The 44,506-nt window shown below is 36.7% G+C and carries 40 protein-coding genes and 1 pseudogene (1 of these 41 only partly in view); 30 read left to right on the plus strand and 11 right to left on the minus strand.

What is annotated here, in order from left to right:
* From DIS06_RS11055 to DIS06_RS11085, 7 genes are all read left to right on the plus strand, one after another.
* Positions 1–528 carry the final stretch of a carbon starvation CstA family protein gene (locus tag DIS06_RS11055; RefSeq protein WP_110113330.1) on the plus strand. Its footprint begins 1,218 nt before the window's first position, so the window shows 528 of its 1,746 coding nt (coding positions 1,219–1,746); its start codon lies beyond the left edge, outside the window; it ends in the stop codon at positions 526–528.
* A 79-nt stretch (positions 529–607) separates the two neighbouring features.
* The gene (locus DIS06_RS11060) at positions 608–871 is read left to right on the plus strand and encodes a cory-CC-star protein (RefSeq protein ID WP_110113331.1); all 264 of its coding nucleotides are present in this window, start codon (positions 608–610) and stop codon (positions 869–871) included.
* 14 nt (positions 872–885) lie between these two features.
* Positions 886–1,836, plus strand: a complete 951-nt coding sequence (locus tag DIS06_RS11065) for an ArsA family ATPase (RefSeq protein ID WP_110113332.1) — start codon at positions 886–888, stop codon at positions 1,834–1,836.
* 189 nt (positions 1,837–2,025) lie between these two features.
* A complete protein-coding gene (locus DIS06_RS11070; RefSeq protein ID WP_110113333.1) occupies positions 2,026–3,099 on the plus strand; it encodes a branched-chain amino acid aminotransferase in 1,074 nt (357 codons plus the stop codon).
* Between the two features lie 84 nt (positions 3,100–3,183).
* Complete coding sequence (locus DIS06_RS11075) at positions 3,184–6,387, plus strand: DEAD/DEAH box helicase (protein ID WP_110113334.1); 3,204 nt, start codon at positions 3,184–3,186, stop codon at positions 6,385–6,387.
* Positions 6,388–6,531: 144 nt separating this feature from the next.
* Positions 6,532–7,497 carry an MBL fold metallo-hydrolase gene (locus DIS06_RS11080; RefSeq protein ID WP_110113335.1) on the plus strand — a complete coding sequence of 322 codons (966 nt, stop codon included), beginning with the start codon at positions 6,532–6,534 and terminating at the stop codon, positions 7,495–7,497.
* Positions 7,498–7,629: 132 nt separating this feature from the next.
* Complete coding sequence (locus DIS06_RS11085; protein WP_110113336.1) at positions 7,630–7,896, plus strand: DUF1292 domain-containing protein; 267 nt, start codon at positions 7,630–7,632, stop codon at positions 7,894–7,896.
* A 46-nt stretch (positions 7,897–7,942) separates the two neighbouring features.
* On the opposite strand, the gene DIS06_RS11090 is transcribed toward DIS06_RS11085, so the two are convergent.
* Positions 7,943–8,278 carry a hypothetical protein gene (locus tag DIS06_RS11090; RefSeq protein WP_204166787.1) on the minus strand — a complete coding sequence of 112 codons (336 nt, stop codon included), beginning with the start codon at positions 8,276–8,278 and terminating at the stop codon, positions 7,943–7,945.
* Positions 8,279–8,563: 285 nt separating this feature from the next.
* Here DIS06_RS11090 and DIS06_RS11095 point away from each other — a divergent pair, with 285 nt between their 5' ends.
* The 17 genes and pseudogenes from DIS06_RS11095 (at position 8,564) to DIS06_RS11170 (ending at position 30,068) form a co-directional block, all read left to right on the plus strand.
* Entirely contained in the window at positions 8,564–9,799 is a 1,236-nt protein-coding gene (locus DIS06_RS11095) for a C40 family peptidase (RefSeq protein WP_110113337.1), read from the plus strand.
* 174 nt (positions 9,800–9,973) lie between these two features.
* Complete coding sequence (locus tag DIS06_RS11100; protein ID WP_110113338.1) at positions 9,974–11,095, plus strand: NAD(P)/FAD-dependent oxidoreductase; 1,122 nt, start codon at positions 9,974–9,976, stop codon at positions 11,093–11,095.
* A 326-nt stretch (positions 11,096–11,421) separates the two neighbouring features.
* Complete coding sequence (locus tag DIS06_RS11105) at positions 11,422–12,651, plus strand: acyl-CoA dehydrogenase (protein WP_110113339.1); 1,230 nt, start codon at positions 11,422–11,424, stop codon at positions 12,649–12,651.
* Between the two features lie 18 nt (positions 12,652–12,669).
* A complete protein-coding gene (locus tag DIS06_RS11110) occupies positions 12,670–13,443 on the plus strand; it encodes an SDR family oxidoreductase (RefSeq protein WP_110113340.1) in 774 nt (257 codons plus the stop codon).
* A 274-nt stretch (positions 13,444–13,717) separates the two neighbouring features.
* Complete coding sequence (locus DIS06_RS11115) at positions 13,718–14,284, plus strand: TetR/AcrR family transcriptional regulator (protein WP_110113341.1); 567 nt, start codon at positions 13,718–13,720, stop codon at positions 14,282–14,284.
* Between the two features lie 84 nt (positions 14,285–14,368).
* Positions 14,369–15,245, plus strand: a pseudogene (locus tag DIS06_RS11120) (3-hydroxyacyl-CoA dehydrogenase family protein).
* 344 nt (positions 15,246–15,589) lie between these two features.
* On the plus strand, positions 15,590–16,654 hold the full coding sequence (locus tag DIS06_RS11125; RefSeq protein ID WP_110113342.1) for a phosphotransferase family protein: 1,065 nt from the start codon (positions 15,590–15,592) through the stop codon (positions 16,652–16,654).
* 24 nt (positions 16,655–16,678) lie between these two features.
* The gene (locus tag DIS06_RS11130; protein ID WP_110113343.1) at positions 16,679–17,422 is read left to right on the plus strand and encodes a 2-phosphosulfolactate phosphatase; all 744 of its coding nucleotides are present in this window, start codon (positions 16,679–16,681) and stop codon (positions 17,420–17,422) included.
* Between the two features lie 26 nt (positions 17,423–17,448).
* Entirely contained in the window at positions 17,449–19,227 is a 1,779-nt protein-coding gene (locus DIS06_RS11135) for an acyl-CoA dehydrogenase family protein (RefSeq protein WP_110113344.1), read from the plus strand.
* A gap of 79 nt (positions 19,228–19,306) precedes the next feature.
* The gene (locus DIS06_RS20155; RefSeq protein WP_162595958.1) at positions 19,307–19,462 is read left to right on the plus strand and encodes an enoyl-CoA hydratase-related protein; all 156 of its coding nucleotides are present in this window, start codon (positions 19,307–19,309) and stop codon (positions 19,460–19,462) included.
* A gap of 13 nt (positions 19,463–19,475) precedes the next feature.
* Complete coding sequence (locus DIS06_RS11140; protein WP_110113345.1) at positions 19,476–20,453, plus strand: quinone oxidoreductase family protein; 978 nt, start codon at positions 19,476–19,478, stop codon at positions 20,451–20,453.
* Positions 20,454–20,617: 164 nt separating this feature from the next.
* Positions 20,618–22,492: a molecular chaperone HtpG gene (gene htpG, locus DIS06_RS11145; RefSeq protein WP_110113346.1), complete on the plus strand. Its 1,875-nt coding sequence runs from the start codon at positions 20,618–20,620 to the stop codon at positions 22,490–22,492.
* Positions 22,493–22,656: 164 nt separating this feature from the next.
* Positions 22,657–24,066, plus strand: a complete 1,410-nt coding sequence (locus tag DIS06_RS11150; protein WP_110113347.1) for a cobyrinic acid a,c-diamide synthase CobB — start codon at positions 22,657–22,659, stop codon at positions 24,064–24,066.
* 262 nt (positions 24,067–24,328) lie between these two features.
* Positions 24,329–26,671: an RNA polymerase recycling motor HelD gene (gene helD / locus DIS06_RS11155; RefSeq protein ID WP_110113348.1), complete on the plus strand. Its 2,343-nt coding sequence runs from the start codon at positions 24,329–24,331 to the stop codon at positions 26,669–26,671.
* Between the two features lie 159 nt (positions 26,672–26,830).
* Positions 26,831–27,361, plus strand: coding sequence for a sigma-70 family RNA polymerase sigma factor (locus DIS06_RS11160; RefSeq protein WP_110113349.1), 531 nt, complete (start codon positions 26,831–26,833; stop codon positions 27,359–27,361).
* Entirely contained in the window at positions 27,345–28,148 is an 804-nt protein-coding gene (locus tag DIS06_RS11165) for a hypothetical protein (RefSeq protein ID WP_110113350.1), read from the plus strand. Before DIS06_RS11160 ends, DIS06_RS11165 begins: the two co-directional genes overlap by 17 nt.
* Positions 28,149–29,363: 1,215 nt before the next feature.
* Positions 29,364–30,068, plus strand: coding sequence for a hypothetical protein (locus tag DIS06_RS11170; protein ID WP_110113351.1), 705 nt, complete (start codon positions 29,364–29,366; stop codon positions 30,066–30,068).
* A gap of 434 nt (positions 30,069–30,502) precedes the next feature.
* On the opposite strand, the gene mug is transcribed toward DIS06_RS11170, so the two are convergent.
* Entirely contained in the window at positions 30,503–31,024 is a 522-nt protein-coding gene (gene mug, locus DIS06_RS11175; RefSeq protein WP_110113352.1) for a G/U mismatch-specific DNA glycosylase, read from the minus strand.
* A 101-nt stretch (positions 31,025–31,125) separates the two neighbouring features.
* Between mug and DIS06_RS11180 the strand changes: the two genes are divergently transcribed.
* Together DIS06_RS11180 and DIS06_RS11185 are read left to right on the plus strand one after the other, a co-directional pair.
* The gene (locus DIS06_RS11180) at positions 31,126–31,425 is read left to right on the plus strand and encodes a hypothetical protein (protein ID WP_110113353.1); all 300 of its coding nucleotides are present in this window, start codon (positions 31,126–31,128) and stop codon (positions 31,423–31,425) included.
* A gap of 142 nt (positions 31,426–31,567) precedes the next feature.
* Positions 31,568–32,548, plus strand: coding sequence for a DUF4003 family protein (locus DIS06_RS11185; RefSeq protein WP_110113354.1), 981 nt, complete (start codon positions 31,568–31,570; stop codon positions 32,546–32,548).
* A 54-nt stretch (positions 32,549–32,602) separates the two neighbouring features.
* Here the strand turns inward: DIS06_RS11185 and DIS06_RS11190 are convergent, their stop codons facing one another.
* Complete coding sequence (locus DIS06_RS11190; protein WP_110113355.1) at positions 32,603–33,388, minus strand: HAD family hydrolase; 786 nt, start codon at positions 33,386–33,388, stop codon at positions 32,603–32,605.
* Between the two features lie 120 nt (positions 33,389–33,508).
* On the opposite strand from DIS06_RS11190, the gene DIS06_RS11195 reads away from it, so the two are divergent.
* Complete coding sequence (locus DIS06_RS11195) at positions 33,509–34,495, plus strand: DMT family transporter (protein WP_110113356.1); 987 nt, start codon at positions 33,509–33,511, stop codon at positions 34,493–34,495.
* Positions 34,496–34,612: 117 nt separating this feature from the next.
* Here the strand turns inward: DIS06_RS11195 and DIS06_RS11200 are convergent, their stop codons facing one another.
* The 3 genes from DIS06_RS11200 to DIS06_RS11210 all read right to left on the minus strand — a co-directional run bounded on the left by DIS06_RS11200 (position 34,613) and on the right by DIS06_RS11210 (position 37,132).
* Positions 34,613–35,194 (minus strand): VanZ family protein, encoded by a 582-nt coding sequence (locus DIS06_RS11200; protein ID WP_110113357.1) that lies wholly within the window; start codon positions 35,192–35,194, stop codon positions 34,613–34,615.
* Positions 35,195–35,244: 50 nt separating this feature from the next.
* Positions 35,245–36,345, minus strand: a complete 1,101-nt coding sequence (locus DIS06_RS11205; RefSeq protein WP_110113358.1) for a tyrosine-type recombinase/integrase — start codon at positions 36,343–36,345, stop codon at positions 35,245–35,247.
* Positions 36,346–36,682: 337 nt separating this feature from the next.
* Positions 36,683–37,132, minus strand: a complete 450-nt coding sequence (locus DIS06_RS11210; protein WP_162595959.1) for a GNAT family N-acetyltransferase — start codon at positions 37,130–37,132, stop codon at positions 36,683–36,685.
* 277 nt (positions 37,133–37,409) lie between these two features.
* Here DIS06_RS11210 and DIS06_RS11215 point away from each other — a divergent pair, with 277 nt between their 5' ends.
* Positions 37,410–38,345, plus strand: a complete 936-nt coding sequence (locus DIS06_RS11215) for a PD-(D/E)XK nuclease family protein (protein ID WP_162595960.1) — start codon at positions 37,410–37,412, stop codon at positions 38,343–38,345.
* Positions 38,346–38,367: 22 nt separating this feature from the next.
* Here the strand turns inward: DIS06_RS11215 and DIS06_RS11220 are convergent, their stop codons facing one another.
* Entirely contained in the window at positions 38,368–39,333 is a 966-nt protein-coding gene (locus DIS06_RS11220; RefSeq protein ID WP_110113361.1) for a VanW family protein, read from the minus strand.
* Between the two features lie 265 nt (positions 39,334–39,598).
* Complete coding sequence (locus tag DIS06_RS11225; RefSeq protein WP_110113362.1) at positions 39,599–40,216, minus strand: NUDIX hydrolase; 618 nt, start codon at positions 40,214–40,216, stop codon at positions 39,599–39,601.
* Positions 40,217–40,405: 189 nt separating this feature from the next.
* Here DIS06_RS11225 and DIS06_RS11235 point away from each other — a divergent pair, with 189 nt between their 5' ends.
* On the plus strand, positions 40,406–41,383 hold the full coding sequence (locus tag DIS06_RS11235) for a ring-cleaving dioxygenase (protein WP_110113364.1): 978 nt from the start codon (positions 40,406–40,408) through the stop codon (positions 41,381–41,383).
* A gap of 76 nt (positions 41,384–41,459) precedes the next feature.
* Here DIS06_RS11235 and DIS06_RS11240 read toward each other — a convergent pair whose 3' ends face one another.
* The 3 genes from DIS06_RS11240 to DIS06_RS11250 form a co-directional block, all read right to left on the minus strand.
* Positions 41,460–42,086, minus strand: a complete 627-nt coding sequence (locus DIS06_RS11240) for a CBS domain-containing protein (protein ID WP_110113365.1) — start codon at positions 42,084–42,086, stop codon at positions 41,460–41,462.
* Positions 42,087–42,202: 116 nt separating this feature from the next.
* Positions 42,203–42,664, minus strand: a complete 462-nt coding sequence (locus tag DIS06_RS11245) for a DinB family protein (RefSeq protein ID WP_110113366.1) — start codon at positions 42,662–42,664, stop codon at positions 42,203–42,205.
* Positions 42,665–43,016: 352 nt separating this feature from the next.
* Entirely contained in the window at positions 43,017–43,862 is an 846-nt protein-coding gene (locus DIS06_RS11250) for a cobalamin-binding protein (protein WP_110113367.1), read from the minus strand.
* 168 nt (positions 43,863–44,030) lie between these two features.
* On the opposite strand from DIS06_RS11250, the gene DIS06_RS11255 reads away from it, so the two are divergent.
* Positions 44,031–44,345, plus strand: a complete 315-nt coding sequence (locus tag DIS06_RS11255; protein WP_110113368.1) for a DUF5634 family protein — start codon at positions 44,031–44,033, stop codon at positions 44,343–44,345.
* Positions 44,346–44,506 lie beyond the last annotated feature (161 nt).

Consider the following 44,506-nt stretch of genomic DNA (forward strand, 5'->3'; position numbering starts at 1 on the left):
ACAATTGTTACTGTTATTGTAGTCAGCTTTGCAGCGACAAGCTTGGATACATCTGTTCGTCTTATGCGTTACATCATCTCTGAAATTGGTAGCGAGTACAACTTCAAGCCATTAACTAAAACACATGTGGCGACATCAGTTGCCGTCTTTACGAGTGCAGCACTTGTTCTTATCCCTAAAGGTCCAAATGGATTTGGTTCAGGTGGATACTTACTATGGCCACTTTTCGGTACGAGTAATCAGCTTCTTGCTGGCATTAGTTTACTACTTATTTCTATTTGGCTGAAACGTCAAGGCCGAAACTTCCTTGTCACATTCATTCCAATGGTCTTTGTACTGACCATGACTGTTTGGGCAATGGTTCAACAAGTTGTCTTTCAATGGTCAGGTATCGGTGACACAGATGCGAACATGCTTTTATTCATACTTGGAGGGATGATCTTAGCCTTCGTCTTTTGGATTTTACTTGAAGCATTTGCTGTATTCTCAAAAAAAGAACCGACACCACCAGTTGATTCGAACATGTAGCCTCACATAACCTAACGATCCTTTGGCTACTTAATAGTCAAGGGATCTTGTTTCACCAACTTGAAAAGGAGCATTACAAATGGACTTGTTACAGAAAATGAAACAAATGATTCATATTTATGATGAAATTTTAAAACAACCACACCGAACAGAAATAGCAAGAGAGTTAAGAGATGAAGAAGATTTATTTATTTTACTTTGCTTTTCAGAAATGCTTGGACTCCCCAATCCTGCCTTTTATTACACACTTGAATTATATCCGCTCATTATTGAACGTTTTCACGAATGGCATGTACGTATGGGAATCGAAAAGTCACCGCTTGATGGAATTCGCTGTTGCTAAAAGGAGGGAATAACATGGAGATATTACATAAGAAAATTATTTTTGTTGGTGGAAAAGGTGGCGTAGGAAAGTCAACGACAGCCTCCTCAATTGCTTATCTTTTATCAACAAAAGGAAAACGCGTATTATTAGTGTCTACAGATCCTGCTCATAACATTGGAGATGTTTTTCATGTACAGCCAAAAGAAGATATTGTCTCCATTCAGCCTAATCTAGATTTACTTGAAATTGATTCAACAAAAGAATCAAAACGCTACATTTCTACTGTAAAAGATAATCTAAGAGGATTGGTAAAAGCAACAATGATCGATGAAGTGAACCGACAAATTGACCTTGCAAGTGCTTCTCCTGGAGCGGATGAGGCCGCGTTATTTGATCGCATTACATCGCTTATCCTATCAGAGCGTCATCATTACGACACCATTGTATTTGATACAGCACCAACCGGACACACCATTCGTCTTTTGACCCTTCCGGAGCTTATGAATGTTTGGATTAATGGCTTGCTAGATCGGCGCAAAAAGGTACAAGATCATTACAGCCAACTTTTAAATGACGGTGAACCAATTGAAGATCCAATCTATGAGAAATTACAAGAGCGCAAAAAGAAATTTACAGCAGTAAGAGACGTGTTGCTTGATTTATCACTAACAGGATACACCTTTGTATTAAATGCTGAGAGATTACCGATCTTAGAAACAAAAAAAGCAGTTCAGACATTAGCTCATCACCATATTCATGTTTCTACCATTATTGTCAACAAAGTGATTCCTTCTCATGCAGACGGTTCATTCATGCATAAAAGGCGTGAGTGTGAGCAGCCATATCTAGATGAAATTCAAGCGACATTTACAGCACAACAAGTGATTTCATTGCCGCTATTTGAGCACGACATCTCAACGTTTAATCACTTACAAACATTTTCTTCAATCGTAGATAATCAGTTTTCTGTCTATTCGAATTAACAGACAATGATTGACTTTTTGTTTCTAGTTTCGTAGTATGTAAGGAATATTTATTATTATTTTAATTGAGATATAGTTTGAAATTGTTTAAATGTTTTTAAAAATAATCCTATACATCTTGTAACATTATTCCATCTAGTTATACAATAGAGATAAATATTTATAAGCTAACAGCAAGGAGATATAGCCATGAAAGATTACACAATCGATATTACACTAAGCGAAACACGAAAAGAGAAACCAGTAGCTGAACAACTTCAGTTCGGAAAAACATTTACAGATCATATGTTCATTATGGACTATACAGCAGGAAAAGGGTGGCATGATGCGCGTATTGTTCCGTATCAACCGTTGATTTTAGATCCTGCTGCGATGGTTTTTCACTACGGACAATCTGTATTTGAAGGATTAAAAGCATATGTAACAAAAGACGAAGAAGTTCTTTTATTTAGACCTGACAAAAACATGGAGCGTTTAAATCGTTCAAACGATCGTTTATGTATTCCTAGAATTGATGAAGAGTTTGCAATTGAGGCGTTAAAACAGTTGATTTCTGTTGATCGTGATTGGATTCCGACTGCAGAAGGCACTTCTCTTTACATTCGTCCATTCGTTATCTCAACAGAACCATTTTTAGGAGTTGCACCATCTAGTCGTTATCAATTTATTATCATTTTATCACCTGTAGGATCTTACTATAAAGAAGGCATTTCCCCAGTTAAAATTGCGGTAGAAAGTGAATTTGTTCGAGCAGTATTAGGTGGAACAGGTACAGCTAAAACAGGTGGAAACTATGCAGCTAGCTTAAAGGCACAACAGGTTTCAAGTGAAAAAGGTTACTCACAAGTTTTGTGGTTAGACGGCGTAGAGCGCAAATACATTGAAGAAGTAGGAAGCATGAATATCTTCTTTAAAATCAATGGAGAAGTGGTAACACCTGCGTTAAATGGAAGTATTTTAGAAGGCGTTACGCGAAACTCTATTTTAAACTTACTGAAGCACTGGGACGTTCCTGTCGTAGAACGCCGCATTTCGATTGATGAAGTGTATGAAGCAGCTAAAAAAGGTCAATTAGAAGAAGCATTCGGAACGGGAACAGCAGCCGTTATTTCACCAATTGGGGAACTATTTATGAAAGAAGAGGAATTAATCATTAATAATGGTCAAACGGGTGAATTATCGAAAAAGTTGTATGACACACTAACAGGCATTCAAACAGGAAAAGCAATTGATCCGTTTGGTTGGGTCATAAAAGTAAATTAAACTTGATGTGACATAAGGGAAAGAGGTAGTATGTAAAAAACAGTACTACCTCTTTTTAATTTCAAATAGAAAGATTGTGAAACAATGCGTCATTTGTTCAAAACGAAAGATGAAATCAAAAACTACTTTTCACCCATTGCTTATGAGCGAGGGTTTGTTTATTATCGGCGAGGACGAGTGAGAGATATTGAATATGATTTTAAGCATCATACGTGGTTTGCTACCGTTTTAGGTAGTGAACCATATGAAGTATCGATTGAATTAGAAGGTGATTCATTTGTGTCAGAGTGCACGTGTCTTGCATTTGAGCAGTTTCGAGAATGCAAACACGAAGTAGCAGCTTTGTTAGAAATTTACGACCGTGAAACAATGAATCATTCAACCTCTACATATAAGAATGAAAGTAAAACACAAGCCGTTACTCATTTTATAAACTTGTTTACAGGCTATCAACAAAACATAATCGAAGCTCGACATACTCACGATAAAACACCCTTAAAGGTAGAATTCATTTGCAAGTCGTATTCATCTTCATTCATGCGTTCACATGGGAATTTTCTTGTGATGGAAATCAAAGTTGGCGCAGAGCGTACGTATGTTGTAAAAAATATGAAAGAATTTTTACGCAAAGTACGAGACAAACACCCGCATGAATTTACGAAGAAATTCACATATGATCCTGCGGAGCATTATTTTGTTAAGGAAGATCAAGAAGTCATTGATATGCTACAAGAATTAGTGAAAACAGAGAGCTTTTACCGAACTAGTTCATTAAATAGTTGGAATGATGTCAAAGTAAATGAACGAGAGTTGATGATTCCATCGGTGATCACAAAAACATTGCTCCTTAAAGCAAACGAGCGACTATTTACGTTTAGCGATGAAGGGGAAGAATACGAACGTATCCATTTTTCGCAAGGTGAGTTACCTTTTTCGTTTCGATTTGATAAAAGCGCTGGAAGCGAATTTGAACTAAATCTCAGCGAGTTACATGATGTTTCATTCTTTGATCGCTACGGGTTACTTTTTTACAAAGGAGTCTTTTATGAGTTATCAAACGAACAAAAGCTACTGTTAGAAGGATTACGTAAAAGTGCACCGATTGCTCATGTTCTTCCTATTTCAGAAGAACAGATGAGTGGGTTTTTATCGCATGTGTTACCTGGATTAAAAAAAGTTGGAAAAGTAACCCTTTCAGAAGAGGTTTCTAACCAAATGATGCAACCTCCACTTAAGGTGAAGTTATTTGTAGATGACGAATATGGACAATTATTGGCGAGATTAGAATATCACTATGATGATATTATCATCCATCCATTTGGAACGACAAACGATGAAAAGTATGAAAAGATTCTTATTCGTGATACTGAGAAAGAACAAGAAGTCATGTCACTGATTGAAAGTGCTCCTATTAAAATTCGGCAAAATCAACTGTACGTTGAAGAAAATGAAGAGTCGATTTATGAGTTTCTTTTTCATATTGTGCCGAAGTTGCAACAACTTGCAGACGTGTACATCACTGATTCTGTGCAAATGTATGATTTAGATCAACAATCGACTCCTATTACATCAATTGATGTTCAATCAAACGGTCGATTGTTAGACATTAGTTTTGATTTACATGATATTGATCAAGAAAACATTCACAATATTCTACAGTCTGTTGTGGAAAAGAAACACTATCATCGCTTATCGAATGGTGCATTCGTTTCGCTTGAAGGGGAAGAGTTTCGAAATATTCAAAAGCTTCTATCAGAATTACATGTAAGTCCAGCTGATTTGATGAATAATTCAATGCAAGTACCGCTTTATCGAGGCGCACAAATTGAAGAAATCATGGGGCGCAAAACAAAAGTGAGTAAGGCGTTTAAGCAACTTCTTCAACATTTAAAACATCCTGAGGAACTGGATTTTGATTTACCAAGTACGTTACAAGCTTCCTTACGTGATTATCAACAAACAGGTTTTCAATGGTTTAAAGGACTGTCTCATTACTCGTTAGGTGGTATATTAGCAGATGATATGGGGCTTGGAAAAACGCTTCAAAGCATTGCCTATATTTTATCAGAGAAAAAGGAACATGCCCCTAATCAGCCTTTTCTAGTCGTGTCACCTGCATCACTTTTGTATAATTGGAAAAGCGAATTAGAGCGATTTGCACCAGAGCTGCGTGTTCAACTTGTCGTCGGGACTCCGAAAGAGCGAGAAGAACTGCTAACAAGCCAACCTCTACCTGATGTGCTCATTACCTCTTATCCAACGTTAAGACAAGATATTGATCTGTACCAATCTTTAACGTTTCACAGTATGATTTTAGATGAAGCGCAAATGATTAAAAATCATGCGACAAAAACATCAGAAGCCGTTCGTCTTATTCAGTCTGAAAAAACATTTGCGTTAAGTGGTACACCGATTGAAAACTCTCTTGATGAACTATGGGCCATTTTTCAAACGGTTCTACCTGGATTGCTTCCTCATCAAAAAGCATTTAAAGGCTATTCGAATGAACAGATAAGCCGTATGGTGAAGCCATTTATTTTACGTCGCGTCAAAAAAGAAGTATTAAAAGAATTACCTGATAAAATTGAAACAAATCATTTATCGGAGTTAACGAAAACGCAAAAAGAGCTTTATGTCGCCTATTTAGAAAAAGTAAAAACTTCTCTCGTTTCAGGAGACTTTAATCGAAATCGGATGAAGATTTTAGCGGGACTTACAAGACTTCGCCAAATTTGTTGTCATCCATCGCTTTTTGTTGAAGGATATGAAGGTGAATCCAGTAAGTTAGAGCAACTAATGGATATTACAGAAAATGCGGTTGCGAATGGAAAACGTCTATTAATTTTTTCCCAATTTACAAGTATGCTTCATATTATACGTAATCACCTTACTCAAAAAGGATTATCGTTCTTTTATTTAGATGGGCAAACACCTTCTCAACAACGTGTCGAAATGGCTAATCGTTTTAACGAAGGCGAACACGATATTTTCCTGATTTCTTTAAAAGCAGGTGGAACGGGATTAAACTTAACGGGTGCTGATACTGTAATCTTGTATGATTTATGGTGGAATCCAGCCATAGAAGAGCAAGCCGCTGGCAGAGCTCATCGAATGGGACAAAAAAATGTCGTTCAAGTTATTAAATTAATTGCTCAAGGAACGATTGAAGAACGTATTTATGAGCTTCAGCAAAAGAAAAAAGAATTGATTGAACAAGTCATCCAACCAGGCGAAACTATGCTAACAAGTCTTTCTGAACAAGACATTAAATATTTATTAAACGTGTAATATCAACGCTCCTTGCCCCCAAACTAGGTAAGGGGCGTTTTGGTTATAAACGGTTTAGTTAGTAGCCCTCCATAAAAAAGGATAGATTTGTAAAAATGAAAGCGTTACAATATAATCAGTAAGCCAATTGAAAAGGGGGATTATATGACAAACCTACAGGATTTAGGTTACGGCATTTCACTAATTGATATATTGGATTTGAGTAAGGAGCAACGAACAGGTGCCTATATTATTCACGAAGATGATCTAACTATCGTAGAAACGAGCGCAAGTCCGTCTATTCCTTACTTACTAAAAGGATTAGAAGCGTTAAACATTCATCCATCCGAAGTGAAAAACATCATTGTGACTCATATTCATTTAGACCATGCGGGTGGCGCGGGACTTCTCTTAAAACATTGTCCAAATGCTAATGTTATCGTTCATCCTAAAGGAAAGCGGCATTTATCGGATCCTTCACGTCTTATTCAAGGTGCTCGAGCAGTATATGGAGCGCAATTTGATGAGCTATTTGATCCAATTGTACCGATTCCTGAAGATCGGTTAATCGCGGTAGAAAATGAGCAAACAATTCAAATCGGGGAAAATCGAGCGTTACAATTCCTTCATACACCAGGGCATGCTAATCACCATTTGTCCATTTATGATTCAACAAGTAGTGGAATCTTTACAGGTGATACAATCGGTGTCTATTATCCACAACTACGTTCTCAAGGACTAGAATTTTACTTACCATCTACGTCACCTAATCAATTTAACCCTAAAGCCATGCTAACGTCAGCCGCTCTTATGGAGCAACTAAAGATTGAACGTATTTATTTTGGTCATTACGGCAAATCTGAAAATCCTCATCTTGTTTTTAAACAGCTTAGAAACTGGCTTCCAATCTTTATTCAAACGGCAGAGCAAGTTGTTTATTCAAATAGCGACCTGTCATTTGAACAGCAAGCAGCCATGCTTTCGACCGAATTATTCAACCAAGTGCATTCATATCTTACAGACAAACACATTGAACTGTCCTCGGATGTACGAGAAATTATCGAGTTAGATCTTTCTGTTTGTGCGATGGGGCTAGTTGATTATTTAGCAAAAAGACAAGTAACTGTATAACCTTTTGCAGCAAATAAACATTCACTTGAGTTAGAATCATTTGCTTTTCGAGTATGATTTTGGTTATAGTAGGGAAGATAACGAGTAGACAAGCTTATGAGGATAACTTGAGCTACGAGAGGAGACTTCCAAATGGAAAAGATTGAAGTAGGCGAAATTTTTACAATTGAAGATGAAAACGAACAAGAGCATGATGTCGAAGTACTTGGTGTATTAACAATCGAAGGTACAGACTATGTAGCGGTGGCTTTCTCTGAAGAATTGTTAATCGAAACAGAAGATGACATTGACATTTTCTTTTTAAAGGTTGATTCAGACGGTGAATTAACTGCTGTTGAAAGCGATGAAGAATTTGAGAAAGTATCTGCTGCTTTTGACCACATTTTAGATGAAGAATAATGGTATGTAGAGGTTAGCCTAGGCTAACCTTTTTTATTTCTTAGTTTTAATAGTAGTAGCCTGGATAGCCATATCCGTATCCATAATAAGGGTAACCATATCCATATCCATAATACGGTGGTCTTAATAATGCTCCTGTTAGTAATCCAACTCCTAATCCGCCAAGAAATGGACCTCCAAAGAATGGACGACCGAATCCATAGCCAAACGGACGACCAAATCCAAATGGTCTGCCAAACCCAAATGGTCGACCAAATCCAAACCCTCCAAATCCGCCAAATGGTCGACCAAATCCAAACCCTCCAAATCCGCCAAATGGTCGACCAAAAATACGCTCATCCTGTTCTACTCCATATTGTTCAAAAAGTACATTCTGATTCATTCCTTGTTCCTCCCTTTAATAGAGTTCTATGAAAGTATATGCGCATTCGTCTAAAACGTCGTGGGCATTTTCCCTGACTTTTATTAAAACATGGCTATTTTCACTTTAACGATTCGAAATAGGACCAATGACATAAAAATGTAATAAAATTCTCGCTATCTTCTAAGAAAGATAATGGTATAATGTTTTATATTGTTATTATTGCATCTATTTTCCTATTATAATCAAGAATTGAATCATTTTTTCTAGATTAAAAGATAGAAATAGTGTTGGAGGATTTCAGAAATGAAAAAGAAAATTATCATAACCACGACTTTTTTATTAGGATTAGGAAGTCTAGTCAGCCATTCTGCTGGATCTGCAGAATCGCTTTCAAATATGAATCGTAAAAAAGAAGAAGTTCAGCAACAACTCACGGAAACCAAAACGAATATTGATCTTGCCGAACAGGAGATTCTGCGCCTTCAACAAGAGCAATCAACGATGATTCAACAAATGAAACGCCTCGAATTAGCGATGGAAGCGAATCAAGCTCAAATACAAGAAACAGAAAAGCACATTCAACAATTATCAACTGAAATTGAATTACTACAACAAGAAATTACAATGTTACAAGGCAAAATCGAGGCACGTCATGAACTTTTAAATGAGCGTGTCAAATCTCTTCATGAAAATGGAGGGAATGTTGCATACATTGATGTATTATTAGGCTCTTCAAGCTTTAGCAATTTTATTGAACGAGCATTTGCAGTGACTGCAATTGCAGACGCAGATAAACAGCTAATTCAACAAACACAAGTCAATCAACAACAGTTACAGAGTAAACAAGTAAAAGTAGAGAAGAAACTCGAAGAAATGCAACATATAAAAATTGAGCTGGATGAAATGATGGCTCAATTAATGGATCAAAAATTACAAAAAGACGAGATGATGTCTCAATTAACAGTCGCAGAAACAGAGAAAGTAAATGTACAACTGACATTAAAAGAAAAAGAAACAGCATTGGCAGAAAGAGCAGCAGCTATTGACGGAGAAATCAAAGAAGAGTTAAAACGAATTGAGAAAGAAAAAGAAATAAAGCATCAAGTGGTAAAGGATGTTCAAGATATTCCTTTGACGTATAACGGCGATGCTAGTGATGTTGTCACAGTTGGAAACAGGTGGATTGGAAACTCCGCATATGTATTCGGTGGAGGGCGTAACTCGTATGACATTGCAAATGGGTTATTTGACTGCTCCGCGTTTGTTCACTGGGCGTATTCACAAGTTGGGATTAAGCTAGGACCACTTTCATCTGTTAGTACGGAAACATTAAAACATGTTGGGACAAGCGTTTCTGTTAGTGACATGAAGCCAGGTGACCTTGTGTTTTTTGACACCTATAAGAAAGACGGGCATGTAGGTATTTACGTAGGAAACGGAAAGTTTATTGGTTCACAAAGTTCAACAGGTGTCGCGATTGCCGATATGACAAAGGGATATTACAAGAAAAAGTTTAATGGTCGTGTTAAGAGAATTTAAGAAATGGACAAGCTAGTCTGATACTTACAAGCTATGTTGAAAGAGAATTGTTTTTCTCCTCTCTTTAACATAGCTTTTTTCATAATTGTCATTGTGTATGTTGAGTGCTATACTGACGTATGCGAAATAAAATGAGGCAATTTGCATGATATTACAAGAAAAAAGGTGTTTAAGATGAAAACGTGTATTGTTATCGGAGGAGGTATTTTAGGTGCATCGACTGCTTATCACCTAGCCAAATCCGGCGTTCAGGTTACAGTAATCGATCGATTTGATAAAGGACAAGCAACTGATGCTGCAGCAGGCATTGTCTGTCCTTGGTTGTCACAACGTCGTAATCAAGCTTGGTATCAGCTTGTAAAAAATGGAGCGCGTTATTACCCTTCATTAATTGAACAACTAGAGGAAGATGGTGAACATGATACAGGCTATAAACGCGTAGGGACTCTTTGTTTACATACGGATATAGAGAAATTAGAAAAGATGGCAGAGCGCGCCCGAAAAAGACGGGAAGATGCTCCAGAGATTGGGGAGATTACTATACTCTCAGCATCAGAAACAAACCAACTCTTTCCTCCGCTTTCTCATGAGTATCGTTCTGTATATGTAAGCGGAGGCGCTCGAGTAAATGGAAGAGCGCTTCGTCAAGCGCTTATAAGTGGAGCTAAAAAGCACGGTGCGAAAATTTTACAAGGAGATGCTAAACTTATCTGTAAAGAAGATGTAGTAATTGGTGTTCGCATGGGGCAACAAGTATTCAATGCTGATTATGTAGTTGTAACAGGAGGTGCTTGGTCAAAACAATTGCTAGAACCACTAGGCATTACTTTCTCTGTGACACCACAAAAAGCACAAATTGTTCATTTAGAATTAGCCGATGAACAGACAGATGACTGGCCAGTAGTGATGCCGCCTAATAATCAATATCTTCTATCATTCGGAGAGGGACGAATTGTAGTAGGAGCGACTCACGAAGATGAAGCTGGATTTGATGAGCGCGTAACAGCAGGAGGCGTAAATGAAATTCTAGGAAAAGCACTTGAGGTTGCACCTGGGTTAACAGAGGCAACCTTAGTGGAGACACGAGTAGGCTTTCGTCCATTTACACCTGGTTTCTTACCAGTTATTGGTCAAGTAGCCACTGTCTCTAACCTCTTTGTCGCCAATGGATTAGGCGCATCAGGTTTAACTAGCGGCCCGTTCTTAGGAGCTGAAATGGCAAGACTTATTCTAAACCAACAAACAGAGCTCGACCTTAGCCCTTACGATGTGAATCAAGCCATTAAACAAAACTAAATCTTTAATGACGCCCAAATCAGCTCTCAGTTTTACTGATTTGGGCGTTGTTTTGTTTAATGAATGCTGTACTGCCGATGACACACCACTTCCGAAACTGGTGGTTATTCCTCGAATAGCTACCTATACTTTTTGAACTTACTGACAAAGGTTCACCTAAGTGATTGATCGTAACTCGAAGATGGCTGTCAATCACTTTCTAAAGTATCATTTATTAAATTTTCAGAATAATAGTTGAATAATTTGGTAGAAGTTGTATACTAATAATTAACCAACATACCAACCGGTCAGTTAGTTTGGTGTAAATGATGAAAGGACTGATACATATGGATTTTTCTTACTCACCGAAAGTAAAAGAACTTCAGCAAAAACTACATCGGTTCATGGAAGAACACATTTATCCAAATGAAAAACGTTACGAACAACAATTGAATGAACAAAAAAGTAGGTGGAGTGACGTTCCTCCTATTATGGAAGAGCTAAAGCAAAAAGCTAAAGCGCAAGGACTATGGAATTTATTCTTACCTGACAGCGAATACGGAGCAGGGCTAACAAACATTGAATATGCACCGCTTTGCGAAATTATGGGACGCTCTCTTATTGCTCCAGAAGTGTTTAACTGCAATGCACCTGATACAGGAAACATGGAAGTGTTAGTGCGTTATGGTACAGAAGAGCAAAAAGAACAATGGCTTTTTCCTTTATTAAATGGAGACATTCGCTCTTGCTTTTCAATGACAGAGCCACATGTTGCTTCAGCAGATGCGACCAATATTGAAACTGATATTCGAAAAGATGGAAACGAATACGTCATTAATGGGCGAAAGTGGTGGTCGTCAGGTGCAGGTGATCCACGATGTAAAATTTCTATTTTAATGGGAAAGACGGATAAACACGCAGATCGTTATGAACAACAATCCATGATTTTAGTTCCTTTTGATACACCAGGGGTGAAAGTAGAACGAATGCTGCCTGTGTTTGGCTACGACCATGCTCCACACGGACATGCAGAAATGACCTTTGAAAACGTTCGTGTTCCTGCTGAAAATATCATATGGGGAGATGGAAAAGGATTTGCCATTGCACAAGGTCGGTTAGGTCCAGGGCGTATCCACCATTGTATGCGATTAATCGGAGCTGCAGAGCGTGCACTTGAAGAATTATGTAAGCGTGTTCAAAATCGTGAAACTTTCGGTAAATCACTCTCTAATCAAGGTGTCATTAAAGAATGGATTGCTGATTCACGTATTGAGATTGAACAAGCGAGACTATTAACGTTAAAAGCGGCTTATATGATGGATACGGTCGGTAACAAACAAGCGAAAGCAGAGATTGCGATGATTAAAGTGGTGGCTCCTTCTATGGCGTTACGCGTACTAGATCGAGCGATTCAAGCATTTGGCGGAGCCGGTGTTTCAGATGATTTTCCACTTGCTGCGCAATGGGCAAATGCACGAACATTACGCATTGCTGATGGACCGGATGAAGTACACCGTGCCCAACTTGCCAAACTAGAACTTCAAAAGCAAAAAGATAGCCTTTACTCATTACATTAAGAAAGTGAGGGATTGTAGATGAATGTATTACAATTGTTTGATTTAACAGGCAAAACCGCCATTGTTACGGGTGGTGGCCGAGGTTTAGGTGCTCAAATTGCGCAAGGATTTGCAGAAGCAGGGGCAAATGTTGTCCTTTGTTCGCGAAAAGTAGAAGCTTGTCAGGAAGTAGCAACCGAACTTGAGAAATTAGGCGTTCAGACGTTAGCGTTAAAATGTGACGTTGCAAATACCGAGGATGTTCGTTACGTAGTAAAAGAAACAAAAAAGACATTTGGAACAATCGATATTTTAGTTAACAATAGTGGCGCAACATGGGGAGCCCCTGTTACAGACATGCCTTTAGAAGCATGGCAAAAAGTAATCGATGTAAATGTAACAGGAACATTTTTAATGAGTCAAGAAGTTGGGAAAGTCATGATTGAACAGCAAGGAGGCAAAATTATTAACATTGCATCTGTCGCTGGATTAGGTGGAACAGATCCAAGATTTATGGATACAATCGGCTACAATACGAGTAAAGGAGCCGTTATTACGTTTACAAAAGATTTAGCTGCTAAATGGGGGCAGTACAACATTAACGTAAACGCCCTTGCACCTGGTTTTTTCCCAACAAAAATGTCAAAAGGAATCATCGAACATGGCAAAGATTCCATCCTACACCGTACACCGCTTCAACGATTTGGAAATGATGATGACTTAAAAGGAGCCGCTCTATTTTTAGCTTCCAATGCATCAAATTATGTAACGGGTGATGTACTAGTTGTAGACGGTGGCGTTCACACAATGTAATACCGAACACTCATCAAGGCATACTCTCATTTAACTGATACACGGAGGGATGAAAATGAGTAAAAAGAAAACATGGTTGGAACATTATCCTCCGATCATCTCAAAGGAAATTAACTTCCGAAAACAAGTGTTGGTAAAATTTCACGAAGAGTATTAAGAGATAAAGAACATCAAGTGTAAAATGTCTAACTTCTATTCACAATTAATAAAAAGAGAAGAAGAGAATATGGTATAATTTTCAACGATATTTTTGACATGATGGTGGGGTATAAACGTGAAAAACAAACTAACAGAGAAAAGCATTGAGTTATTTGAACGAAAAGGGTTTAGTGAGACATCTATTCAAGACATTGTTGATGCGCTTGGCGTAACAAAGGGAACCTTTTATTACTATTTTTCTAGCAAAGAAGAATTGCTGATGAACATTCATCTTCGTTACATTGATGAAATGTTAAAGCAACAAGACGACATCCTATTAAATGAGACAAAAAGCTGTAAAGATAAACTATTTGAAATCGTCTATATGCTTATTCGTCACATTCAAACAGACGGTTCAAGTGCCAAAGTATTTTTTCGAGAGATGAAAAACTTAAGTGAAGAACGACTGAATCAGATTATGGAAAAGCGAGATCTTTTTCGTTTTAACATTGAAGAGATTGTGAAACAAGGAATGGAAAGCGGGGAGTTTCGTTCAGATTTAAATCCGAGTATTGTCACATTTGGCATTTTAGGGATGGCGAATTGGAGTTATCAATGGTTCAATCCAAAAGGAACAATTTCTGATCATGAAGTATCTACAATGTTTCTCGATATCTTATTAAACGGAATCGAACAGCAATAGGAAGAAGGGAGATTGCTACTATAGCACTCCCTTTCTAAAGCATACTAACTGGTTAGTATTAAACATTTAAAGGAGGAAAAAGAAGTGAAGAGTGAAGATATAAAGCAAATAACCGTTATTGGAGCAGGACAAATGGGACATCAAATTGGAATGCTTTGTGCATTAGGAGGATTCGATACAACGATTCAAGACTTAGAGGAAAAAGCTCTTCTCAAAGCTGAACAAAGTTTACAAGCAATTATGGAAAAATGGGTTCAAAAAGGAAAATTATCAGAAGATCAAAAAGAAGCCGCTTTTCAACGATTATCGTTTACGACTAGCCTTGAAAAAGCATCGACAAACGCTGATTTTATTATTGAAGCAGTTGTGGAACGATTAGATGTGAAGCAAGAGGTTTTCAAACAGGTTGATCATTTTGCCCCTTCCCATACTATTTTAGCTACTAATAGTTCAACCATTGTTAATAGTTTAATTGCTGATGTGACAAACCGTGCTGAAAAAGTCGTAAATATGCACTTCTTCTTCCCTCCACTTGTGATGGACTGTGTAGAAGTGGTTATGAGTGAACACACTTCTGAAGAAACCGCTCAAGTCACAATGGACATTTGTAAGCAAATCAATCGCACTGCTGTGTTACTGAAAAAAGAAATCTCTGGTTTTATCGCAAATCGTATATTAGGAGCTTTACAAAAAGAAGCAGTTTCACTTTACGAACAAGGAATCGCTGATTTTAAAGATATCGACATCATTTGCAGAAAAGCACTAAACCATCCAATCGGACCATTTGAATTAATGGATTTGTCTGGTATTGATGTCGGTTATTATGTCATGCAACAACGTTATAACGAAACGGGAGATTCATCAGATAAACCATTTGCGTGCATCGTGGAAAAAGTGGAAGAAGGACATTTAAGGTCAAGGATGGTACAGCTATCAAAAAGAAGGAGTGAAAAGTAAATGAAGCAATTCTTACAAATTGATATCCATGAAAAACTTGCAGTTGTGACAATCAATCATCCTCCATTTAGCTTCAACCGCTTGCGACTTTATGAGTCAAGGTTACTTTAATTAACTATTAACGATTACAACTTCTGTATCTAAAATCGGAAACAAAAGCTTTCAACTAACACACGGATATATCCTGTTCGCAAACAAAGCAAGTCATTGCCAAAGGAAAAGTTGTGATTGTCTATTTTGATTTCAACAAACAAGAAAGCCTATCTTACTAAATGATCTTCGTCAACACCTACATGAACATCTTATATGCACGTGAAAATTACTTTTTAAAAAAGGAGGAGAACCAACGTGAAGGCAAACGATACAATCTCCGTACGACAAGGTGAAGAGCTTGATACACAAAAGCTTCAAACGTTTTTAAATGAACACCTTGATATTCCATCTGCACCACTTGAAGTATCGCAATTTTCAGCAGGGCACTCTAATTTAACTTATCAATTGAAAGCAGGGGAATGGGAAGCAGTGTTACGCCGTCCTCCCCTCGGTCCGCTTGCTCCAAAGGCTCATGATATGGAGCGAGAATACGAAATTATTTCAGCAATTCATCCTCTTTTTTCACCAGCACCAAAACCGATTTTGTTTTCAAAAGATGAATCAGTTGTTAGGAGTCCATTTTTTCTAATGGAAAGAAAGCACGGCGTCGTTCTAGATACTTCATTCCCACCCAATACAATCATCACAAACGAGCTTTGTCAGCAACTTTCAGAAACAATGGTTGAGCAACTCGTAAAGCTACACAACATTAATTATCATGATACAAAACTAAAGGATATCAGCAAGCCACAAGGATTTTTGGAGCGTCAAGTACATGGCTGGATTTCAAGATACGAACGTGCTAAAACGGATGATATAAAAGAAGCGGATCGTGTGATGAAGTGGTTAACAGAAAACATACCAGTGACTCAAGAACCGACCATCATTCATTATGATTATAAATTAAACAATGCGATGTTTAGCCCAGACTTACAATCAATGGTTGGTTTGTTTGATTGGGAAATGACGACAGTTGGTGATCCCCTAGCAGATCTAGGTGTTGCGATGAGCTACTGGACGCAAGCTGATGATCCAGATTTACTAAAATCGGGGCTTGGTAAACCACCTGTTACGGTGACAGAAGGATTTTTCACAAGAAGTCAATTCATTGAAATGTACAGTAAAAAGAGTGGCAGAGACGTTACCAACATGGACTTTTATTTAACCTTTGCCTATTTTAAATTAGCTGTTATTTGTCAGCAAATTTATTACCGTTACCAAAAAGGGCAAACGAACGACAAGCGCTTCTCTAGATTTAATCATTTTGTGAACACATTAATTGTTCATGGTACACAGATCATGTCAAAGGAAGTCTTATAATTAACGAGATGACAAGGTGACGAAATGACCAAAATACATGTACTACTAAGAAAAGAAGATATATCTTCTGACAAACTAGCGCAAGGCTACAAAATCGCAGTCGTACTTGATGTATTACTTGCTACAACAACCATTGCGTCTGCTCTTCATGACGGAGCCACGGAAGTGGTTCCTGTCATGGATTGTTTAGAAGCAGAGCGAAAATGTCAAGAATACGAGGGTGGACGCTACGTTCTTGCAGGAGAAGAGCATGCAAAGCCTATTGAAGGATTTGTCTATCCTAGTCCTTTAATCATTCGTTCATTCATAAAAGATAAAGCACTTATTTTATCGACAACCAACGGAACAGTTGCATTGAAAAGAGCATCTCAAGCGAAAAAAGTATACGCCTCATCTCTTTTAAACAATCCTTATGTGGCTACTGCCGTGAAACAAAATGAAGATGCTGATACAATTGTAATCATTTGTGCTGGTAACTCAGGAGAAATAAGTTTAGAAGACTTATATGGAGCAGGAGACCTTATTCATTACCTACTAAAAGACAATCCATCCTCCTATGAATTAACTGACGCAGCAACTGCGGCATTGACTTTTTATAAAGGTTGCTCGAAAGCTTATGATGTATTATCCGCTTCACGTGTAGGTCGACTTTTAAAGCGATATGATGCATTAGAAGAATTGGTGTTTGCAGCGAAGAAAGGCACGTTGAATGTTGTTCCTATTCTTCAAGGAGAAAAGGTGATTTTAGATTATTCAATTCAACGTTAATACAAGGCTGAAAGGAGCTAGCTTGAATGAAGCAAACTAACAAACGATACAAAGGAGCACATTTTTTATTCTCAAAAACAGAATTACACGACATTTTTACTCCTGAAGAGTTCACAGATGAACATCGTATGATTGGCGCAACAGCAAAGCAGTTTATTGAAAAAGAAGTTGTTCCTTACAAAGATCAAATTGAGCAACAAGATTTTAAACTCGTCACCTCGTTACTAAAAAAAGCAGGAGATTTAGGGTTACTAGCACACAGTATCCCTGAACAATACGGTGGTCTTGGTTTAGACAAAGTCAGTAAAAGTATCGTGGGTGAAATGGTCGGACCGTCTAGTGGGTATGGTGTGGCACATTCTAATCATACATGTATTGCCACGCTCCCGATTACGTATTTTGGAACACCTGAACAAAAAGCAAAATATTTACCGAAAATGGCCGCTGGCGAGTACATTGGAGCTTATTGTTTAACAGAACCTAACGCTGGATCTGATGCGCTAGCAGCTCAAACAACCGCTCGCTTAAATAAACAAGGAACTCATTATTTATTAAATGGCTCAAAGTTATATATTACGAATGCTGTCTTTTCTCAAACATTCATTGTATATGCAAAAGTAGATGGACAACATTTTACCGCTTTCATTGTGGAAAAAAACTTTAAAGGTCTATTTTTAGGTCCTGAAGAAGACAAAATGGGCATTAAAGGTTCTTCAACTAGAACCGTTATCTTTGAAGATTGCGAAGTGCCTGTTGACAACGTATTAGGAGAAGTAGGAAAAGGGCATATTATCGCTTTAAATGTCTTAAACCTTGGTCGCTTTAACTTAGGATCTGCATGCATGGGGGCATCAAAACACGGATTGAAAAAGACTATGCAATTTGTAGAAGAAAGAAAACAATTCGGTCGCGCAATCGGGCAATTTCCGGCTTCAAAAGAAAAAGTAGCCAAAATGGCCGCTCGCATTTATGCAGCAGAATCTGTCCAATACCGCACCGCTCAACTATTAGAGGAATCAATTGGTGACCTATATGAATCCACAGATTTCAAATTGATCGGTAAGCGAATGAGTGAATATGCAACAGAATGTGCCATCTGTAAGGTGTTCGGCTCAGAAACACTGGATTATGTAGCAGATGAGTCGCTACAACTTCACGGTGGAGCTGGATTTATTAAAGAATACGGCATTGAACAAATGTACCGAGATTCTCGCATTAATCGGATTTTTGAAGGAACGAATGAAATTAATCGCCTTTTGATTCCAACGCACTTATTCCGGAAAGTGGTTAAAGGAGAAATTGAGCTTGAAACAAAAGTACAAGAAGCGCTATTACAACTACAACAGCCTTCTTCCTATCGTGTAGACGAATGGGCAAAAGAATTGGAAAGTGTTGATTTAATCCGTAACGTCTTCCTACTATGTACGGGTATTGCATATGAATCGTTTGGAAGTAATCTCGTTAACGAACAAGAAACATTGATGAAGTTAGCTGATCTTGCAATCGCTTTATTCTCTGTAGAATCTGTCGTGTATCGTACATACAAATCGATTCTACAACATGGAGAAGTAGCTTCTTCTTTAAAAATGGACTTAACACATACGTATGTAGAAGAACAACTATGGGAAGTCGAGCGAATTAGTCGTCAGCTTGTAACAGAATTAACTGAGGGAAAAAAGCAACAGCAAATAGTCGGCCTATTCATTCAATCGTGTAGCCGTTACTCTTCTTTCGGTCACACGATTGAACGAAATCGACGTATCGCTGATTCACAATATCGTGTACAGCAATATTCTTGTAGCTAAGGAGGAAATGACAGGGTCAGATGTTCTAGTCGACGGCGGATGGCTACTAGTATAAACCAATAAAAAGGGAGAGATTGGTATGAGCGAACAACATTTACTTATTGATTATTATCAGTCTGTGATGGTGATTACGTTAAATCGACCAGATAGCCTGAATGCTTTTAGCGCTGAGATGATTTTAGGGCTAACAGACGCATTAAAAGAAAAACGTAAACCAATTTTTCAAGGAAAATAAGGGGGAAATAAAAATGAAAGCAATCCAACTTACACAATACGGTGGTCCAGAAGTATTAAAGGTTGTCGAATTGAACCGACCAACACCAAGTGGCTATGACGTACTCATTGAAGTTCATGCAGTTGGTGTTAACTACGCTGACACTGCGCGCCGTGAAGGGCAGTACGTAGTGAAAACACCACTGCCGTTTATTCCAGGTGCAGAAATCGCAGGAGTTGTCGTGGAAGTAGGAGACAACGTGACGAATCTTCAAGTAGGAGATAGAGTCGTGACGTTAATAGAGTCTGGAGGTTACGCAGAATTTGCGCTTGCTGATGCACGAGGAGTGATTCCGCTTCCAGATGCATTAAGTTACGAGCTTGCAGTTGCGCTCCCACTTCAAGGATTAAGTGCGTATCATGTGTTAAAAACGATGGGACGACTAGAAAAAGGGGAAACCGTTCTTGTACACGCTGCTGCTGGTGGAGTAGGAACCATCGCTGTTCAGCTAGCTAAAATTTTCGGGGCAGGAACAGTCATCGCAACAGCCAGCACAGAAGAAAAGCTAACTCTCGCTCGTGAAATGGGCGCAGACATTGTCGTTAACTATACGAAAGATGGTTGGGAAAACAATGTATTACAAGCAACTGGCGGTAAAGGAGTAGACGTAGCCCTTGAAATGGCGGGAGGAGATGTTTTTTATAAAACATTGAAATGCTTAGCAACATTCGGACGCCTTGTAATCTACGGTGTGGCAAGCGGTGAACAAAGTCGTTTTTACCCTTCTTCATTAATGGCTAGAAATCAGTCGGTGATTGGCTTTTTCCTTCCACAAATCATGAGAAAGCGCGAATTGCTTCAACCTAGTTTGCAAGAGCTATTTACGTATGTATCAGACGGTCGCTTAAAACTAACCATTGGCGAAGTATTTGCGATGGAAGAAGCAGCTCACGTGCACGAACTGATGCAAAGTCGTCAAACGAAAGGAAAACTCGTACTCACTCCTAAATGAAATTGATAATCCATAAAATCCTCTTATTCACTCGTCTTATAAGAGGATTTTTTATGCACTTATTGACAAAAAACAGAGAAATATGATAATTAAATAGATGATTAGCACTCTTCTTTATCAAGTGCTAAATACATACACACAACGAAGTGAAAGGGGAAGTTTTAATGACAAAACAACCATTTAAAGCCGAATCGAAGCGATTACTAGACATGATGATTCATTCTATTTACTCTCAAAAAGAGATTTTTCTCCGAGAGCTCATTTCCAATTCAAGTGACGCGATTGATAAGCTTTACTATAAAGCTTTAACAGATGATTCACTTCAATTCGATCAAAGTCAATACTTTATCAAAATTACAGCAAACAAAGAAACAAGAACATTAGCTATTTTAGATACAGGTATTGGCATGACAAAAGAGGAACTTGAAAACAATCTTGGAACCATTGCAAAAAGCGGATCTCTTGCATTCAAAACAGAAAATGAATTAAAAGATGGACACGATATTATTGGGCAGTTCGGAGTTGGCTTTTACTCTTCTTTTATGGTAGCTGATAAAGTAACGGTTATCACAAAGCCTTTTGGTAGTGACGTGGCATATAAATGGGAGTCAACAGGAGCGGATGGATACACAATTGAAGAAGCAGAGAAAGAAAGTGTTGGAACCGAAGTCCTTTTAACAATTAAAGAGAATACAGAAGAAGAAACCTATGATGAATACCTTGATGAGCACCGCCTTCGTTCTATTGTGAAAAAGTACTCTGACTTTATTCGTTATCCTATTAAGATGGACGTCACAACAAGTCGTCTAAAAGAAGGAAGCGAGTCTGAATTTGAACAAATTCAAGAAGAACAAGTCATCAATAGTATGGTTCCGATTTGGCGCAAAAACAAAAGCGAACTAACTGATGCAGATTATGAAGCATTTTATCACGAAAAACATTACGGATTCGATCAGCCACTTAAACACATTCACATTAGTGTAGATGGTACAATTCGTTATCAATCTATCTTGTTTATTCCAGAAAAAACACCGTTCGATTATTACACAAAGGAATACGAAAAAGGCTTAGAACTTTATTCTAATGGTGTGCTAATTATGAACAAATGCGGTGATTTACTTCCTGATTACTTTGGGTTTGTAAAAGGATTGGTCGATTCAGAGGATTTATCACTAAATATCTCTCGAGAAATTTTACAACAAGACCGTCAGTTAAAATTTATCGCCAAAAACATTAAAAATAAGATTAAAAGTCAATTGAAAACGATGTTAAAAAATGAGCGAGAGAAATATGAAACTTTCTTTGAATCATTTGGTAAACAGCTAAAATACGGTGTGTATAGCGACTTTGGCGCGAATAAAGAAGATTTACAAGACTTACTAATGTTTTATTCATCAAAAGAAAAGAAACTTGTCACACTAGCAGAATATGTGTCAAGAATGCCTGAAGATCAAACTCACATCTATTATGCGTCAGGTGATTCATACGATCGTATCGCAAACATGCCACAAACTGAACTTGTACAAGATAAAGGTTATGAAATCTTATACTTTGTCGACGAAATTGATGAGTTTGCGATTAAAATGTTGATGAACTACGAAGGAAAAGAATTTAAATCTGTTTCAAGCGGTGACTTAAATCTTGATGATTCTACCAAGGATACAGGTGATACAACGACTGAGCATAAAGAACTTTTCGAATATATGCAAGAAAAGTTAGCCGGTAAAGTAAAAAAGGTCAAAGAATCAAAGCGTTTGAAAACACACCCTGTCTGCTTATCAACAGAAGGGGAAGTAACAATTGAAATGGAAAAAATCCTAAGTGCTATGCCAGATAATCAAAACATTAAAGCGGATAAAGTGTTAGAAATCAATCCAAATCATGACATCTTTAAAGCACTTACACACGCATTTGAGAACGACAAGGAAAAGGTTGATCTCTATACAAACCTATTATATAACCAAGCTCTTCTTATTGAAGGACTTCCACTTGAAGATCCAGTCGCATTTACTAATGACATGTGCAAAGTCATGGTTTGATGTAGTCGATAGTAGACAATGATATACCTCTCTTTAAGTAGACAGATTTTAAAATTTGCTACTTAAAGAGAGGTATTTTTTATCTTAGGGCGAACTAACTTTGAGGGAGAGAAAGGAAAAGGCTTTTTGCTTTTTCTCCCTTTTTGGAGAGGAGACTGTATTAGATGACTGATAGAAGACTTGTTATTGGGGGTACTGGAAGTGGTGTTGGCAAAACGACACTAACAATTGGATTAATGTCTGCATTGATGAAAAAAGGCTTAACTGTTCAAGGGTTCAAGTGTGGTCCAGATTATATCGACCCTACATATCATACTGCCGTTACAAAACGTCCTTCTAGGAATTTAGACAGTTGGATGTTATCAGAAGATACTGTTATTGATATTTTAGCACACGGAAGCAAAGGAGCAGACATTTCGATCATTGAAGGGGTAATGGGTTTTTTTGACGGAAAAGACCCAAAAACAAACGAAGGTAGCACAGCCGACATTAGTATCATTACAAAAAGCCCTGTTTTATTAGTCGTCAATTGTGAGAGTGTGGCGAGAAGTGCGGCTGCTATTGTCAAAGGGTTTCAACTATTGGATGAGAAGCCAAATATTGTTGGTGTCATAGCCAATAAAGTAGGAAGCGAGGGACACTTTAATCTTGTCAAAACCGCCATCGAGCAAGAGTGTCACATTCCTGTCATTGGTTATTTGAAGCGAGAGCTTGAGGTTGAAATACCAGAAAGGCACCTTGGGCTTATCCCATCAATTGAACGAGGTGAACTTGATTCATTCTTTGATAAATTGGGAGACCTTGTCCTTGAAACAATTGACATGGATCAATTGCTTGAATTATCAACTTCTCCTTCACTTAATAGAATTGACGCGCTCGCTCTGTTCAACAAAAAAAGGGAACCAACAATTAAACTAGCAGTCGCAAAAGATGCAGCTTTTAACTTTTACTACCCTGAAAATCTTGAAATCTTACAATCTTACGGTGCAGAAATTGTTTATTTTTCACCACTTGCAAATGAACCGTTACCACTCGATGTAGATGGACTCTATCTTGGTGGTGGATTTCCTGAAGAGTTTGCGCATGCGCTATCACAAAACGATGTAGCGAAAACTTCCATTAAACAAGCCATCGAACGAGGAGTCCCTACGCTAGCTGAATGTGGAGGATTTATGTATCTAACTGAGTGGATTCAAACAACAGATAATCAACGTTATTCCATGGTAGGAATTATTTCTGGTCATGTAAGCATGCAACCTAAACTAGCGGCATTAGGTTATCGAGAAATTAGTGGGCGAGAGGAGAACTTCTTGATTGGCAAATATGAACAAGCAAGAGGACATGAGTTTCATTACTCCACTTTTCACTCAGATGGTGATTTTGATTATGCGTATGAGACGAAAGGAATGCGCGGAAAAACGACAGAAGGGTATTTAAAGAAAAACATTGTAGCGGGATATACTCATTTTCATTTCGCTTCGAATCCTCAATTGGTGGAAAATTGGATTACTCATTGTAAGAAAATAAAGGACAACCGAGTGTCTGGCGCAGCAAAAAGAAGTGTGTTGCCCTAAAACATTTTGAGGCATTAGCATTAAATTTCTCCTATTAATTAGAAAATCAAGCAATAAAAAAGAGTATCCTAATGATGAAGGATGCTCTTTTTCACTGAAACCTTTTGGTCAATATATTGAAAAACATGAGTAGGTATGGTAAATTTATATAGATACGCACAATTATATTAAAATTGATTAAATTATCCCTAATATAATTATACAACAATATTCCTGTGCTAGTCAATCTACTTACGAAAAAATTTTTAAAGGAGTGTTTACTATGGATTCAACCTTTAAAGGAGAGCAAGAACGATTACACGAAGTAGTAGAAATCATCACTAACGACATGAAACGATTAGAAAAAGAGACCACTCAACGTCGAAATGAAGTCGTTCAAATTCGCAAGCACTTTTGGGATGAGGTTAAAGTAAACACAGATACGTTTGATGATTATTTAGAGACCATCATCGGCTTACGACAAGAAGCACAGGCTCTTTCAATTAGTCAGAGCACTCACAAACATGCAGCGAAACGATTATCCACATTGCGTCGTATGCAAAACAGCCCTTATTTTGGGCGAATTGACTTTAATGAAGATGGTGAAAGCGCTCAAGAACAGATTTATATTGGTATTTCGTCACTTAGTGATTCAAGTGGAGAAAATTTCTTAGTGTATGATTGGAGAGCACCTATTTCAAGTGTTTACTATGACTATGAACCAGGATCCGCTAAGTATGAAACACCTGGTGGCATCATTACTGGAAAGTTAGAAAAGAAGTGGCAGTATCTGATTCGAAACAGTCGTCTTCAATCGATGTTTGACACAAGTCTTACCATCGGAGATGAAATCCTACAGCAGGTGCTAGGTAAAACAACAGATAAACATATGCACAGTATCGTAGCGACCATTCAACAAGATCAAAATAAAATCATTCGTCACGATCAAGGGAGACTACTCATTGTTCATGGTGCAGCAGGAAGCGGTAAAACCTCAGCTGCTTTACAGCGAATTGCTTATTTGCTTTATAAGTATCGGGATTACTTAGATGCGGATCAAATTATCCTCTTTTCACCGAATACGATGTTTAGTAGCTACGTATCTAACGTGCTTCCTGAGCTTGGTGAAGAGAATATGCAGCAGGTAACCTTTCAAGAATATTTAACGCATCGACTTGGTGACGACTTTCAAGTTGAAAACCCGTATGAGCAGCTAGAATATGTATTAACAGCAGAACACACTCCTTTTTATCAATCGAGACTTGCGAGTATTCAATTTAAGGCTTCAACACGTTTCTTTGATTCTCTCCAATTATACAGACAGTCGTTGGAGCAAACAGGTATGCTTTTCCACGATATTATCTTTAGAGAAAAGACACTTGTGACTGCAGAGCAAATAACCGAACACTTTTATACGCATGATACGACACTTCGTTTTTCTAACAGACTTGAACAAGTACAGCATTGGCTACTCAAAAAAATAAATGAGTTTCAGAAAAGTGAAAAGAGAAAGCTTTGGGTAGAAGAGGAAATCGAACTCCTTAGTAATGAGGCTTATCATAAAGCACATCGCTACCTAGCCAAAAAGAATGGCTTTACAAAAGAGAATATCGCCGATTATGAAATGGAACCTTCAGCTCTTGCTCAATTACTGGTCGGACAAAAATTAAAGCCACTGCGACAACAGGTTAAGTCTTTTCAATTTATTGATATTAAAGGGCTATACCGACAATTCTTTCATGCTTCACACAATGAACACTGGCTAACTGAAAATAAACCCGCTGCTTGGTCTGCTATTTGTGAAGTGACATTAGATATGCTAGAGCGGGATAAACTATTTTACGAAGATGCAACTCCGTTTTTGCTTTTACAGGAATTAATTCACGGTTTTCAGACGAATAGCTCGATTAAGCATATTGTCATTGATGAAGCGCAGGACTATTCTCCATTTCAATTCGAATTTTTAAAACGGTTGTTTCCGGCAGCAAGAATGACTGTGCTAGGGGATTTTAATCAAGCAATATTCGCTCATGCAAGTGAGAAGGTTGATTTTACAACACTTACTAGCCTTTATGGTCAAGATAAAACAGACGTTATTAATATAACGCGCAGTTACCGATCTACAAAGCCTATCATTGAAGTGACACGAAGACTCATTCCGAACGGAGACTCAATCGTTCCATTTGAACGTGAAGGAGAGCAACCTACAATAAAACAAGTAAAAGATCACTCAGAGTTACATCATTGTATTATCTCTAAAATCACTAGCTTACAAGCCCTAGGTTATCAAAGTATCGCGATTATTTGTAAATCTGCTGCGGAAAGCTTACACGCATATGAAGCACTATCTCATATAAAAGAGTTAAAGCTTATAAAAAGGAACTCAACTGAGTATGAGCAAGGCATTGTTGTGATTCCAGCTTATTTATCAAAAGGAATTGAGTTTGATGCTGTTATTATTTATGATGCGTCAACACATACCTATGGAGATAAAAGTTTACGAAGAACCTTTTATACAGCTTGCACGAGAGCGATGCACCACTTGCAACTTTATAGCATAGGAGCGCCAAGTCTGTTTTTAGAAAAAGCATTAAACGAGGGATTTCTGAAAAAAGAGGAAGAATGAACAAATAAAGTAAAAAATATGGTATAGTTGAAACGCTTTACAAGAAAACAACTCGTACCCAAGCTATGAAATCGTCACTGATTTTATAGCTTTTTATTTTGAAAACGAAACCGAATTGTTTGTAGCGTTGTCTAACATGATAGAGAGGGGGATTACTTTTTGAATGTTGAGGAGAAGGAGCGCTACTTAAATGATGCAATGGAGCAACAAGGAGACTATTTAAAGCGCTTAATTTTTACATATGTCAAAGATCTTCAGAAGGCTGAGGATATTGTGCAGGACGTTTTTATTAAATTTTATAAAAATCTTGAACATTTTGAGGAACGTTCTTCCATTAAAACATATTTATATCGAATTGCGATCAATGAATGTCACAATTACATAAGAAGTTGGCATTATCGAAAATTAGATCTGACAGAAAAAATCAAAATGTGGACGTACCGAACTTCAGTAGAAATGGAGTATTTACAAATAGAACAAAATCAAACGATTACAGAATTAGTATGTAACCTACCTGTGAAGTATCGTGAAGTTATCTGGTTATACTACTATGCGGAACTATCGGTCACTGAAATTTCAGGTCTCTTAAATTGCTCAGCAAATACAGTAAAAACACGTTTAGCAAGAGGAAGAAAATTAGTAAAGGCGACAATCGAGGAGAGTGGGGACGAATATGAATTTGAAAGATGAGCTAGAAAAGTCTTCTCTAGAAAAAATCACATTAACAGAAGAAGAAAAGACGCGCATTCGATATCGTGTACGTCATTCTACTACACCTAAACGTTATTTAAAACCGGTACTTATATCTACTTTCTCCGTTATGATAGCGATTGTTTTAACGTTTCCGATTATTCAACCGAACGAACAAGAAGAACAGGCGATGGATCAAATAAGTACAGGTGGCTCAACTCATTCAGCTATTCCCATTACAGAAGCTCAAAAAAAGCAATATTATCAGCAATACCTCAACATAGTTGACAAAGCGATGGAACAAAAAAGCGGCATTTCGATTAGTGTACCACCAATGGAGGAATTTAAGGAATCAGACTGGTTATCACCAGAAGAATATAATGAAATGGTTCAAGATATGGTGAAGAGCCACTTAGCAGCGGAACGTGAAAAGATAGAGGCTGCATCTTCAAACCTTAAACCAGCTACAACAGTAGACGGAGAAACAACGAAATCCACGTATCTCTATTTTCCTGACATGTTAAAAGAGATTGAAGTAACAGCTACATTTGACACAAAATACAGCACGAAACGTGATCGACAAGTCTTTCTAAACGTAGATAACGTTTCTACGCAACTAGCCAGTTCACCTGGAGCATGGGAGCAATCGTCCTATAAGACTTCTTTAAAAGACGATAATCAAACTTACCTTATTCAAATTGAAGGAGTATTTACACTTAACAATCTATCATTTGAAAAGAAGTTTCTTATTGAATTTAAATGCGATAAATTCGGTCATATAAGTTGATGATTACGAACCTTTTAACTCATTCACAATAAAGACTTATATTTAAAACGTAAATATGATCAATTTCGGAAAGAAACATTAGGTACAGAACTTTTGAAAGACAAAATTAAAACACACAAAAATGCTTTAGCTAAACGTAAATTAGATAATTCGAAGTAAAATTAAAAACATAAGAAACAACTGCATCTAGCAATAGGTAGTGAGCAGTTGTTTCTTATGTTAAAAAAAGTATTACAGGATTTGCGAAATTCTAGTAGACATAATGTATCTTCTAGGAACCAATAAATAAAATTAATTTTCTGTCTCAATTCAAAAGTATTCTTTAGATAGTGAGACAGAGAAGAAATAAGATAGCGAATTAAGTTATGTCGTTAGTCTTGGTTATAAATTTTTAACTTGTGACTTTATATATCATTATCACAACAATCTAAAGTAACTGCTGGTGTCTAATGAACCATCACTTTAAAATAGATCCAAAACAACTCAAACGTCTAAGTAGTATTCACTTGATAAACCAACAGTTTGATCTGGTGATGTGTTCAATAACATTCTCTTCTAGTTAACATAATAATACGATAATCATAAAGTCATTCTTTACATTATGATTTAATTGAACAAATTAAAATATAAAATACACAGCGTCTAACCTCTTGTTTTTGGATAATTATTCATAATTAATTGTTATAACCTCGTATTTTTTGTAATAAAAGCCATTATATTGGATAAAAATTCTATTACTTATTTATCTCGTGATTACATCTATCCTTTATATACATACTTTACTATTGTGGTGAATACTGGATTGTTGTATAATAAATACTAATTAAACTACGTACATAATTAGATCCAATGAATCTTATTCATTAAAGGAGCGATAACCATGAATATTACGATTTATTACGGAAATCATGAAGACAAAACGATTCACACGATGGATTGTCATATAGATTTAGAAGAAGAAGAAATGGTAGCTTTAACAGAAGCTCGCTAAGTTTATAGATATTAGTTAAGGTGATAGCAAGTTACATGCTATCACCTTTTTCGTGTGCCCCGCTCCCTCCCTTTGCTCCGCTGAGTACTTTTTCCTTTCATTTCTTTTTGAAAAAATCTTCTTTCCTCTCTTTACATTTCGTCCAAGCTTCTGTATGATAAACATATAATCAGAACATATGTTCGATAAATCTTCATAGAACGAACAGAAAGGAGTACTTTTTAGTGGCTGCAAATCAGAAGAAAAATAAAAAGAAGCTCCCCCCTACTCTTTCAAATACTGGCTTCATCGGTGCAACATTCGCAGATAAGAATGAGATCTTAAAAAATGAATATTACTTTCCTCGTAAAAGTATGAAAATTACCCATCACGTGCTTGATGCGTTATTACAAGGTACGAGTCATGTATTTGCTCAACATGACGTTCCTGCTTTTCTATCATGTGCGTATCTTCCTAAGTATAAAAAATTAGGATTGGTCCTTTCTACAAAGCCATTTAGTAAACGTGAAGGATTAGGATACTTCATTAACTACTTAAAAGAAATTGGGCATATTGATTGGGAAGAAAAAACAAAAGAATATGAAATACATAATACGTCCTTTATCGGTGTGGTTTTCGCAGATTTAGAGAAGATCGAGCGCTTTACTTTTGATTTTGAGATGGAATTAGTTTCTAAATTTATTAAAGAGTTAATCATTCCCGCTAAAGAGCTATTTCTGCAACATAACGTAAAAGCCTACATATCTGGTGTCGAGAATGAACAACAACATAAATTAGGATTTGTTTTATCTATAAAGCCGTATGATGAACGTAAAGAAGCAGAGTTATATTTTGTGGAGTATTTAAAAGAACGTGGTTTGTATGAGTACGACGAAGACGAAGAAGAACTAGTTCCTATTCATACAAAATGGAGTTTGTTTAAAGGATAAGTTACTTGTGAGTTACAACGTAATAACTGAAATGTAAAACGTAAGGTATTACGCTATAAAAAAGCAAGCATAATCAAAAGCTTGCTTTTTTCAACTTCATTTTTTCGTTTCTAAAGGTCCATTGCTTCACTTATAAATGTTATTTATTGCAATTCCCATTTAAATTTCCCATCATATTGATTAAGTTGTTTTTTCACTTGATCCAATTCATAAAAGCTTGAATGTGCTTTTTTAACAATCTCTTCATTCGTTTTTCCTTCTTTTAAAAGAGTCCTAATCAGTTCATACTTTGTTACTTCAAATTCAAAAAACCATGAAATTCATTATAATGTCTTTTTCTTCAGCAAGCCTAATGATTACCTCATTTTTCATTTTTATTGTTCTCCCTTCCACCTTTTTCGCATGTATATTCTATACAAAGCTTGAAATCCCTCTCATGATTTCTTTTTAACTTGTTGCACTAAGGCAGGTAACTGGGAATAAAGGTGAACAATTTCATCTAATTTTATTCGCACGAGTCCGCTTGAAGACGGAGCAACGAAGTCAATAACGTTAGGAACAATTGATGTTACTTGCACGCCCCAGGGAGCTTTTTTTTGCTTACTGTACTCCAAATAAACTCCTTTCCCCACAAAACAAACAATGTTAGGTTGATAAAGAGCGATTTTCTCCTTTAACTGTTGTCTTCCTTCTTCATATTCTTCTCTTGTGATCTCTGCCGCTTCTTTTGTAGGTCTCATCACAATATTTGTTAGCCCATATCCTAAATCAAGTAACTTATAATCTTCCGATGGATCGTATTTTCTAGGTGTGATCCCTGCTTTATGTAAAATCGTCCAAAAGCGATTGCGAGGATTTGCAAAATGGTGACCTGTTTCTCCAGATACTAAACTTGGATTAAACCCAACAAATAAAATATCTAGATTGTGCTTGATATAGTCTTTCACTTGATTCATCACCACCACTCCTTTCATTGACTAGTATGGTTCATTCTCTTTATCATACAACGTATATGTTATAATAAAAGATATACATACGTAAAAAGGAGCTTTACACTATGAATCAAAAAGAAATGGAACAACAAATTATTGCGAATTATCAACGTGATGAAGAGATGATGATTCTTGTATTTGCACAGTGGTGTGTGAATCATGACTTAGATCCCATTGAACTGTATACGCGTGCTTATCCGAGCCAAGATAAAAACCCCGCTCTCTTACATGCGGTTGACTTAACTGTACCAAAAGAAGAAGCGGGAGAAGTCGCAGATCAAACGCTTCTCGGCGTGTTGTCACTGTTTGGAAATGACGATTTAGCATTTGTTGTAACAGAAGAAATTCAGAAGCGAAAAAACTAACCTTGGCGTTTTCTATGGTTAGTTTTTTGTTTATAATTGATTCCTTATCATTTATAAATGTCTCCGCTTTTTCCAAAAAATGAAACTTATTCGCTTCATTGATCGTATATAAGGTACAAATAAAAGAAATGGAGTGAAGAATTTGAATACATACACAGAAAAGGTCACTCTCTACGAAGATATTTATACACAATTGAAGAAGAAGTTCAAATGGAGCTTTGCTGATTCTCGTACATTCATGATGGTTGCATCCATATATGTGATGAATAAACGCTCGTTTGATTTAGAAAGATATAGCCGTTTAAGTGACTATATTAAAAATGAAGTGAGTACGTTCTCTACTTTAAAATCTCAAGAGCGATTTACAATAGCGGCAATGTTAGATATTCGTACACAACAACCTGAGAAATCGTTTCATCACTTTTTGTCCCTTTATGAAGAACTCATAAAAGGTGGATTCACTCGTAATGTATTTACGTACATTTCTACTTTAATCTTAATGACACACTATCAGTCGGAACATGATTACCAACACCAAATCGAACGCTCATTTCACATTTATAAAGGAATGCGTAAAAAACACTTCTTTCTTACATCAAGCAGTGATTATCCGCTAGCCGTCTTGCTGTCTACTCAAGACAAAGAGATTGATTCCCTTCTTCATGATATTGAAGTCATGTATGATGCTTTGCACACGAACGGATTTCGAAAAGGAAACGACCTTCAATTTCTAAGTCATATCCTATCTTTACTAAACCATCAAGATCGGTTAGTCGAGCGAACTGCCGACATTCAACGTCGCTTTCGAGAAAGAGATGTTAAGGTTAAGCCAATGCATTATGCTTCTCTTGGCATGATGGCGACTTTAGATGATCCTATAAGTGACATTGAAACCATTCAGCAGCTCACTACATATTTAAATAACGAGAAAGCGTTTAAATGGTACAAAGATATTAACTTTATGATGGCCACAAGCTTTGTGCTTAGTGAAAAAATCGATGATCCAAGTTTAGTAGAAACAAAGATGTACACAATCATGGAAACAATCATTCAAGCACAGCAAGCAGCGATGATTGCAACGATCACAGCAGCAAGTGCGGCTTCATCTTCTGGAGGCGCTTAATGAAAAAGACGAAATCCATTACGCGATTTCGTCTTTTTTTTGCTGTGTTCTTTTTTATCCTAAGTCTTTTAAAATAGAATACAACTCTTCTAAATGTGTAATCTCATAGGTTGGGATAACTTCATTTCGCTCTTTGTAATGACGGTTAATCCAGACTGATTTAATCCCTACACGAGATGCCCCTAATATGTCTGTCATTAAATTATCTCCAACCATTAATACTTGTTCTTTTTCCACATTCATTTTGTCTAGCGCATGTTCAAAAATGGTTGGATCTGGTTTACCACGACCGAATGCCCCTGAAATAACGATATGATCAAAATAAGGTGCAATTTCAGGTGTGATTTCTAACTTTGTGTTTTGTAAATCTGGAGAACCATTTGTTAACAAGAGCAATTGGTACTTTCCTTTTAACTCATCTAGTACATGAAACGTTTCATCATAAACAAACGGATTGTTGCGACGTTCCATTGGAAAACGCTCAGCTAATTCGTAAGCCAATGCTTCATCGTTGATTCCTAAAGTTTGTAGCCCTTTATTCCAAGCTTCTTTACGATATGTAGGGACGATGTCTTTCATTTTACGAAAGTTTTCTTCATCATCTAAGAAGTTTCCCCACAGTCCTTCAAATGGATTAATTCCAATCATTTGTGTAAACTCATATGTTTCATAGGAAGCGTATAACTTTCGTGCTGCTTCTCGAACCGCTTCTTCCAATTTTTCTGCATCAATATGATATCTTTCACTTGCATATGTACACGTTGCTCTAAACGCTTCTTTGACACTCTTTTGATCCCATAATAACGTGTCATCTAAATCAAAAAAAATTGCTTTAATCATCTTTTGTTCCTCCAATTGTTGAAAAAATAAAATAATTCTAATAGTACTAGGTTACAAGGATATATTCAAGTGATATAGTGAGAGTATGGAAATTTATCCAATTAAGTAGAGGTGAGCTTTGTGAAACCTATTTTATTAGGGGTTTGCGCAGCCTTCTTTTTTGCGTTTACCTTTATTTTAAATCGATCAATGGAATTATTAGGAGGGAACTGGCTTTGGAGTGCTTCGTTGCGTTACTTCTTTATGGTTCCCTTATTAGTGATCATGGTCGTAGCAAGAAAAAAGATGCGTACGATGTTTGCAGTCATGAAAGAACAGCCTCTTCAATGGCTATGGTGGAGTTTTATCGGATTTGGGCTGTTTTATGCCCCATTATGTTTTGCAGCTGCGTATTCACCTGGCTGGTTAACAGCGGGCACATGGCAGATCACCATTATTTCCGGCTCATTACTTGTTCCTTTCTTTTATGAAACGATTCAAACAAAGAATGGAGCCATTAAAGTAAGAGGTAAGATCCCTTATAAAGGATTAGTGATGTCGCTTATGATCTTATTAGGGATTGTGTTGATGCAAGTAGAACGCGCTACGTCTCTTTCTGTATCAGATATGTTGTTAGGGTTTATGCCAGTTCTTCTCGCTTCATTTGCTTATCCACTCGGAAACCGCAAAATGATGGAAGTATGCGATGGTCGGTTAGATGCTTATGAGCGAGTTTTAGGTATGACAATTGCTAGTTTACCACTTTGGATTGTTCTTTCCGTTTATGCCTGGATGACAGATGGATTACCAAGTTCGAATCAGCTCACTCAATCATTTTTGGTTGCTCTTTGTTCAGGAGTTATCGCAACAGTTTTGTTCTTTAAAGCAACTGATTTGGTTCGAGGTGATATGTCAAAATTAGGAGCTGTTGAAGCAACGCAATCAATTGCTGTTTTATTTACTCTTGCTGGAGAAGTACTCTTTTTATCAATGTCTTTGCCATCCGTCATTTCTTGGGTTGGAATTGCATTTGTTATCATTGGAATGATTCTTCACAGCTACGTATCAAGATCTCCTCAGTCCTTTTCGTTACAAAACAAGAATAAGTCAATCATAAAAAAGGCTTAATGATTTATTAAGCCTTTTTTTATAAAATAAGTCTAAAGCTCAGAGTACAAAACGGCTCTGAGCTTTAGACGTTGTTATTACTAGCCCCCACTTTATATTCCTTCTACATTCAATCATTTACGTGATGCGAACTACTTTATAAAAGAGTGGATAGAAAACATAGCCAACAAATACGCCTATCACATTTAATAATAAATCATCTACATCCAGACTCCCTCGTTTCGTCAAATACTGTGTAAGTTCAATGACTGAGATGGTTACAATTGTTATGATTAAAACAACGAATGTTGATTGGTTGCTCCTTCTTCCCCATAACCCATACGGAACGAATAGACCGATGTTAGCAGCAAGGTTGTAGAATGCCACAAGAGGATTTGCTGCACCAGAAAGATAAAGCGTAATGGTCGCAAATGGGATGAGGTTCATGTTTCCATATTGCTGTTCACTTGGTCGGTTAAATAATAATATGAGTAGTCCAATTGTATATACTCCTATTAAAACAAGAAATACTCGATACGACATAGTGATGGTTTCGTTTCTAACTGCATACACGATATATGTAACAAACCCTGTGAAACAAATCCATAAAACAAAAAAGACCATAGGATGTAAATAAGAATAGAGCGGTGTCAAAATTGGGATGAATCCAATAAATAAACTTTGAGAAAACAAAAATGAAAGAATAGAAGATTTACTCATTTATTAATCCTTTCTATTTATTAGTTTACATAATTATATTATAGTAACTTTTATCGGTAGCCAGATTGACGAAATGCATCATACACACTTTCTTCTTGTAGTTTTTCCAAATAGACGTTTGTTGTCGCAATGGATGAATGACCCACTACTTGTTTGACAACTGCTAGCGGCACATCTTTTGCTAAGCTATTTGTAATAAAACTGTGTCGAAACCAGTGCGGTGAAATGGATGAATTTCCTTGAACGTAATAGACCGCTGATTTCACTACTCGATATAATGTCGTATAAGATAAACGCTCTTTTCGACCGCTTCGATAGTAATCTTTGATTCGATAAAACAAAGGCGTTGTATCAAAAGGAGAAAAATCTACACTCTCTCCTAACGTCCTTCGATAATCTCGCAAACTTTCTTCTACTTCTTTAAAGATGGGAATCGTCCGTTCTTTCTTCCCTTTCCCAATAACATCAGCAATAACATTCCCACGTCGATCTTCTCGAAAACTCCCCCAGTTTAAGCTAAGGAGTTCACTCGAACGAAGGCCACTTAAATAGAGTAGTTTTCCGATTAACCGATTTCGTAATTGATATTGTTCTTTGTATGTCGACACTCTTACTACACCTTCGAGACCTCGAACAATCACTTCAGCTTCTCGTTCTGTTAGCTCTCGAAATTCTGTACGATTTTTTCGCTCTTCTTTTTTATCACTGTAATGTCCTTTTGCAATCGTTGGCTTTTCAATCCATGTTGTATACAAGGTCGGATAAAAATGCGTTTGATGACCAAACTCCAACAGTCGCTTAAAAAACTCTAGTTTTCGAGCGGCAGACCGGTTGGCATATTTTTCAGTCATTACTCGGTTAAACAGTTTTACTTCCATAAATCCAATTTCTTTTAACGAAATTTTTTGTTCATAAAAAAAGTGTAGGATGTTTCGCATGTCTTGATTGTACGCACGAATGGTATGTGGAGATAATGACTTTCGTAATACTTTTAATGAAAAAAACAAATCAACAAATTCTTCGTCAGTTGCGTGAGTTAAATCCAAATCATTTTCTTCGTTAATAAATTGACGAGAATGAAACTCATTTTTTAGTTGTTGAAATGATGTTGATGATTGCTTTAAGAAATTAGATTGATTGACTAAATCCATTTGATTCACCTACTTTTATGAAAAAATATGTAAAATAAACCCAATCTCTTCAAAACGCAATAAACCCTTCTATTTTAAACTTTCTCTGTTTTGATACCTATCATATTACCAAGTATGTAAAAACTAAAATTTACCCTATTTAAAGAAGTCGTTTTTCAGCATCACTTTATAAAAAATCCATATAATGGAATAAAATATTAGTTTTCCTATCATTCTTTTACTTTATCATACTAACGCTCGATAAGATAGTGTTATCTTGCGTTAGTATGATAAAGGATTTTACACACAAAAAAAAAGACCTCTTCAATAAACAAGAAGTAAGTGGTTCGTAACCTACTTATGCAAAATGAAACGCATGCGATGACTTTTCATAATACGATGTTTGAACAAATCCCAGCGATTGATAAAAAGAAGCTGCTTCATCTGAATCTGTATGTATCACAATCGTAGAAAAATAATATTGAGCGTAATCCAAAATCGTTTCCGCTAGTTCCGTTCCAATTCCTTTTCGACGTACACTTTTCTTTACATAAAATCTTCGCATTCGACCAACTTGTGGTTCTTTAGAATAAGAATCTCTATTGATGTCTCCAATAGCAATTAATTGTTCCTCTTCATTATATACACCAAACAACGCTTCACCTCGATTGGTGAAACGATTAATGCCGCTAAAGTATTCATTGGTTAAGCGATCAACAAATGCATAGCCTTCCTCTAAGCTTTCTTGTAAAAGTAAATGAATGTCTTCATATGTGAGTTGCGTCAACAAATCAATTTGAATATGCATCCGATTGCACCTTCTTTTCTGTTTTTTTACAGAAGCTCTATCCATTCTATGGTAAAGCAAAAGAAAAGATGACGAGAAGGAGATATACCATTACTAAACGGAGGAGATGAAGAAATGGATCACTTCTTTTTAAAACTTTTTATAAAAATGACTTTTCCTCTTAAGAAAGCGTTGAAATATACAGGATAAGGGGCATGTTTCTCGTATTTATATAAAGAGAATAAAACTGCACACCACGACCATGCTTCCCACCAAAAATGAAAAGGACGTGAATTTCTTGTTTGAAGTCAAAGCGTTTCCTGATTTTTCATGGTCTTATTCCCGTCATAACATGTTAATGGAATGTGCAAAAAAGTATGCCTATCATTATTACCTCTCTCATAATGGGTGGCTATCGACAAGTCCTTCTCTTTCAAAAGATGCCTATCGATTAAAAAAGCTCAGCAATCTTCCTGCTTTATTTGGTCAACTTGTTCACGAAGAAATTGAATACGTTATTGAAGACTTTTTAAAAACGGGTGTGATTCCTCACGAAGCTGAACTTGAACACCGCATTCGCTTGCAATTACGACGCATCTTTTTACAATCTAAAGATCAAAAGCAGCAATGGTTAAAAAAACCGAATCACTACCATATGCTACATGAAATTTATTACTACGATCAGTTATCTGAAAAAGAGATTGAGAACATCCATGAAAAATTGAACGCCTGCTTGAAACACTTTTTAACAAGTAAATCTTTTCAAGAAATTGTGAAAACAAAAGATGTGCACAAATGTGAATCCGAACGATTTCGTTTCATGGAAATTGAGGGTGTGAAAGTGTATGTGGTCATAGATTTAATGTATCAAGATGCTGCAAGGAACAAGTGGGTCATTATTGATTGGAAAACCGGAAAGAAATCAGCAGATGATGTTGGACAATTAGCTCTTTATGCTCTTTATTTAATAAGAGAGTTAGATGTGGCAATTGAAGACATTGAGATTCGAAACGAATACTTGTTAACAGGTGGGTGTCATACGTATCAACTCACAAAGAATGAGATTGATGGTATGTATGAACAAATGAAAGTAAGTATACAATACATGAGGCAATATCAAAAGGATAGCGAAACAAATGAACCACTTGCATTATCACAGTTTTTGCAAACAACAAACACGTTTCGTTGTGAAATGTGTAACTATAAAGAACTATGCCAAAAAACCGCTCACTAAACATGTTTAATGAGCGGTTTTCTTATAAGTAGCGCTGAGCAGTACGCACTTCAACGGTTAATGTACCTTGCGCTTTATTCATGATGGTTTTTATAATGACTGGATAGTCTTTATCGTTCATAAATTTATAATCAGGTCCACCCCAGGAAACAGTTGCATCACGTCCTGCAGGTACATACCCTACTTCTTTTGAATGGTGAGTACGAGTCGTTGTTTTTAATCCTGCTTCGTCTACAGCATTAAACAAAGTAGAAGATGTTTGACAGATTCCTCCGCCAATGCCCATTACCAACTCTTTTTCAATAATTTCAGGTGCGGGTTGATAACCTCTTTCAGCTGTGCGCTCTCCAACTACTTCATTATAAGAAAAAGAATCACCGGGTCCTAACACAACCTGTTGAATGGCTTGAGCAGATAGTTCAATATTCCGTGTACGTCCTGTATCACCTGCATTAAATTTGGTTGTGTACGTACCAATAACCGTTTCGTTAATGCCTCGTACGTTTTCCGCTGTTATATTTGGTGCAGTTTCATAGATTGGTACGGCTACGTCAAAACGCTCTAACGTTAAACTGCGTAAATTCTCCATTAATTCTTTCTCTTTTAAAACAACTCGTTTTTGTCCACCAACAAGCTGTCCATTACTATCTAACTTTACATTCTTCATCGGTTGATCATATTGCTTTGCCAATTCTTTCGCCAACTTTTCAATATCTGCTTTGTACGTTTTTTCATCGTTAAAATGAATGGGATCGTATTGTTGAATCACTTGGCCTGTTCGCGAATCTTTTAGCTGATATGTATAATTCGCAGGAGTTGGAACAAGAGCTTTTGGCACTTCCTCTACGACTTCTTCGATAATTTCTTCGCTAATTTGCTTTGTCGCTTCTACTTGTTTAGGAAGTGAATGGTCTTCATACATATCATAAGCAAAATATGCATTTAACGAAACCGAAACAATTAAAAGTGACCCTAGAATTTTTTTCATATGGTCCCCCTTATCCTGACTTTGATTTCTCTTTTATGTCATTTTTATCACAATTATTTCAAACACCTTACAATTTCAATATTATATAAGAATTTACAGATGTTAGCTATTAAAACTAGTAGAATTTTAGCCGATATATGAATATTTTTTAAAAAACACATCTTTTTTCATGAGATTGATAAAGTTATGCACTACTAGAGAACTAGTTTAGATGGAAATAGTTAAAAAAAGAGCGTCAACTTTTACATGTGTTGACGCTCTTTTTTTATGACTCAATGACTTCTAAAAAATGATGTAAAATTCGTGCGGTTAGCCCCCAGATTACTTTGTCTTTATAATAGTAAAAATACTCTTCCATCGCTCTTGTTTGCCAATTGTACTCTTCTCCATTTGCAATGAGGTGAAACGGAAACGTTGATTCAGGTTTACCTTCATATTGTACGCTATAACGTTCAGGTGGGGTCTGTTTAAAATGTTCAAGAGGGACGGTAAACACTTCAGCGACCTCTGCTTGGTTAGGGGTGAAAGAAGACACTTTGTGTAACACTCCGACATATGGATAAATAATTGTACCAAATGGTGAAATCATATAGTCAAGCGGTTGAACATGCATAATTTGCTCTTTCGTAATGCGAAGTTCTTCCATCGTTTCACGTATTGCAGTGTACTTTTCGTCTTTATCGGTTTCATCTACTTTACCACCTGGAAAACAAATTTCACCTGGCTGTCTCCTCATGTTAAACGCTCTGACTTCAAATAAAACATGAAGACCATCGGCTTTTTCAACGAGCGGGACTAATACAGAAAAGTGCTTAAATGTTTCTGCACCTAAAAGCTGAGGGGTATGATTTTTTAGCTTCTCATTAATTTGCTTAATATTCATTCTATTACACTTCCTAATTTGTCTGTACATTTACATTTTACACCACTTACGACGTATTTTAACCAACTTGTATTAATCGTACCATATATTAACCATTCACCAAAAGTCTCAAATTGATATATCTTGAATGGAGGGTATTTTTTGATTATACTATAAAGTAAGAACATATCCAGAAGGAGGCTATCTATCATGGATTTAAAGCCGTTAAAAGGACACCATCATGTTTCAGCTATTACTGCTAATGCTCAAAAGAACTATGAATTTTATACTCAACTATTAGGTCTGCGCTTAGTTAAAAAATCTGTCAACCAAGATGATACATCCGTTTATCATTTATTTTATGCAGATGAGCGGGGTAATCCTGGTACAGATCTAACATTCTTTGAAATTCCAAATGCAGGTCAAACATACCCTGGTACAAATAGTATCTCCACGATTTCTCTCCGTGTTGCAAATGATGCTTCTCTTTTATATTGGAAAGAACGCTTTGAACAACATAGCATCAATCATGATGAAATCTCATATGAAACAGGACGTGCTGTCTTAACTTTTCGTGATTTTGAAGGACAACGCTTAGCACTTGTTTCTGATGAAGAAAATAGCGGGGTAAAGGGTGGAACTCCTTGGAACAAAAGTCCAATTCCTAAACAGTATGGTATTCTTGGTTTAGGTCCCGTACGATTGACAGTATACCGTTCAGAACAAACCGCACACATCTTAACAAATCTACTAGGGTATCAAGAAACAAGAAGTTATCCGTCTCCGGTGCTTAATCAGGATCCAATTCGTGTTTTTGAAACAGGTGAAGGAGGAACCGGTGCAGAGATTCATCTTGAAGGTCGCAAAGATTTACCGTTGGAGCGTCCTGGTCGTGGGAGTGTTCACCATGTTGCCCTGCGTGTAGAAGATGCTGAGGAATTAAAAAAATGGGTAACATTTATTACTGAAGCCAATCTACCTAACTCTGGATTTGTTGAACGTTATTATTTCCGTTCATTGTATTTCCGTGATCCAAATGGTATTTTATTTGAACTTGCTACTGATGGACCAGGATTTGAAAATGATGAATCATTTGAACATTTAGGTGAGAAGTTAGCATTACCACCTTATCTTGAACATCAACGCGAAGCAATTGAAGAAAGCTTAAAACCACTTCATACAAAATAATAAGCTTTTTCGGCCGTCAGAATAGGTATTCATTGTATACTGACGGCCTTTTTAGGCTGTTTCTGTCATTTGTTGTTCAATCATGATTAATCGTTTCTTGATCAATGACACGAAACCCTTTGTGCTCTACTTTTCGGATGATTGCCTCGATGTCTTCTTTGGATGTAGAAAGCGGCAACGTAATCGACGTACGGCGAAACAGTTTAGTTCCGTTATCTAATGAAAGTACTCCTTCAATATTAAAAGCTCGCAGCTCATCTAATAACGAGTGAAGTGACCCTTTTCGGTCTGTGCCTGCAATCGTTAAGTGAATGCCTCCTGTTTTCACACCTAAAGCATCTTCTAGCACTTCCATCACTTTAGAGTGTGTTAAGATTCCTAGCAATTGCTTATTTTCCACAATAGCTAAAAAGGGTAATCGTTTAATCGTTAAAAGCGCTTTAACAAATGATGTGTTGGGACAGACAAAGGCGTCTGAATCTGACATCACTTTTTGAATCGAGTCATCCATTGAACCATTTTGTTCATACAGATATTCCTTCACATCAATTTTGTATACAAGCCCAACAAACTCCACTCCACTTACAACTGGTACACAGCGATAACCACTTGTTGTTAAAACTTCTAGCGCTTCTCTAATAGTCATATCTAACGTACAGGTAACCACATTATTTTTTTGAACATACAATGATTTCACCTTCATATTCAGGCTCCTTTTCTTCGTATCACGACATAAAATTCATGTTCGTTAATTAAACATATTTACAAATATAAAGAAAATGCCTGATTATAAAAAATAAGATAATTACGACAATAACGCTATTCAAAAAGCGGAATATCAGGGTCTTTTTCACTCAATACCAGATATAAATGAAATTGAGCACGGTGATGATAAAAATGATTCATAATCTCTAACAACCAGTCAAAACGAGTATAAGATACGCCCCAATAAGCCTCTTTTTTCTCTTGAAGCATTTCATCTGTCATCCGGTGATACGTAAGCGCTACTTCTTTATATCCTTCTTTTAACGTTGTTTTCATTTCACTTAACGTCGTAGGAGAATGCGTTGCGTAAAAATATCCCATTTCCTCTTCGGTTGCTTCTGTTGAGATGAGGTAATCTGCTTTTATAACAAGCGATAAATGAGATAATAACTCCCTCATTGACCGTTTTCCTTGAATTGGACCTTGATCTAATTCTTCCTCACTTAATTCTTCCATCATTGTTAAGACTGTTGAAATAGCTACGCTTAATTGGTGTAGTACGCCTTGGACATACATCTATTTTCCTCCTTCTCTCTATTTCATGAGGAGCTTCTATTCCAAGCAAGCGCCATCCCTTTTTTAATACGATTTAAACTGCTTGTACAATAGCAAGACGCAAATACCCACTATTGATTTCCTCTAGAGTTTTTCTTTCTACTTACTAGTTTTTAAATACCTGTGATAAGTCAATCATATATTGTACGATTTGTGAAGAGTCATTTTATATTTACTTGCTAAATAATAGAAGAAACAGTTAGAATCGTTCATACAATTTATATAAAGTCAGTAAAATCGGCGCTTTAAGGAGTACATGGTATATAAAGACTTTATTCTCCTTTTCATTCAACATTTCCTTTAAAATATATGGCTATTTAGTCTTATGACATGATGATGTTCTTTTCATTATACTTAGTAAAATGTCTTCACCCTTAAAAGCTGGAAAAACGTTAGGATGAATCAAGGAGGCTAACTTGTGCAAACCCGTTAACAGTCTTGGCGATGGTCTGCAATATAACCATTCTTCTAAAACATGAATCGATTGATTTTTAACTGCATGCATAGTTTGCCAATGAGGTCGCTTATAGACAATGGTTGGATTTACTTTGTTTGTTTGAACCCCTACCCAAGCTAGACAAATATGATCAGGATTACGTCTTCTCACTTCTTCCCAGTCACTCTGTACATTTTCTTTTTGTATATCGCTAAAAACATTCACACAACCAGCTAATTCACTTATTTCCGTTAACCAATTCACATAACCTGGAGTAAAAACCGGTTTGGGCCACCACTCCCAATAAAGTGTGGGTTTTTTAGAGATTTCTTTTGCTAACTGTCGATATGTATGTAAGGTGTCATTATAGGCTTCTACGATCGTTTCTGCTTGTTCTTTTACACTTAAAGCCTCACCTACTACGAGAAGACTCTGTGCGATTTCATCCAAGGAATTAGGGTTCAAAACGATATAAGGAAGCTTTCGTTTTTCTAGCTCTTCGATATTACGCTCCATCCCAGGGACACTTAAAGAAGCAAGAATAAGGTCGGGCTCAAGCTTTTCAACAGCATCCAGATCAATCGTTAAATCAGGCCCAACTCTTGGTAAGTGCTTTACTTCTTTAGGCCAATCTGAATAATCATCAACTCCTACTAACAAATCAAGGCATCCTAAATAGGCAAGCAGTTCGGTATTACTCGGACATAGAGAAACAACTTTCATCTGTATCAACTCCATTTAATCTTGCGTTTTCACTTACTTCTCGTTTGTTGTCGAAAAATCCTTTTTACAATCTAATAGAATTACTGTTCTTTCATTGTAAAGGAGAGTATATCAATAAAGGATACGTGTACATACTGTAAGTAAACTTGATGAAAAGGAGTTGGTAAGATGGTGTTTTTAAGTTGGGAGACCGTCTATAACGATAAAAAACGATTGATTGGGTTGTTTGAAAAAGAATATGGCGTTTCACCGATTGAATTATTTTCAGAAGAAAGTGACTCAGAACTATGCTATATTGGTTATCGCTTTAAAAAGAATGGAAAACAAATCTCCATAAAGGTTCCACATCTAAAAGATCATGCTGATCGTTATTCTGCACAACATCATAAATGGGAACTCCTTATAAATGAAAAGAAGTTAGGCATTTATAAAAATGCCAAAGAAGCTTTTCGTATTTTAAATCATGATGCCAATGTAAGTTAAAAAAAGACGGCTAATACGCTGTCTTTTTTCATTAAGTAACATAATAGAACGTTAATGAAGCGAAGTTGAAGCAAAAACCCCAAAAATGTTAGATTAGGTGTCTAGGGACTGACCCCATAAAGTGAGACAAATAAAAAACACCTTTAAGTTGAAAACTGGGT

Origin of the sequence: Bacillus sp. CGMCC 1.16541 (assembly GCF_003184905.1) — a bacterium.
Classification (GTDB): Bacteria; Bacillota; Bacilli; order Bacillales; family Bacillaceae_H; genus Priestia.

Coding starts and splice junctions, on each gene's coding strand:
- DIS06_RS11220 (WP_110113361.1), bottom strand. CDS start 39,333: ATGAAAAAAATTCTAGGGTCACTTTTAATTGTTTCGGTTTCGTTAAAT.
- DIS06_RS11235 (WP_110113364.1), top strand. CDS start 40,406: ATGGATTTAAAGCCGTTAAAAGGACACCATCATGTTTCAGCTATTACT.
- DIS06_RS11165 (WP_110113350.1), top strand. CDS start 27,345: ATGAATTTGAAAGATGAGCTAGAAAAGTCTTCTCTAGAAAAAATCACA.
- htpG (WP_110113346.1), top strand. CDS start 20,618: ATGACAAAACAACCATTTAAAGCCGAATCGAAGCGATTACTAGACATG.
- mug (WP_110113352.1), bottom strand. CDS start 31,024: ATGAATCAAGTGAAAGACTATATCAAGCACAATCTAGATATTTTATTT.
- DIS06_RS11100 (WP_110113338.1), top strand. CDS start 9,974: ATGAAAACGTGTATTGTTATCGGAGGAGGTATTTTAGGTGCATCGACT.
- DIS06_RS11180 (WP_110113353.1), top strand. CDS start 31,126: ATGAATCAAAAAGAAATGGAACAACAAATTATTGCGAATTATCAACGT.
- DIS06_RS11135 (WP_110113344.1), top strand. CDS start 17,449: ATGAAGCAAACTAACAAACGATACAAAGGAGCACATTTTTTATTCTCA.
- DIS06_RS11255 (WP_110113368.1), top strand. CDS start 44,031: ATGGTGTTTTTAAGTTGGGAGACCGTCTATAACGATAAAAAACGATTG.
- DIS06_RS11200 (WP_110113357.1), bottom strand. CDS start 35,194: ATGAGTAAATCTTCTATTCTTTCATTTTTGTTTTCTCAAAGTTTATTT.
- DIS06_RS11250 (WP_110113367.1), bottom strand. CDS start 43,862: ATGAAAGTTGTTTCTCTATGTCCGAGTAATACCGAACTGCTTGCCTAT.
- DIS06_RS11085 (WP_110113336.1), top strand. CDS start 7,630: ATGGAAAAGATTGAAGTAGGCGAAATTTTTACAATTGAAGATGAAAAC.
- DIS06_RS11205 (WP_110113358.1), bottom strand. CDS start 36,345: ATGGATTTAGTCAATCAATCTAATTTCTTAAAGCAATCATCAACATCA.
- DIS06_RS11065 (WP_110113332.1), top strand. CDS start 886: ATGGAGATATTACATAAGAAAATTATTTTTGTTGGTGGAAAAGGTGGC.
- DIS06_RS11150 (WP_110113347.1), top strand. CDS start 22,657: ATGACTGATAGAAGACTTGTTATTGGGGGTACTGGAAGTGGTGTTGGC.
- DIS06_RS11240 (WP_110113365.1), bottom strand. CDS start 42,086: ATGAAGGTGAAATCATTGTATGTTCAAAAAAATAATGTGGTTACCTGT.
- DIS06_RS11075 (WP_110113334.1), top strand. CDS start 3,184: ATGCGTCATTTGTTCAAAACGAAAGATGAAATCAAAAACTACTTTTCA.
- DIS06_RS11245 (WP_110113366.1), bottom strand. CDS start 42,664: ATGTATGTCCAAGGCGTACTACACCAATTAAGCGTAGCTATTTCAACA.
- DIS06_RS11140 (WP_110113345.1), top strand. CDS start 19,476: ATGAAAGCAATCCAACTTACACAATACGGTGGTCCAGAAGTATTAAAG.
- DIS06_RS20155 (WP_162595958.1), top strand. CDS start 19,307: ATGAGCGAACAACATTTACTTATTGATTATTATCAGTCTGTGATGGTG.
- DIS06_RS11095 (WP_110113337.1), top strand. CDS start 8,564: ATGAAAAAGAAAATTATCATAACCACGACTTTTTTATTAGGATTAGGA.
- DIS06_RS11190 (WP_110113355.1), bottom strand. CDS start 33,388: ATGATTAAAGCAATTTTTTTTGATTTAGATGACACGTTATTATGGGAT.
- DIS06_RS11225 (WP_110113362.1), bottom strand. CDS start 40,216: ATGAATATTAAGCAAATTAATGAGAAGCTAAAAAATCATACCCCTCAG.
- DIS06_RS11210 (WP_162595959.1), bottom strand. CDS start 37,132: ATGCATATTCAAATTGATTTGTTGACGCAACTCACATATGAAGACATT.
- DIS06_RS11105 (WP_110113339.1), top strand. CDS start 11,422: ATGGATTTTTCTTACTCACCGAAAGTAAAAGAACTTCAGCAAAAACTA.
- DIS06_RS11090 (WP_204166787.1), bottom strand. CDS start 8,278: ATGAATCAGAATGTACTTTTTGAACAATATGGAGTAGAACAGGATGAG.
- DIS06_RS11060 (WP_110113331.1), top strand. CDS start 608: ATGGACTTGTTACAGAAAATGAAACAAATGATTCATATTTATGATGAA.
- DIS06_RS11130 (WP_110113343.1), top strand. CDS start 16,679: ATGACCAAAATACATGTACTACTAAGAAAAGAAGATATATCTTCTGAC.
- DIS06_RS11080 (WP_110113335.1), top strand. CDS start 6,532: ATGACAAACCTACAGGATTTAGGTTACGGCATTTCACTAATTGATATA.
- DIS06_RS11070 (WP_110113333.1), top strand. CDS start 2,026: ATGAAAGATTACACAATCGATATTACACTAAGCGAAACACGAAAAGAG.
- DIS06_RS11110 (WP_110113340.1), top strand. CDS start 12,670: ATGAATGTATTACAATTGTTTGATTTAACAGGCAAAACCGCCATTGTT.
- helD (WP_110113348.1), top strand. CDS start 24,329: ATGGATTCAACCTTTAAAGGAGAGCAAGAACGATTACACGAAGTAGTA.